Genomic DNA, 47,784 nt, shown 5'->3' with positions numbered 1-47,784 from the left:
CGTTACGAGCGGCGCGCCGACATCTTCACCGCCTTCCATCACATCGCCGCCAGCCTCATCTGCTGGCGCTTCGTCCAGAAATGGTTCTGTTAGGCGCTCTGAGTGTTCCGGACTGAGCGATCAGCGGGTTTCGCTCTGGAAGCGGTGAACTGGTCGATGTTCTCCAGGAAGACCCGCAGGATGGGTGAGGGGTTGTCCGCCCGATAGCCCGCGGCGATCTCGATCACCGGCGCGTTGCCAATGAGCGGCCGGCTGACCAGCGAGCGCGGCAGCAGGGGCTCCACATAGGCGGGCAGCAACGTGACCCCGCCGGTGGACGCCACCAGCGAGATCCCGGTGGCGATGCCGTCGAGGGCGTGGACCGGCGACACGACGACGCCGCGCTCCCGCAGATAGCGGTCCACGATGCCGCGCAGCACATGCGGGGTATCCGTGTAGCCGATGAAAGATGCCGGATCGATGTCGCGCACGTCGATGGCGGAGCAGGCGGCCAGAGGATGTTCGCCCGGCAGGATGACCAGGATCGGCTCATGCGCGATGACCTTGTACGAGACTTCCGGCTGCGGTTCGAGCCGGCAGAAACCGAGGTCGATCTCGCCCCTCTGTATGGCCTCGCCGATGTTGGGCGAGAAGTCGCTCGACACCCGGAAGTCGATGTCCTTCAACTGGCCGCGGAGCACATGGGTGACGTGCGACAGCCATTCGACTTCCTGTCCGGTCAGGAAACCCACGGAGAAGCTGGGCTTGGGCGGGCGGACGGCCCGTCGCGCCGCGGCAACCGCATCGGCCGCCGCCTGCAAGGCCAGCCGGGCATGCTCCAGGAAGGCGCGCCCGGCCGGCGTCAGTGCGACGCCGCGGGAGCTTCGCACCAGGAGCTGGGCGCCGACCTCCAGCTCCAGGTCGCGCAGTTGACGGCTCAGCGACGGTTGCGCCGTGTGCAGACGCCGTTCGGCGGCCACCGTGAGGCTGCCCTCCTCGGCCACGGCGACGAAGTAGCGGAGGTGACGGAGTTCCATCCGGGGTCATGCCTGAAAGGTATGGACGATACATAAACGAAGTCGTTCCCCGGCGGCAAGCGGTTGGCTATCAAGGTGATGCAGACACGCAATCGTTGCCGCCCGGGCATGACCGGCCGGTGGCGGGCCGCCTCCGCCGGCGGCGCTTCGTGTCCTTCGTCCGCACTCTTCTTCGACAGCGCCTGCGGCGGTGCGCTGCTTCGCCCCCACCGCGGATTCGGAGACGGCTCCGAGAGAGCGCTCGACGACGTCCCGCCGCCGGCCAACGGCGGCCCAACCCACCGCTCGGCAATAGGGCCGGCAACAGGAGACCTGCAATGACCACCATCTCGATCGTGACCGGCGGCAGCCGGGGCCTGGGTCGCAACACCGCCCTCAGCATCGCACGGCGCGGCGGCGACGTGATCCTCACCTACCGCAGCCAAGCGGCGGAGGCGGAGGCCGTCCTGTCCGAGATCCGGGGGCTTGGGCGGCGGGCGGCGGCGCTCCAGCTCGACACCGCCGATGCGTCAGGCTTTTCCACCTTCTCCGGGCGCGTCCGCTCCACCCTGGACGGCTGGGGTCGGGACCGCTTCGATCACCTGATCAACAACGCCGGCCACGGGGAGATGGCCGCTTTCGCGGAAACGACCGAGGCGCAGTTCGACCAGATCTTCAACGTCCATGTGAAGGGCGTCTTCTTCCTGACCCAGGCCCTGCTGCCGCTGCTGGCGGACGGCGGCCGGATCGTGAACTTCTCCTCCGGCCTGACCCGGGTGTCCTATCCCGGTTTTTCGGCCTATTCGGCGGCCAAGGGCGCCGTCGAGATCCTGACGCTCTATTTGGCCAAGGAACTCGGCGCCCGCGGCATCACAGCCAACACGATCGCGCCCGGAGCCATCGAGACCGACTTCCTCGGTGGTGCGGTGCGTGACACCCCGGCTTACAACGAGGCCTTCGCTGCGATGACCGCCCTCGGCCGGGTCGGTGTGCCCGACGACATCGGTCCGGCGGTGGCGAGCCTGTTGGGCTCCGAAAACCGTTGGATCACCGCCCAGCGCATCGAGGTTTCTGGCGGCCAGAACATTTGATTCCGCCCTTCCACGCCAAGCATGCAAGACGGAGAACAGCGATGACGTGCATCCTGATGGTCCTGTCCGCGGCGGATAGGTGAACCCGCAGCGACGGCTCGATCTATAGCGGCCGATCGCCACCGCGATTATCTCGCCCGCAATGCGGCGAGCCTCGAACGGCCGCAGGTCCTGGCGGAGGTCGACCCCGACCTCTGCGACGCGGTGGTCATCCCGGGCGGTCACGGGCCGGTCGAGAACCTCCACAAGGACCCGGGGACTGAACATCTAGAAGGTGGGTGGAGAGTTCAGCCAGAGAACCGCAGCCGGAACGCTGCCCGGATTGGAATAGCCATGAGGAATTTCCGATGCGAAGAAGGCCGAATCCCCCGCGCAAATCCGGGTGACCTCGTCGCCCAGGATCAGGTCGATTTCACCCGCCAGCACATAGACGAACTCCTCGCCCGGATGGGTGATGCAGCCATCGGAGCGTCCCCCGACGGCCACATGATGGATGTTCACCTGGAAGGAGCTGCCCGGGGCGAGCACGGACAGCGCTTCGAGCTGCACACCGTCCCGCCCACGCAGCAGACCGTCGGACAGGATGGGGCGATCCCCCTTCCGGACGATGATGGCGGGCTGGACCCGCTCCGTCGGCAGCAGGTTTCCGATGTTGGTGTCGAGCGCCGTGGCGATCCTATGCAGCGTGTTGAGCGACGGCCGGGCCTTGCCCTTCTCGATCTTCGACAGCAGCGCCACCGAGCAGTCGCAGCTTTTCGCCAGGCTCGACAAGGTCATCTTGCGTGCCACGCGCAGCTCATGGAGCCGTCTGCCAAAATTCTCGGACAGCAATTCGTCCTGCATCATCCCCGACTTTCACACTCCGCGCTCTTTTTCCCGAAAACCGTGCCGAATTGCCTCGGCGCAGTCTCCGAAGGCCGCCATCCTATCCTCCCGGACCAACCTCCGCCACAGCGATGCGGTGTCGGGAGGGGCCGTTCACAGGCTCTCGGCAAAGGCGAAAACGGCCTGTGCGAGCACATGGGCGCCCAGCACGATCTCCTCCGCCCGCGTGTCCTCCACCGGGGTGTGGCTGCGCCCGCCGATGCTCGGCACGAACAGCATGGCGGTGGGGACGTTCCGCGCCAGCACCATGGCGTCGTGGATCGCCCCGCTCGGCAGCGGCATCGACCGTGCTCCGAGGGCGGCGGCGCCGTCGGCGACCAGCCCTTGAAGTTCGGCGTCGAGCGACACCGGAGCCAGACGCCCGGCTTCCTGCAACGACACCCGCACCCCCTCCTGCCCGTCGAACTCGCCGACCAGCGCCGCCAGCGCGGCGCTCAACCGGTCCAGCGCCATGGGGTCGAGGTCGCGGATCTCCAAGAGAAGCTCCCCCCGCTCGACGACCACATTCACGGCGCCGGGCTGGAGCGACACCTTGCCCAGATTCCACACGCTGTCCGTCGAACCGGTCTGACGGAAGCGGTGGTGGCAGGCGTCGGCGAAACGGTAGAGCAGGCGGGCGGCGTCGCGGCGCAGCGCGATCGGGGTCGTGCCCGCATGATCGGCGCGGCCGTCGAACCGGACCGCGTAGCGTCGCATGCCGAAGATTCCGGTGACGACCCCGATGGGGAGCCCGGCGGCCTCCAGCCGCGGCCCCTGTTCGATGTGGGCCTCGAAGAAGGCGCGGTGCCGTTGCGGGTCCAAACGGCTGTGTTGGGCCGTGCCCAAGCCGGCGGCCGCCGCCTCCTCGGCGAAACCGTCCGGCAGGCCGGGCAGGTCGCCGCAGAAGGAGCGGCTGCCCAGGCAACTCAGGAACCGGCCTTCCTCGTCGGAAAAGTCGATCAGGTCGATGCCGACCGGCGCGCCGGGGCGGGCCTTCATCCAGGCACGGGCGATCTCCAGCCCATAGGCGAGGCCGAGCGTGCCGTCCAGCCAGCCGCCGGTCGGCACGCTGTCGGAATGGGACCCGATCAGCACCGACCGGCTGGTGCCGGGCGCGGCGCCATACACGTTGCCCACCGCGTCGATGGTCGCCGTAAGACCGGTCTTCTCCATTTCGCCGGCCAGCCAGCGGCGGGCGGCCATGTCCGCCGGTGAGAGCGCGGGCCGGCACACGCCGGACCCCGCTGCGCCGAATCCCGCCAGGGTCCGCAGGGTCGTCAGAACGGCGTCGCCATTGACGTTGAACATTGATCGGAAATCCCAGCGCGTCCGCCGCCGACGGACGGAGCGCTTCGCAAAGTTCGTAGAAAGGGGGTCGGTGGGAAGGGGAGGGGAGCGTGCCGGGCGCCGCCTCCCTCCGCCGGGCCCGTCAGGGTCCGGTCTGGCCGGCCTTGCGCATGGCGAGGCCCGCAAGGAAGTAGGTCACCGCGTAGACGATGACCCGGTACATGATCGCCGACCCGGGTGGGATGCACAGGAAGGACAGCCCGTCGCAGCCGCGCTTGCCGACCTCGTGCGCGATGCGGATCGCCTCGTAGTCGGTCATGCCGATCGGTTCGGCCAGTTCGCCCAGGATGTCGCCCTCGGTCGGACCGGCGCCGCCCAGCACGTCCATGTCGAAATGGGCATAAACGCCGGCCGTGCCGTCGTAAGCGTGGCGCAGGTTGTCGATCACGCCCTGGATGCCCAGTTCCGTCCGGATCTTCCACATCGGCATGAAGCACGCGCCGTTGCGGAGGTAGTGGCGGACGATCTCCGGATTCTCCAGCATGCCGCGCTCGCCGATCTCCACCAGATTGCGGATGGCGTAGCTGGGGCAGTCGCGGAACAGCTTGTCCTTCCAGTTGGTCGAGCCGGCGATGTGGTCGTTCATGGTGGCCCAGTCGTAGGGCCAGCAGTCCCAATGGGTGTCGAGGCTGATCATGCCGACCGGCCCCTTCACATGCTCGGCCACCGGCCGCCCGATCGCGTAGGAGGCGCAGGGCGAGTTCTGGCCGATGACGATCGGCACGGCACCGGCGGCCAGCGCCGCCTTCACCTTGCGCTCCACGCCTTCCTGCGCCTCCAGGATGCGCTCGACCGTGCCCTCGTAGCTGGCCTCGAGGGGGATGTCGACGTCGCCGTAATCGACGACTTTCAGATGCTCGAAGATGTCGAGGTCGAAGTCCTGCACGTAGCCGCCGCGGTAGCGGATCGACTGTTGGCGGACGCGGACGGTGGCGGCCAGCCATTCGGCCTTGTCGACGCCGCTGTACTTGGTTCCCCAGCCGGCGGCGAAGGGCGCGCCGATGATGACGGCGTCGGCGCCGGCCAGATCCTCGTCCCGGATGGCGTAGGGAACGCCGAGGAAGGTCGGCATGTCCGCCTTGATGCGGGGAAAGTGGGTCGTGCGCCAGGTTTTGCCGGCCAGGGTATCCTGCCAGCTCGGGTAATGCGGCATGGACGCAGATGTCCTCTTCGGGGGTTCTTCGGGCGGCCGCGGCGTTTGCGCGGGGGCGGAGGGCCGGACGGGCGGGGCCATCCGGCCGTGGGGATCAGGGGGCCTGCTTGGGGAATTCACGCAGGGCGGGCTCGTTCACGTAGCGGCCGCCGGTGATGTATTTGGCGGCGATCACGTCCCACTGGCCGGAGGTCAGCAGGTTGTCGAGCCCGACGTTGAGGACCGACTGCAGCTCGCTGTTGCCCTTGCGGACGGTCCAGGCGATCGGCAGGAAATTCACCGGCCGGTCGTTGAACAGCATCTTCACGCCCGGCTGCTGTTCGGTGAAGCGGGTGGCGGTGAACAGATCCTCGAAGCTGGCGTCGGCGCGGCCGGCCGCCACCTCCATGAAGCCCGCGGTCAGGTTGCCGCCGGCCAGCGAGGTCAGCTTGGCGTTGGGGATGGTGCGGCGCACGAAGTCCTCGGCGGCGGTGCCCTGGACCACGGCGATCCGCACGTCCGGCTTGTTCATGTCGGCCAGCGAGGCGAAGCGCGCCTCGTCGTTCTTCACCACGGCGACGCTGCCGAGATAGAAGATCGGCTTGGTGAAGTCGACGACGGTGGCGCGCTTCACGGTGGCGAAGGTCGCGCCGATGGACATGTCGAACTGGCCGGCCTGCAGCCCGGCGACGAAGTTCGCCCAGGTCGTCTCGATGAAGACCGGGCGGACGCCCATCTGCTCGGCGATGGCGCGCGCCGCGTCCACGTAGAAACCGGTCAGTTCGCCCGTCTTGGGGTCCTTGGCGGTTCCGGGCGGGGAGGGGATGTAGCCGATCTTCAGCTCGCCCTGCCGGACGATCTTCTCGACCTCACCGGCGGCCTGGGCCTTGACGGCGCCGAAGGTCACCAGGGCGCCAACCACCAGCGACGAGATCAGCGTGCGGAATGCGGACATGTTCAGCCTCTTCAATGCAGGACGCGGGCAAGGAACGCGCGGGTCCTCGCGTTGTCCGGGTTGGTGAAAATCTTGCCTGGTGGTCCCTCTTCGACGATTCGGCCGCCTTCCATGAAGACGACCCGGCTCGCGACGTCGCGCGCGAAGCTCATTTCATGGGTGACGATCACCATGGTCATGCCCTCGGCGGCGAGTTCGCGCATGGCGGTCAGCACCTCGCCGACCAGTTCGGGGTCGAGCGCCGAGGTGGGTTCGTCGAACAGCATCAGGCGAGGGCGCATCGCCAGGGCGCGCGCGATCGCGGCGCGCTGCTGCTGCCCGCCCGACAGCTTGGTCGGGCGGACGTCGCGCTTGTCGGCCAGCCCGACTTTGGCCAGGAGCTGTTCGGCGTGGCGGACCGCCTCGTCCCGAGTGATGCCCTTGACTTGGATCGGCCCCTCGATGACGTTCTGGAGCGTCGTCATGTGGGGGAACAGGTTGAAGTTCTGGAAGACCATGCCCATTTCGGCGCGCAGCCGGTTGGTCTGGCGCTCGGTGGCGAGCCGCCGCTGGCCGTTGGCCTCGACGTAGCCGACCAGCTCATCGCCGAAGCGGACCTCGCCTTCGTCGTAGCGTTCCAGAAAGTTGATGCATTTCAAGAGCGTGCTCTTTCCGGAGCCGCTGGGTCCGATGATCGCCACGACGTCGTGGGGCTGCACGTCGAGATTGATGCCGCTCAGGACGCGCGCGCTGCCGTAGCTCTTCCCGAGGTTGGTGATGCGCAGCATTGGGGAAACTCCACCGGGGGATCGTGCGAGGATCGGTCAGGCCCGCATCTTCAGGCGCCGTTCCAGGCGCTGCGACAACCAGATCCAGGGATAGGTGATGATGAAGAAGAAGATCGCCAGGAAGGTGTAGACCTCAAGCGGACGGTAGGTCGTGGCGATGAGGTTGTTGGATTCCTGAAGAAGCTCGTAAACCGCGATCATCGATCCGAGAGTCGTCAGCTTCATCAGGTTGGCGAATTCGTTGATCAGCGGCGGGATCATCTTCTGCCCGGCCTGCGGCAGGATGATGCGGCGGAGCGCCTTGAAGTGGTTCATGCCGATGGACTTGGCGGCAAGAAACTGGCCGGTGTCCACCGCGTTGATGCCGGCCCGCACGATCTCCGACACATAGGCCCCGGAATGGATGCCGAGAGCGATGATGATCGAGGTCATCGCGCTGAGTTGGTAGCCGAAGATGATCGGAAAACAGTAGTAGAGCCAAACAATCTGTACGAGCGCCGGAGTTGCGCGAATCATCTCGACGTAGACGGATGTTACGGATCTGACGAAGACACCAGACGACTCGCGGCTCACGCCGACCAGTAGGCCTATGAACAAACCGATGACAGATGACACTAACGTTATCTGGAGAGTCGTAATGGCACCGCGCGCGAAAATTGGCCAATACTCAAGTATTATGGCAAACTGCCATTGATAACCCATCGACGCTGCCCCTGTTCATGGTTTGGCTTTGTCGCCAGACCTAATTTTGAATGCCATTCAAAATGCTTGATTGGTTTGGCACTGTCAATGGGGTTTCGCAGTGCGTAGGGCCGCCGGTATCGCATTGCTGCGGAAATCAATGCCAGGTTGCAGAACGGGCCGCCTTCATCGCCGCTCACCGCCAGCGGCACCTTGGCGTCACGCATCATTGAAGCACCGCCGTTCTTCCAGACCGATCCGGAAACAGCGCGTGCCCACCTCGGACCTCACGGAAGCCAGGGAGCCCTTGTACCGACACCAACCGACACAAGAGTTGCCCTTCAGGGCAGAGCCGGCCCTGGGATTGTGACGCCCTGGGACTGGACGTCCGGCCGCAGGACGTCTGCGGTTTCCTTCACGGTCGTGATGCGGCCGTCCGCTTGACCGCCGTCAAGGATAGTCGCACCAAATCAGTCAACTTTCTCCGGCATGGCGCACGGCCAACGCCACTCAAGGCCCCTCCGTTCCACGAAGGTCTGACAAGGGGGCCTGACCCAGGAGAAACGAACGCATGACGGAACGCTTCACCAAAGCGGCCGCCCGAAACATCTTTTACGGCGGATCGCTCTTCTTCTTCGCCGCCTTCGTCTCGCTGACGGCGGCAAGCCACATCTACGTCGTCAACACCGGCACCGACAGCAAGGGGCTGACCGACAGCGTCGCCCGCGGCAAGCATGTGTGGGAGAAGAATTCCTGCATCAACTGCCACACGCTGCTGGGCGAGGGCGCCTATTTCGCGCCGGAACTGGGCAATGTCTGGATCCGCTACGGCGGTGACAAGGACCCGGAGGGAGCGCGCGCCGCCCTGGCCGGCTGGATGGCCGCCCAGCCCAGCGGCATCGAGGGCCGCCGGCAGATGCCGCAGTTCCACCTGACGGAGCAGGAGGTCAACGACCTCGCCGCCTTCCTGGAGTGGACCAGCCGCATCAACACCCAGAACTGGCCGCCCAAGATTTCCGGCTGACGAAGGACGAAAGGCCATGAAATACCAATCGCAAAAGGTCGCGCTGCCCTATTTCTACGGCGCGCTGGCCCTGTTCGGCGTTCAGCTCCTGGTCGGTCTGCTGGCCGGCACGGTCTATGTGCTGCCCAACGTCCTGTCGGAGCTGCTGCCCTTCAACATCCTGCGGATGATCCACACGAACGCGCTGATCGTGTGGCTGCTGATGGGTTTCTTCGGCGCCGCCTACTACCTGATCCCCGAGGAGGCGGAGCGCGAGCTGCACAGCCCGAAGCTGGCCTACATCCAGTTCGGCCTGTTCATGTTCGGCGCGCTGGCCGCCGTCGTCGGCTACGTCTTCCGCATCCACGAGGGGCGGGAGTTCCTGGAGCAGCCGACGTGGATCAAGGTCGCCATCGTCGTCGTGGCGCTGATGTTCCTCTACAACATCTCCATGACGGTGCTGAAGGGCCGGCGCACGGTCATCACCAACATCCTGGTGATGGGGCTGTGGGGCATCGCGATCTTCTTCCTGTTCTCCTTCTACAACCCGACCAACCTCGCGCTGGACAAGATGTACTGGTGGTACGTCGTCCATCTCTGGGTCGAGGGCGTGTGGGAGCTGGTGATGGCCTCCATCCTCGCCTTCCTGATGATCAAGATGACCGGCGTCGACCGCGAGATCGTCGAGAAGTGGCTCTACGCCATCGTCGGGCTGGCCCTCTTCTCCGGCCTGCTGGGCACCGGGCACCATTATTACTGGATCGGCACGCCGGGCTACTGGCAGTGGATCGGCTCGCTGTTCTCGACGCTGGAGGTCGCCCCCTTCTTCTTCATGGTCGTCTTCGCGGTGAAGATGGTGCTGAAGGGCGGGCGCGATCACCCGAACAAGGCCGCCCTGCTGTGGTCGGTCGGCTGCGCGGTGACCGCCTTCTTCGGTGCCGGCGTCTGGGGCTTCCTGCACACGCTGTCCTGGGTCAATTACTACACCCACGGCACTCAGGTGACGGCGGCGCACGGGCATCTGGCCTTCTTCGGCGCCTATGTGATGATCAACCTCGCCATCTTCAGCTACGCCATGCCGCATCTGCGCGGCGTCGCGCCCTACCACCAGACCCTCAACAAGGCCAGCTTCTGGCTGATGACCGGCGGCATGTCCGTGATGACCTTCGCCCTGACCTTCGCCGGGGTCGTGCAGGTCCACCTGCAGCGCGTGATGGGCATGGACTACATGACCGTCCAGGCGGAGATCGCCCCCTTCTACTGGGTGCGTCTGGCCGCCGGTGCGGCGGTGTTCATCGGCGCCGTTCTCTACCTCTACGCCCTGCTCGGGCCGGTGCCCGCGGCCCGGAAGACCACCGGGATCGGTGCGGCCGTGCAGCCCGCCGAGTGACCGGAGCCTTTCCCCTCCTCCGTGGACCGGGGGAGGGGACCGTTCCATTCCGCCTTCCATTCCCGAGGAGACCGCCATGACCCGCAGCGCCCTGAAAGCCGTCGCGGACGACCTCGACATCCCTTACTACAAGGCCGTCGGCGACGAGTGCGCGCTGTTCGAGCACGCCTTCCGCCACCGCCTGCCCCTGCTGTTGAAGGGGCCGACGGGCTGCGGCAAGACGCGCTTCGTGTCGCACATGGCGGCCCGGCTGGGTCGTCCTCTCTACACCGTGTCCTGCCACGACGACCTGACCGCCGCCGACCTGACGGGCCGCTATCTGCTCAAGGGCGGCGACACGGTGTGGGCGGACGGCCCGCTGACCCGCGCCGTGCGCGAGGGCGCCGTCTGCTACCTCGACGAGGTGGTGGAGGCGCGCAAGGACGTGACCGTCGTGCTCCACCCGCTGACCGACGACCGCCGCCTGCTGCCGCTGGACCGCACCGGCGAACTGCTGGAGGCGCCGGACGACTTCATGCTGGTGGTGTCCTACAACCCCGGTTACCAGAACGTCCTGAAGACCCTGAAGCCCAGCACGCGCCAGCGTTTCCTCGCCATCGAATTCGACTTCCCGGCGCCGGAGGACGAGGCCGCCGTCGTCGCCCGCGAGAGCGGCCTGCCGGAGGAGCGCGTCGCCCCGCTGGTCCGTCTGGCCGGTGCGCTGCGCGCCCTGAAGGGCCAGGATCTGGAGGAAGGCGTCTCCACCCGCCTGCTCGTCTACTGCGCCACGCTGATCCGTTCCGGCGTCAAGCCCGAGCGGGCCATCCGCACCGCGCTGATCGAACCGCTGACCGACGACGCCGACGTAAGGCAGGCGCTTCTGCGCGTCGCCGACATCGCCCTGGGATAAGGGAAGCAAGGGAAACGAACCATGCTGTCGCTGCTTGAGCCCGAGGAGTTCATCGGCCGCCACTGGCACCGCTTGGTCGGCGGCCGGTCGAGCCTGCCGCACCATCCGGACGCCGCGGTGACGCTGGAGGCGATCCGGCCCCGGCTGGCGGTGTTCTTCCGCGGGCTGGGCGGTGACCGGGGCGTGCGGCTGGCCGCCGCGGCGCGGGCGTCCTCCGGCCACCGGCTGTCGGTGCTGGAACGCATCGGCCTCGGCACCGAACGGCTGGAGCGGCCGGCGCTGGACGGTGACGTGCTGCAACTGCCCGCCGTGCTCGACGTGTTCCCCGACGCGGCGCTGAACGAGCGTCTCTACGAATGGTTGGCCGCCTATTTCGCGCACGCCGAGGCCGATGGCGAGGCTGCCGCCGATCCGCTGCGGGCCGACCCGCTGCGGGCCGATGTGCGGGCGCTGCGGCAGGCCCGGGCGACCACCGTACGGGTTCTTGCGCGCTGGCCGGGATTGGTTCGCCTGCATGGTGAGCTGTGCGCGGCGCTGCTCGCCGTCCGGCCCAAGCGCTCCCTGCCGAAGGACGAGGCGATGGTGGAGGCGGCGGTGCTGGCCCTGCTGGGCGCCGGCGACGGCGGCGCGGTTCTGGACGGGACGGTTCCGCTGAAGCATTTCACCGCTCCGGCCGGCTACAAGCCTTTCCTGCCGGTGCCGCTGTGGGGCGAGGTTTCGGGTCCCGCGCCGTCCGGTGCCTCGGCTGCGTCCGATGCGGCGGAGGATGGAACCGCAGCCCCTTCCGCCGAAAGCGACGGCCAGCGCCGGAAGGCGACGCGGCGCGACAGCGATCAGGTGCAGCGCGAGGACCCGCTGATCCTGAACCGTTTCGAGAAGATCTTCGGTTTGGCGGAGATGTTGAACATCCCCCGCCCGGTCGATGACGACGACGAGGACGCCGCCCGCCAGGCCGCCGACGACATGGAGGAGATCGCGCTCGCCCAGCATCAGCGCAAGCCTTCGACCCGGCTGAAGCTCGATCTCGATCTGGCGCCCGCCGCCGTGGACGCGGCGCCGTTGACGGCGGTTCTGACCTATCCTGAATGGGACCATCGCCGCCGCGCCTACCACCCCGCCCATTGCCGCGTCGTCGCCGAACCGGCGCCGGAAGACGGCGAGGACTGGGCGCCCGACGAGGCCGCGCTGCGCCGCATCCGGCAGGTGTGCCGCCAGTTCGAGGCCCTGCGCCCGAAGCGCATGGTCTTCACCGGCCAGCCGGACGGCGACGACCTCGACCTCACCGCCCTGGTGCGCCGCTGCGCCGACCAGCGCGCGGGCGGGGCGGGCAGTGACCGCGTCTATCAGGCGGCGCGCAACGCGGCGCGCGATCTGGCGGTGGCGGTGCTGGTCGACACCTCGCTGTCCACCGACGGCTGGGTGGACGGGCACCGCGTTCTGGATGTCGAGAAGGAGGCCCTGCTGGCCCTGTCCAACGGGCTGAACGCCTGCGGCGACCCGCACGCCATCTTCGCCTTCACCTCGAAGAAGCGCGACTGGGTGCGGGTGCAGACGGTCAAGGAGTTCGACGAGCCGCTGAGCGCCCGGGTGCAGCGCCGCGTCCAGGCGCTGAAGCCCGGCCATTACACCCGCATGGGGGCGGCGCTGCGCCACACCACCGCGCGTCTGGCGGAACAGCCCAACCGCCACCGTCTGCTGATCCTGCTGTCGGACGGCAAGCCCAACGACGTGGACCATTACGAGGGGCGCTACGGCATCGAGGACACCCGCGTGGCGATCCAGGAGGCCCGCCGCCAGGGCATCGCCCTGTTCGGCATCACCGTGGACGCCGAGGCACGCGATTACTTCCCCTATTTGTTCGGCCGGGGCGGCTACGCGATCTTCCCGCAGGTCACGCATCTGACCAAGGCGCTGCCGGCGCTGTACCGGCAGGTGGTGGGGTAGCGCGCCTCACCCCCTCGCATCGATCCGCTCCGCCAGCAGCGCGAGGTGACCGACAACGGCCTCCTGAAGGCGCAGGGATTCGGTCAGGACCAGCTCGTCGGTCGCCTGGGCCGCCACATCCCCGAAGGCCTCGGCGAGCCGTTCGGAGGCGGCGACCGCCGCGCGCAGGCAAGCGAGGGCGGTGTCGGGAACGGCGGCCTGCGACACCACCGCGCCGGAACCGGGTGGGATCAGCGCCCGCTGCTCTCCGGCGATGCGGGTCAGCAGTGCGGCTCCGTCGTCATCGCCCAGGGCGAGCAGGCGCGCCGCCAGCGCGCCGTACTCGGCGGCGGTGACGGACAGCAGGGCGACGGCCAGCCGTTCCAGTTCCGCCGGCGTGTCCGCGCGGGTCGGCTTGTGCGCCGCCCGGCCCCGTTCGCGGCGGAAGGCTTTGCGGCGCTCGCGGCGGAGCAGGGCGGCGTGGCGAAGTTCCTCGCGGGCCAGCGCCTCGGCGTGGGTGCGGATCGGCTCGTCCGGGGCGCTGGCGGCAATGTAGCTGTAGAAGGCGAAGGCGCGCTGCTCGTTGACCACCGCCAGCGACAGCGCCTGATAGGGCGTCAGCCGCGTGCGCTCGGTCAGCTCCTCCCAGGAGGCGGCGATTTCCGGCGGCAGGCGCCAGAGGAAGGCCGGCGCGTCGGGGGCGGGGCGGCCGAGGCTGTGTGCCCAGCTATCCACAGCCTGCACATGGTCCTGCTCCTCCGCGATCAGGGCGCGGAAGGTGGTGGCGGTGTCGGTCTCGCCGCGGCGGTCCATCAGGGCCGCCAGCTGGGTGTAGCGGCGCACCGCCTCCTGCTCCAGCGCCAGCGCGATGCCCAGAAGCTCGTCCAGCGAGCGGACCCCACCCTGTGGTTCGTGGCGCAGCAACGGCATGGAAACCCCCGGTCGCGAGTGAACTTCGCCTAAAATGCAATCGATATTTCCGCCCGATCAGCAATCGTACGGAGCCTGGGGAGGAGGATAGTCCAGCTTCATTTTTCCGCGACTTGACGACGGTCAAGAACAGCGGGCCGAACTTGCGGTCTCATGGGCGCGTCAACGGGGCATACGGCTCCTTGATCAAGATCAAGACTTCAAGGCAAGGGCGATGGTTGCGGACTTCTTGCGGGGAACACGCGCACTGGTGGTGGGGCTGCTGATCCTGCTGGCCGGTCTCGGCACGGCGGACGCGGCCGAAGCGCTGCTGGCGCGGTATCTCGGCACGGTGCAGCCGGGCGATCTCGCCGCCGGGGCGGACCGCTTCGGCGCCCCCCTGCCGAACGCGCCGCTGGTTCCCGTCTACAAGGGCGCCGCGCTGGTCGGCCACGCCTTCCTGACCTCCGACTTCGTGAACACGACCGGCTATTCGGGCCGTCCGATCCATGTGATGGTCGGGCTGGCGCCGGACGGCACGGTGACCGGGGCGAAGCTGGTCGACCATCACGAGCCCATCGTCCTGATCGGCATCCCGCCGGCCAAGGTCAACGCCTTCATCGACGGCTACGTTGGCAAGAACGTGCTGACCCTGGCCTCGCAGAGCGCGTCCAGCCCGCCGGTGGACATCGTGTCCGGCGCCACCGTGACGGTGATGGTGATCGGCGATTCGATCATCCGCTCCGGCAAGAAGATGTTGCAGGCGCTGGGCGCGCCGGGGGCGGCGGAGGCCGCGCCGACGGTGACCCGCAGCCTCGACCTGTCCAAGACCGGGGTTGAGGCCAAGGACCGGGAAGATTGGGCCACGCTGGTCGGCGACGGCTCCGTGCGCCGCCTGACGCTGACGGTGGGCGAGGTCAACGCCGCCTTCGAGCGCACCGGCAAGGCCGAGGCCGCCGCCCGTCCCGAGGCCGGCGATCCGAACGACGGCTTCATCGACCTCTACGCCGCGCTCGCCACCATTCCCGCCGTCGGCCGCTCCCTGCTGGGCGACGCGGAGTACGAGGCGCTGGTGCAACGGCTGAAGCCGGGCCAGCACGCCATCGTCGTGGCGGGGCAGGGGCGCTATTCCTTCAAGGGCTCGGGCTATGTGCGCGGCGGCATCTTCGACCGCTTCGAGCTGGTCCAGCACGAGGGCGCCATCCGCTTTCGCGACCGTCTGCACAAGCGCCTGGGCTCCCTGGCCGCGGCGGGCGCGCCGAATTTCCCCGAGATCGGCCTGTTCGTCATCCCCGAAGAGGCCGGCTTCAACCCCGCCGATCCGTGGCGCCTGCAGCTGCTGGTCCAGCGCGCGACCGCGGCGCTCGACAAGGCCTTCGTCACCTTCGACCTCGGCTACCAGCCGCCGGAGAAGTTCCTGAAGGTCGAGCCGGTGGCCGCTCCTGCCGCTGCCGCGACGGTGGCGCCTGTGTCCGCCGCCCTGGCGGAACAGGACGCGGCCGACGAGATCCCGCTGTGGCGGCGCATCTGGGAGAACCGGCTGTTCGACGTTGCTATTCTGGCGAGCGCGATCCTGCTGCTGACCGGAATCTTCTTCTTCCAGGACCAGCTCGTGAAGCGTCCGGCCCTCTACGAGCGGGTGCGCACCGGGTTCCTCGTCTTCACGCTGGTCTGGCTCGGCTGGTACGCGACGGCGCAGCTGTCGGTGGTCAACGTGCTGACTTTCGCCAACGCGCTGCGCACCGACTTCCGCTGGGACTATTTCCTGATGGACCCGCTGGTGTTCATCCTGTGGTTCTCGGTCGCCGCGTCGCTGCTGTTCTGGGGCCGGGGCGCCTTCTGCGGCTGGCTGTGCCCGTTCGGCGCGCTGCAGGAACTGGCCTCCAAGGCGGCCAAGAAGCTCGGCGTGCGTCAGATCGCCGTGCCCTTCGGGCTGCATCAGCGGCTGTGGCCGATCAAGTACATGATCTTCCTGCTGCTGTTCGGCCTGTCGCTGACCTCGCTGGCGACGGCGGAGAAGGCGGCGGAGGTCGAGCCCTTCAAGACCGCGATCATCCTGCATTTCGTCCGCGACTGGTGGTTCGTCCTGTTCGCCGTGGCCCTGATCGCCGCCGGCCTGTTCATCGAGCGCTTCTTCTGCCGCTACCTGTGCCCGTTGGGTGCTGCGCTCGCCATCCCCGGCCGGATGCGGATGTTCGACTGGCTGCGCCGCTACAAGGAATGCGGCAACCCGTGCCGACGCTGCGCCAACGAGTGCCCGGTCCAGGCGATCCACCCCGACGGCTCGATCAACCCCAACGAATGCATCCAGTGCCTCCACTGCCAGGTGCTCTACCACCACGACCGCAAATGCCCGGTCATGATCCAGAAGCGCCTGAAGCGGGAGCGCCGCGACGCCACCCAACCCACCGGCACGGTTGCCGAGGCCAAGCCCCGCGCCGCCGTGCTGACCACCGATCCCGCCACCGGGCACCTGTCCGCCCGGCCGGAAGGACTTTGACCCACCAGGTCGAAACAAGAGCCCCGTAAGGGGACATCGAAGGAGTTCACCCATGTCGGACACAAAAGCGTCGAACATCAAGGTTGAGCGGACGGGCGTGAACCGCCGCGATCTTCTCGGGGGCACCGCCAAGGCGGCGGCGCTGGCCGGAATCGCCGGTGCGGTGGCCGGCGGCACGGCGGGCGGTGCGCTGTTCGGCGCCGGGCCGGCCGCGGCCGCGGGGGCGAGCAACCAGAAGTACGAGGTCAAGCCGGGCGATCTCGACGAATATTACGTCTTCCATTCCGGCGGCCAGTCGGGTGAGCTGCGCATCCTCGGCCTGCCCAGCATGCGCGAGCTGCACCGCATCCCAGTGTTCAACCGCTGCAGCGCCTCCGGCTGGGGCCTGACCAACGAGAGCCGCAAGATCCTGACCGAGGGTCTGACCGAGGAGAACCGGAAGTATCTGGCCAACCACGGCGGCACCTGGCTGAACGGCGACCTGCACCACCCGCACATGTCCTTCACCGATGGCACCTACGACGGGCGCTACATCTTCGTGAACGACAAGGCGAACACCCGCGTCGCCCGCATCCGCTGCGACATCATGAAGGTCGATAAGATCATCGACATTCCGAACGTCTCGGCGATCCACGGACTGCGCCTGCAGAAGTACCCGCGCACCGGCTACGTCTTCGCAAACGCCGAGCAGCTCGTGCCGATGCCGAACGACGGCAAGAACCTCGACCCGAAGAACTACCGGACGCACTTCTCCGCCATCGACGGCGACAGCATGAAAGTGTCGTGGCAGGTCCGGGTGGACGGCAACCTCGACAACACCGAGGCGGACTACCAGGGCAAATACGCCTTCTCGACCTGCTACAACTCCGAAGGCGGCGTGACCACCGCGGAGATGACGGCGAACGAGCAGGACTGGATCGTCGTCTTCAACATCAAGCGCATCGAAGAGGCGGTGAAGGCCGGCAAGGTCGAGGTGATGCACGGCGTCCCGGTGGTGGACGGCCGCCACGGCTCGCCCTTCACCCGTTACATCCCGATCCCCAACAGCCCGCACGGCGTCAACGCGGCGCCGGACGGCATCCACGTCACCATCAACGGCAAGCTGTCGCCGACGGTGTCGGTGATGGACGTCCGCCTGCTCGACGACCTGTTCGAGGACAAGATCAAGCCGCGGGACGTCATCGTGGCAGAGCCGCAGCTGGGCCTCGGGCCTCTGCACACAGCCTATGACGGGCGCGGCAACGGCTACACCACGCTGTTCCTCGACAGCCAGATCGTGAAGTGGAACATCGACAAGGCCAAGCGCGCCTACAAGGGCGAGAAGGTCGATCCGATCATCCAGAAGCTGGACGTGCACTACCAGCCGGGCCACACCCACTCCTCCATGGGCCAGACCAAGGACGCCGACGGCAAGTGGCTGATGGTGCTGAACAAGTTCTCCAAGGACCGCTTCCTCAACGTCGGTCCGAGCAAGCCGGAGAACGACCAGCTCATCGACATCTCGGGCGACGAGATGAAGCTGGTGCACGACGGCCCGACCTACGCCGAGCCGCACGACACGCTGATCGTCCACCGTTCCAAGCTGAACCCGAAGAGCGTCTTCACCCGCGACGACCCGATGTGGGAGGAGGCCCGCCAGCAGGCCAAGAAGGACGGCGTCAACCTGGACGACGACGCCAAGGTGATCCGCGAGGGCAACAAGGTCCGCGTCTACATGTGGCAGCGCGCTCCGGCCTACGGGCTTGAGGAGTTCACGGTCAAGCAGGGTGACGAGGTGACGCTCTACATCTCCAACATGGACGATGTGGACGATCTGACCCACGGCTTCACCCTGTCGAACCACGGCATCGCCATGGAGATCGGGCCGCAGCAGACCAGCTCGGTCACCTTCATCGCCGAGCGTCCGGGTGTGCACTGGTACTATTGCCAGTGGTTCTGCCACGCCCTGCACATGGAGATGGGCGGCCGCATGATCGTCGAGCCGCGCGCGACCTGAGGCACCCGCCGCTTGCCCCCACCCTAACCCTCCCCCGCTGAGCGGGGGAGGGGATTTCGGCCCTCCCCTGCGAAGCGGGGGAGGGAGGGACCCGCGAAGCGGGAGGGTGGGGGCAACAGCCCTGGACCAGGACTTACAAGATGCCCCACCACTCTCCACTCCCCCTCCTCGCCGTGGCGCTCGTCTTCGCCGCCGGGACGGCCTGCGCCGCCACGGTGACGGTGGCGCCGGGCGGGCTGGACGGCGCGCTCGCCGCGGCGATGCCTGGCGACACGCTCGTCCTCGCCCCCGGCACGCACCCCGGCCCCGTCGTGGTCCGCAAGCCGGTCACGCTGCTCGGCGAGCCGGGGGCCGTCATCGACGGGGGAGGGGCGGGGAACGCCGTGACGGTCTTCGCCCCCGACGTGACCGTGCGGAACGTCGAGGTCCGCAATTCCGGCATCAGCCTGTCCGAGCAGAACACCGGAATCTTCCTGGGCAAGGAGGCGCACCGCGGTGTGATCGAGGGCAACCGGCTGCGCGACAACCTGATCGGTATCTATGTCTGGGGCGCCCATGACGTGATGGTCCAGCGCAACGACGTCGTCGGGCGCACCGACCTGCGCCTGTCCGAACGCGGCAACGGCATCCAGCTGTGGAACGCGCCGGGCACGCAGGTGGTGGACAACCGCGTCCAGGACGGGCGCGACGGCATCTTCACCACGACGTCGAAGAAGAACCTGTTCGCCCGCAACCGGTTCGAGCGGGTGCGCTTCGCCGTCCATTACATGTACACGAACGAGTCCGAGGTGTCGGACAACCTGTCGGTCGGCAACCATGTCGGCTACGCGATCATGTATTCCAACAACCTGGTGATCCGGAACAACCGCTCGCAGGGCGACCGGGAACATGGGCTGCTGCTGAACTACGCCAACAGCGCGCTCATCGAGGGCAACGTGATCGACGGCCATCTGTCGCCCGAGCAGGCGGCGCCGGTGGAGGTGGTGGCCGACAAGGACATGCCGGTGGCGACCGACGGCCCGGTGGAGGGCCAGCGCACCGGCACCTGGAAATGCGTCTTCATCTACAACGCCAACAAGAACCGTTTCACCGGCAACCGGTTCGAGGGCTGCGAGATCGGCGTGCACTTCACCGCCGGGTCGGAACGCAACACGCTGACCGGCAACGCCTTCATCGGCAACCGCACCCAGGTCAAGTATGTCGGGACGCGTCACCTCGACTGGTCGGAGAAGGGGCGCGGCAACTATTGGTCCGACAACGCCGCCTTCGACCTGAACGGCGACGGCGTCGCCGACGAGGCCTACCGTCCCAACGACGTCGTCGACCGCGTGATGTGGGCCTATCCGGCGGCAAAGCTGCTGATGAACAGCCCCGGCGTGCAGGTGATCCGCTGGGCGCAGAAGCAGTTCCCGGCGCTGCACCCCGGCGGCGTGATCGACAGCGCCCCTCTGATGAACCCGCCGCCGTCTTCGGCACGGCCTCAAACGGCGGAAAGGAACGCCCAATGACCGACACACCGACCATCCGTGTGGAGGGAGTCTCCAAGCGCTACGGCGACGCATTCGCCGTGCGCGAGGTGGATCTGGACCTCGCCGCCGGAGAATGCGTGGCCATGGTCGGCCACAACGGCGCCGGCAAGAGCTCGCTGATCAAGCTGATGCTCGGGCTGACCACGCCGACCGCCGGCGGCATCCGCGTGCTGGGCGGCGACCCGGCGAGCGCGGCCGCCTCGCACATCCGCCGGCAGGTCGGCTTCCTGCCCGAAAGCGTCGCCTTCCACCCCAGCATGACCGGGCGCGAGACGCTGGACTTCTACGCCCGGCTGAAGCGGGTTTCGCGCGATGGCAACGACGCGCTGTTCGAGCGGGTGGGGCTGGAGCCCGCCGCGGTGAAGCGCCGTGTCGGCACCTATTCGAAGGGCATGCGGCAGCGGCTGGCGCTGGCCCAGGCGCTGCTCGGCGGGCCGAAGGTGCTGTTCCTGGACGAACCGACGACCGGCCTCGACCCGGCGCTGCGCCAGAGCTTCTACGAGATCGTGCGGGACCTGCGCGACGCCGGCACCACCGTCCTGCTGTGCAGCCACGCCCTGACCGAACTAGAGGGGCAGGCCGACCGCGTCGTGGTGATGAACCGCGGGCGCAAGGTCGCCGACGGCTCGCTCGCCACGCTGCGCGGGCTGGCCCAGCTGCCGGTGCGCATCCGCCTGACCCTGCCGTCCGGCGAGGTGGTGGAGACGACCTGCGCCAACGACGACAAGGTGGCGACGCTCCGCCAGATCGCCTGTGAAGGGCCGGAGCTTGCCGACATCGAGGTCGTCCAGCCGAGCCTGGACGAGATGTACGCCCACTTCCAGCGCCGGGAGGCTGCGGAATGAACACGCTTCTGACGATCGCCGCCAAGGAGGTGCGCGACGGCCTGCGCAACCGCTGGGTCGTCGCCACCACGTTGCTGATGGCGGCGCTGGCGCTGACGCTGAGCTTCCTGGGCGCCGCCCCGACCGGCACGGTCGGCGTCGGCCGGGTGGAGGTGACCATCGTCAGCCTGTCCAGCCTGACCATCTTCCTGCTGCCGCTGATCGCGCTGCTGCTGTCCTTCGACGCGGTGGTGGGCGAGATCGACCGCGGCACCATGACGCTGCTGCTGTCCTACCCGGTGGCGCGCTGGCAGGTGCTGATCGGCAAGTTCCTCGGCCACGCCGCGATCATCGCCTTCGCCACCGTGCTGGGCTACGGCGCCGCCGGAGTGGCGCTGGCGATGGGCGGAACCGAGATCGGTCCGGAGAGCTGGCGCGCCTTCGCCGCGATGATCGGATCGAGCGTCCTGCTGGGTGCGGCCTTCACAGCCATGGGCTACCTCGCCTCCACGCTGGTCCGCGACCGCGGCACGGCGGCGGGCATCGCGGTGGCGATCTGGCTGGTGCTGGTCCTGCTCTACGACATGGCGCTTTTGGGGCTGCTGGTGGCCGACGGCGGGAAGACGGTGAACGCCGGCCTGCTGAACGGGTTGCTGCTCGCCAACCCGGCGGACGCCTTCCGCCTCTTCAATCTGACCGGTTTCAAGAGCGTCAGCCAGTTCGCCGGCACCGCCGGGCTGGCCGCGCAGGTGCAGGTGTCGGCCTCCGTCCTGCTGGCCGTGCTGGCCGGCTGGGTCGCCGCACCGCTGGCGCTGGCCGCCGTCCTCTTTTCCAGAAGGCAGATCTGATGAACACCTCCCTGAGAGCCACGCTGCTGGCCGTCGGCCTGCTGCTGCCGCTGTCCGCCTGCCAGCAGCAGAAGGCGGAGACCGCCCCGCCGCCGCCCGTCGCCATCACCGCCGACGCGATCGGCCATTACTGCGGCATGAATCTCGCCGACCATCCCGGCCCGAAGGGGCAGATCCTGGTCGGCGGGCGCGACCGCCCGGTCTGGCTGTCCTCGGTCCGCGACACCTTCGCCTTCACCATGCTGCCGGAGGAGGAGAAGGACGTCCGCGCCATCTACGTGACCGACGTCGCGCAAGCGGCCGATCCGCGCAAGCCCGACCTGACCGTCTGGATCGAGGCGCGCAAGGCCTGGTACGTGGTGGGCAGCCGCCAGCGCGGCGGCATGGGCGAGGCCGAGCCCTTCCCCTTCGGCGACGAGGCCGCCGCCCGTCGCTTCGCCGCCGACAACGGCGGTCGGATCAAGCGCTTCGCCGAGGTGACCGAGGACGAGATCCTGCATCCCACGCTTCCCTCCGAACAGACCGCAGCGGACGAGCCGGCGGAGCAGGGCGGCAATCATGGTGGCGGCCACGGCGCCGGGCATGGAGGCACGCCATGACCACCCGCCGCCGCTTTCTCGGCATCGCCGCGACGGCCGCCGGGCTGGCGCTGCTGCCCGGCGGCCTCCGCGCGGCGGGCGTGCCGGTGCGGACGTGGCGCGGGGTCGCGCTGGGGGCGGATTCCGTCCTCCAGCTGGCGCACCCGGACCCCGCCGAGGCCGACCGGCTGATCGCCCTGTGTCTGGAGGAGGTCGCGAGGCTGGAGCGGGTCTTCAGCCTCTACCAAACGGATTCGGCGCTGGCCCGCCTGAACCGCGACGGCGTTCTCGACGCGCCGCCCGCCGATCTGGTCCGGCTGCTGTCCGAGGCCGCGGCCTTCAGTCGCCGCACCGACGGCGCTTTCGACCCGACCGTGCAGCCGCTGTGGCAGCTCTACGCCGGCCATTTCGCCCGCCCCGGCGCCGATCCCGCCGGCCCGCCGGAGGCCGTCCTCCGCGCGGCCAGGGATTTGGTCGATCACCGCAAGCTTCGCGTCGAACCGGGCCGCGTCGCTTTCGCCGGGCGCGGCATGGCGGTGACGCTGAACGGCATCGCCCAGGGCTACGTCACCGACCGCGTGTCCGAACGGCTGCGGGCGGAGGGCATGACCGACGTGCTGGTCGACCTGGGCGAAATCCGCGCGCTCGGCCACCATCCCTCGGGCCGCCCCTGGTCGGTCGGCCTCGCCGATCCGCTCGTGGACGGCCGCAACGCCGGCACGCTGGAGATCGCGGACCGGGCGGTGGCGACCTCCGGTGGTTACGGCACGCCCTTCGACCCCGCCGGGCGCTTCACCCATCTGTTCGACCCGGCGACGGGCGGCTGCGCACAGGAATGGCTGGCGGTCACGGTGCTCGCCCCCGACGCCACCACCGCCGACGCCCTGTCCACCGCCCTGTCGGTCGCGCCGGAAGCGCGGGCCGCCGTCCTCCTCGACCGTTTTCCGGGCACCGCCGCCCGCCTCACCCGCCACGACGGCAGCGTCCTCGCGCTGCGCGCCTGACCGTCCTTCATCCAGGAGACCATCGTCATGGGAAGTTTCAGCCTGATGCATTGGGCCATCGTCCTGCTGCTCGTCCTGCTGCTGTTCGGGGCGGGCAAGCTGCCCAAGGTCATGGGCGACCTCGCCAAGGGCGTGAAGTCCTTCAAGGCCGGCCTGAAGGACGATGAGTCCGACGCCGCCCCGATTTTCGTTGAGGCGTCGCGCAAGCCCGCCTCCGAAGCCTGACCGCGACACCAGAGCCGGGACGATGAGACAGGGCGCCCTGACGCTGATGCGCGACCTCCCGCTGTTCGAGGGAGTCGCCGACGAGACCTTGGAGGCGCTGACCTACGGGGCGCTTCTCCAGTGGTTCCCGCGCGAGACACGGCTGTTCGCGGAAGGCGAGATCCCCGACTTCCTGCACATTCTCGTCGAGGGCACGGCGATGCTGGCCGGCTGCGACGAGGTGGGGCAGGAGACGGTGATCGACATCGTGCGCCCCGGCGACTGCTTCGTGCCGGCGGCGGTCCTGGCCGACGCGCCGTACCTGATGTCGGCACGGACGCTGGAATCGTCGCGGATTCTGATGCTGGCCGCTCCCGTTCTGCGCGCGCAGGTCGCCCGCGACCACGCGCTGGCGCTGCGGGTGATGAGCACGCTGGTCGGGCAGTGCCGCGGTCTGGTGCGCGAGGTCAAGAATCTGAAGCTGCGCACGACGACCCAGCGGCTCGCCGCCTTCATCCTGTCGCAGGTCGATCCGTCGCCTCAGGACGAGGCGGAGGACGGCGCGACGGTCGAATTGCCGGTCAGCAAGCGCGTGCTGGCCAGCCGCCTCGGCATGACGCCGGAACAGCTGTCGCGCACCTTCACCAAGCTCTCCCCGCACCAGTTGCACGTCATCGGCAACACCGTCCGGGTCCGGTCGGTCGAGCAGCTTCGGCGGCACTGCAACGTCGGCCATCCCAACGGTCATCACACCTCATGATCCGGCCAAGGCGGAGCGGGGCCTGACGGTGCCGTTCCGTCCCTTCTTCTTGCTGACCGCCCTGGACGCGCTGCTGGCGGTGGGGCTGTGGGTGCCGGCGCTCCTGGGCTGGAACGTCTCCAACGTGATCGCCGACCTGCCGGGGTGGCACGGGCGGGCGCTGCTGTTCGGCACTCTGCCGGCGATGATGGCGGGATTCCTGCGCACCGCCCTGCCGCGCTGGACCGCGCGGCCGCTGGTCGGCGGGCGCCTCTGGCCGCTCCTCGTGCCGCTCTGGCTGGCGGGACGGGCGCTGTCGCCCTGGGTGGTCCCCGCGCACGCGCCGTTCCTCGCCGCGCTGGCCCTTCTCGTGACCGCACCGGTCGCCGCCGCACGGGACCGGCGCAACGCCGTCGTCGCGGCCCTGGTCGGCGCGCTGGCCGGGGCGGCGCTGTGCGACGCCGTCCCGTCCGCCCTGGCGCTGTCGCTCGGGCTGGTCATGGTGCTGGGCGGGCGCATCGCGCCGAGCCTGACCGCCACCCACCTGGGGCTGTCCAGCAAGGCGGCGCTGTTCACCGAGTGTCCCTGGTTCGAGCGCGCCGCCGCCTTGGCCGCCGCCTGCGCGCTGGCCGGCTGGCTGGGCGAACCGGATTCGGGAACGACGGCCGCCGCAAGCCTTCTCGCCGCGCTGATGCAGACGGCCCGGCTGCTGCAATGGCGGGGCTGGCGGACGCTCGACCGGCCATCGGTCCTCGCCGTGCACGCAGCCTACGCCTGCGTCCCGCTGGGTTTCGCCGCCGTGGCGGCGTCGCCCAGCATGGCGGTCCATCTCTGGACGGTCGGGGCGCTCGGGCTGATGGGCTTCGCGGTGATGTCGAGCATGATCCGCAAGCACGCCGGCAACGCCTTCGGGCGGTCGGCGGTGGTGACGGGCTGCTACGCGCTCACCGCGCTCGCCGTTGCCTTGCGGGCGGGTGCCGCGGCGGCGGGAGAGGAGCGCTCCCTGTGGCTGCTGGCCGCGGCCGGCGCCTGGAGCGCGGCGGCGATCCTGTTCCTGGCCGCCTTCGGCCACCTTCTCGTCCGCGGCCGCCCTTGAAAGGAAAAAAGCCCACCGGCGGAGAGCCGATGGGCTTGAAAGGGGCAGAAAAACGGGAGGGTACTCGTCCAGCGGGGACGCAATCGATCAACGATTGTGCGGTTATCCTAGCGGCGGCTTGCCCTCCCATCCTTGACGGCGGTCAAGCCGCCAAGGAAAACGCGACGATGTCGTCAGCTGTTCTTTTTCAGAAAGGCGATCAAGTCCTTGCGGGCCTGCTCGTTCTTCACGCCGGCGAAGGCCATCTTGTTGCCGGGGACGGCGCTCTTCGGGTCCGCCAGATAGGCGTCGAGCGTCGCCTCGTCCCAGGCCCCGGCGTTCTTCATGGCGTCAGAATACTTGTAGGCTTCGACGGAGCCGGCCTTGCGGCCGACGACACCGTGCAGGTTGGGGCCGACGCGGTTCGGGCCGCCGGCCTCGATGGTGTGGCAGGCCTTGCACTGGTTGAACACCTTCGCGCCGGCATCGGCGTCCTGCGCGGCGGCAAGGCCGGGGGACGACGCGACCAGCCCGAAGGCGAGCAGGGCAAACATGCGCTTCATAGGGGTTTCCTCTTTAAGCGGACTCAAAAGTCAGCCGGGCCGCGCGGGAGCGACGGTCCGACGGACATCGGATGGCGGGCGCGTCAGGCGGCCGGGGCGTCGGCGTAGGCCGCACCCGCCATGTTGTGGAAGAAGCCGTTCTCCAGCGGGACGGCGGTCATGCCGCGCAGCTCCGCCATCACGTCCTGTCCGCTGCGCTCGCCGTCCAGAACGGCGCGGAAGGCCGTGGCAACGGCGACCATGTCGAGGTCCTGCGGCGACAGGCGGAAGCGCCGGATGCCCATCGCCCGCAGCCGGTCGATCTCCGCCGCCAGCGCCAGATAGCCGTGCGACAGCGTCTGCGTGCCGTTGACCGACAGGAAGGGCTGGCCGTCGACGGTGCTGACCGGCATGCCGTCCGGGTCGTTGGCGCAGACGAACTGGCAGCCGTCCTTGTGCAGCGCGTGCGCCCGCGCGTGGTAGCAGCGGGCGGAGATGGCGAGCGGCGCCCGCCCGAACACCTGCACCTCCATGGACAGGCCGAGCGCCGCCCCCGTCTTCGCCATCACAGCGATCGAGGCGGCGGGAAGCTCCGCCGGCAGCGACACCGCGACGGCGCCACGCCCGGCCAGCCAAGCCAGGGTCGCCTCGTTGTAGCTGTTGATGAAGGGGCCGACGGCGTGGCGGCGTCCCTCCAGCAGGGCCAGCGCGCCCATGTCGTTGGCCTCCACCGGCAGCAGGTCGCTCTCCAGGAGGTCGCGCATCGCCGCGCGCTCGCGGTCGCTGCCGACCAGGATCGGGCTGGCGAGCCAGACCTCCTTCCCGGCGGCGGCCAGACGGGCGATCACCTCGTCCATGACCGGGGCGAGGAAGGGGGCGCGCTTGGAGCAGACGATCTCGCCGACGACGACGGCGTCGACCGGCGCCTCGTCGGCGATGCGGGCGTAGAAATCGCGCCAGCGCTCCGCCGGCCAGTTGAACAGGACGGGGCCAAGGGTCAGGGTGGGTTTCATGAACGCAACTCCTCAGCGCCACGCGCGGGTGTAGGCGCCGGTGGTCTGGGCCCCGCCCTCGACCATGGCCTCCAGGTCGAGCGCCGGCACGGGCAGCCCGCGCTCGAACGCGTCCAGCGCCCGGCGGTAGGCGCCGACCACGGCGGCGATGTAGGCCTTGCCGCGCTGGCGGCCTTCGATCTTCAGGGCGCACACCTTGGCGGCCTTCAGCTCCGGCAGCAGGGCCAGCGCGTTGAGGCTGGTCGGCTCCTCGAACAGGTAGGCCGGATCGCTGGAGGTGCCGCCGCCGGGCACGAAGCGGCCCTTGCACAGCGTCGGGTAGCCCGCCGGCTCCCCGGCGCCGAAGACGTTGATGGTGAAGCCGCCGAGACGGGAGGCCAGCGCCTCGCCGCGCGGCTCGTAGCGCACATGGCTGGCCGGGGAGCAGACCCCCTGCTTGTTGGGCGACAACCCGGTCGCATAGGAGGACAGCGAGCAGCGCCCCTCTGCCATCGGGCAGAGGCCGCCGAAGACGAAGACCTCCGTCTCCACGTCGACCTCGGCGTTCAGCCGGGCGATCTCCGGCACCGTCAGCACGCGGGGCAGCACGACCCGCCGCACGCCGAAGGCCTCGCGGTAGAGCCGGATCGCCTCGGCGTTGGCGGCGGAGGCCTGAACGGACAGGTGGAGCCGCAGCTCCGGGTGGTGCTTCGCCGCGTGGTCGAGCAGGCCGAGGTCGGCGAGGATGACCGCGTCCGCCTTCAGCCGCGCGGCGTCGTCCACCGCGCGCTGCCAGGGGGCGAGGTTGCCGGCCTGGGGGTAGGTGTTGATGGCGACGAAGACCTGGACGGAGCGCGCGTGGGCGTAGGCGATGGCCTCGGCCAGCTCCGGCCGCGAGAAGTTCAGGCCGGGGAAGTTGCGCGCGTTGGTCTCGTCGCGGAAGCCCAGATAGACGGCGTCGGCGCCCGCGTCCACGGCGGCGCGCAACGCGGCGGGGTTGCCCGCCGGGCAGATCAGTTCGAAGGACCCCATGCCGTCACGCTCCCTGCCGCGGGCCGGTGAGCCGCCGCTCCAGAACGGCCATGCCCCAGCGCACCGGCGGCGGGGCGAAGCGGCGCGCCGTGGCGAGCAGGTCGAGCGCCCGCCCGGCGTTGCGCCGCGCCACGGGCAGGGCGTGCCGCAGCGGACCAGCCGCGGCGGCGACGTCGCCGAACAGGTCCATCTCCTCGCCGTCGAGCGTGTTGCGGAGCGCCAGGATCAGCGCGGTGTCGCCCTCGATGGAGAGCTCGCGGCGGAAGAACAGCGCGTCGCCGTCGATGCGCCCTTCCAGCAGGTCGAGAAGCCGCGCGCAGGGGCCGCGCACCGTGGCCTCCGCCTCGGCGTTGCGGTCGCAGACCCGCAGGGCGAGGGTGGGGCCGACGCGGAGCAGCAGGGCGGCGGGCGCGTCCACCGGGTCGATGAGCAGGCGGGCGTCGGGCAACTCGCCGAGGGCGGTGAAGGCGCGCGGGTGGCGCGCTTCCAAAATCCGCAGCAGCCGGTCGAACAGCAGGCCGCCGGCCCGGTCGCCGAGCCGCCGCGCGACCCCCAGTCCGGCCCGCGTCAGTTGGACCTCGACGTCGCGGGCACGGGTGTCCGGGGCCATCTCCTGGGCCTGAGCCATAAATCCGGGATCGCGCATACGCCTGTCTCCTTCCCTTCGGAATGGTCGTTTGGCGGGCGGAGCCCGCCGGGCTTCGGCAATACAGCCCGGTGGTCATACCATCCTTGATGACGGTCAAGCCCAAGGTCCCGAAACGCCGCCTGGGGCGATCAGCCGCACATTCCGCCGCAGCAGGAGCCGGAACGCCGGGCGACCAGACGCTCGTAGGGCAGGTGAAGCTGCCCGGCCGGCGGGATGACCCCCTGCATCAGGTCGAGCACCTGCTCCGCGGTCGTGCCGGGCGGGCAGTCGGTGATCTCGCAGACCAGCCCGCCGCCCGCCACGCCGAGCGGCGTTTCGGCGGCCACCGCGCTGGCCTGCCCGCCGCGCCCGATGCGCACCCGCAGGGAGGTCGCCGGCGCGGTCCCGGACTCGGGCCGCCCGATGCGCACCCGCCAGCGCTCCGGCCCGCGCTCCTGATAGGTCCAGCTCACCGCGTCGCCGAACAGCGCCTGGATCTGGAGGGAGAGCGGGCGCGGGTCATGGTCGTTGACCAGCACGAAGCCGCGGCCCGGCGCCAGATCCTGCGTGGCCTGGAGGATCAGCGGGTGGCGTTGGTGGGGCGGAATGGACTGGACGTCGATGACCGGCTCGGCCGCGGTGGACTGTTCGGCGATTTGCATGGGGGAGGTCCGGAGGGTTGCGATGTGATGGCAAGCCTAAAGTGCCGGTCGGGACGGCTCTTTGTTCCAGCACAAACAGCCAAACTGGGACCTTGATCGCAGGCGGGTTGCGGCGCGGCGCGCGGGCGGTCATGGTGTAAGGCAACGTTTCCGTGACGGCTTCCCGCTGGGGTGGTCGGGCGCGGCCTTTGCCGTAAGGATGGTCCGATGACGCCGCTTGCCCCCGATCCCGCCGTTCTGCGTGGCCTGCGGCTGTTCTCCGGTCTGGACGCGGCGGCCTTGGCGGAGATCGTCCGGTCCGCCCACACCCGGCGGATCGAGAAGGGAACCACCATCTTCTCCCAGGGCGACCGCGCGGCGCTGTGCCACGCGCTGATCGACGGGCGGGTCAAGATCGTCCAGACCGGGGCCGACGGGCAGCAGCTGGTGGTCCGCTACATCGGCGCGGGGGAGATGTTCGGCACGGCGGCGGTGTTCTCGGGCGGCATCTACCCGGCCGACGCGCTCGCCATGGTCGATTGCGTCGGCGTCCACTGGACGGCCGCCACGATGGGCGAGCTGATGGAGCGCTACCCCCGCATCGCGCTGAACGCCCTGGACGTCGTCGGCCGCCGCCTGCAGGAGGTGCAGACCCGCCTGCGCGAGCTGTCCACCGAGCGGGTCGAGCGGCGCGTCGCCCACGCGCTCCTGCGGCTGGTCCGTCAGGCCGGCCGCCGGGTTGGGAATGGCGTCGAGATCGACTTTCCGCTGTCCCGCCAGGACATCGCGGAGATGACCGGCACCACGCTGCACACGGTGAGCCGCATCCTCAGCGGCTGGGAGGGGCAGGGGATCGTCGGGAGCGGGCGCCAGCAGGTGACGATCCGCCAGCCCCACGCCCTGGTCGCCATCGCCGAGGACCTGCCCAGGCCGGAGAGGCCGGAGGAGAAATAACCGGGGCGGAGCCTTCGTTCCGTTTGCGCGGGCGCAAAGAGACGCGCGTTCCGGTGTGCCAGAGTGACGGGATGATCGCCCCGCCATCACACTCCACCACCACGGCCTTGCCCTCGTCCTCTGATCTTGTCGAGGATGTGCTGGAGCGCTGGCCACCGACCCTTTCCGTCTTCCTCAAGCACCGGATGGCCTGTCCCGGCTGCCCGATGGCGCGTTTCCAGACCATCGCCGAGGTGGCGGACGACTATGGCCTGGACACCGAAGCCCTTCTCGACGAATTCGTCCAAGCCATCGCCGCCGAGGGCTGAGGCCGCCGCGCGAGGAGCTTGCGGCGCGATCAGCCGCGCGCCGCCAGCTCCTCGTGGGTGATCCTCTGAAGCCCGCCCTCGGTGCCGACGACATAGACCTCGTCGGCGTTGCGGATGGTCGCCAGACGGTGGGCGATGACCAGGGTGGTCCGCCCCTCCGCCAGCTCCATCAGCGACTTCTGGATCTCCCGCTCGGTCTGGGTGTCGAGCGCGGAGGTCGCCTCGTCGAGGATCAGGATCGGCGGGTTCTTCAGGAACATGCGGGCGATGGTCAGGCGCTGCTTCTGCCCGCCGGACAGCTTCACGCCGCGCTCTCCGATGATCGTGTCGAGCCCCTCCGGCAGGGAGGCGATCAGCCCGTCGAGATGCGCCCGCCGCGCCGCCTCCATGATCTCCGCGTCGCCGGCGCCGAGACGGCCGTAGGCGATGTTCTCGCGGATCGTGCCGCCGAACAGGAATACGTCCTGCTGGACGATGCCGATCTGCCGGCGCAGCGAGGCCAGCGTCATGGCGCGGATGTCCAGCCCGTCGATGGTGATGCGTCCCGCCATGACCTCGTAGAAGCGTGGCAGCAGCGAGCAGATCGTCGTCTTGCCGGCACCCGACGGCCCGACGAAGGCGACGGTCGAGCCGGCCCTGATCGACAGGTCGACGCCCTTCAGCACCGGGCGCGCCGGGTCGTAGCCGAAGGACACGCCCTCGTAGCGGATGTCGCCCTTCAGCGCCGGGGCCGCGACGGCGCCGGGCGCGTCGGCGATGTCCGGCTGGGTGTCGAGGAGCTGGGTATAGCGGCGGAAGCCGGCGATGCCGCGGGGGTAGGTCTCGATGACCGCGTTGATCTTCTCGATCGGGCGGAAGAAGGTGTTGACCAGCAGCAGGAAGGCGAAGAACCCGCCCTGGGTCAGCTCGCCCACCAGCACGAAATGGGCGCCGGTCAGCATGACGACGATCAGGATCAGCCGCATGCTCATGTAGCTGAGCGTCGTCGAGGCCGCCATGATCTTGTAGGCGGCGAGCTTGGTGGTGCGGTAGCGGTCGTTGTCCTCGGCGAACAGCTTGCGCTCGTGGTCTTCGTTGGTGAAGGCCTGGACGACGCGCATGCCGCCGACATTCTCCTCGATGCGGACGTTGAAGTCGCCGACGCGGGAATAGAGCGCCTGCCAGTTCTTCGTCATCCGCCCGCCGTAGCGGCTGGTCACGAAGGCGATCACCGGCACGATGGCCGCGGTGATCAGCGCCAGCGGCAGATGCACCACGGCCATGAGTGTGAAGGCGCCGACGAAGGTCATCACCGCGATCAGCAGATCCTCGGGACCGTGGTGCGCCACCTCGCCGATCTCGTCCAGGTCGCGGGTGACCCGCCCGACGAGATGGCCCGTCTTGTTGTTGTCGTAGAAGCTGAAGGAGAGCTTCTGCAGATGGTCGAAGCTCTTGCGGCGCATCTCCGTCTCGATGTTCACGCCGAGCATGTGGCCCCAATAGGTCACGATGGCCATCAGGCCGCCGTTCGCCATGTAGATCGCCAGCAGCGCCACCGTGGCGGCGACGATCAGCGGCCAGTCCTGGGTCGGCAGGAGCTGGTCGACGAAGGCGCGCACGGCCATCGGGAATCCCAGCTCCAGCAGGCCCGACAGGACGGCGCACACGATGTCGAGCACCAGCAGGCCGGTGAAGGGACGGTAGTAGGAGAGGAAACGGCGGAGCATGGCTCTTCTCATTGCGGAACGGCGGAAAGGGGCAGGCGGCGTCAATGGCTGCGGGCGTCGGAGCGGCCGAGCAGCCAGACCAGATAGGGGCCGGCGAGCAGCGCGGCGAACAGGCCGAGCGGCAATTGATAAGGGAAGGCGACGGTGCGGGCCAGCCAATCCGACACCACCATCAGCCCGGCGCCGATCAGGACGGCCCCGATACCCTGGTTAAGTGGGCGGCCCAGCCCGGCCAGCCGGGCGAGATGCGGCGCGATCAGGCCGATGAAGCTCAGCGGCCCGACGAACAGCGCCGCCGCCGCGGTCAGCAGCCCGGCCAGCAGCACCAGCAGGACGCGGCAGCGCCGCACCGGCAACCCGACGGACCGCGCCGTCACGTCGCCCAGCGGCAGGATCTCCAACCACTTGGCGGTCAGTGGTAGGGTTGCCAGCAGAAGCACCGCCACACCGGCGCAGAACCAGGCGTCGCCCGGGCCGGCCTCGTTGGTCGATCCGCTCAGCCAGCGCAGCAGGGCGAAGGCCTGCGGCGTGCCGGTGGCGATGACCGCGGTCAGCACGGCGCTGCACAGGGCGCTCATGGCGATGCCGGCCAGCAGGAGCCGCTCCGGCCCGAAGCCGGCGCGCAGCGACAGGGCCAACATGGCGGCCAGCGTCAGCACCGCCCCCGCCGCCGATGCGGCGAGCTGCACGCCGAAGCCGGGTGCTGCGACGAGGAACAGCGCGGCGGTCAGCCCGACCCCCGCCCCGGTGCCGACGCCGAGGATTTCCGGGCTGGCCAGCGGGTTGGCGGTCACCCGCTGCAACAGCATCCCGGCGGCAGCCAGCATCGCCCCGGACGCCGCCGCGACCGCCACGCGGGGGCCGCGCCAGCCCAGCAGCGTGTCGAGCAGCGGGCCGGTGGACAGCGTCCAGCCGCCCGGCCCATAACCGACCGTGAGGGCGAGGCCCACGGCAACGGCGCCGAGGACGGCGAACAGGGCGATCAGCCGGTAAGGGTGCGGGCTGCGGCGCGACGGCGCGGGACGGCTGTTCAGCGACGGCCATTCGAACATGCGCAGGCGCGGCAGCAGCCACAGCAGCAGCGGGCCGCCGAGCAGCGCCGTCGCCGCCCCGGTCGGCACCCGCTCCCCGTCCACCCCGGCCAGAAGCTGCACCAGCCCGTCGGTCAGCCAGAGCAGGAGCGCGCCGATCAGCGGGGCGGCGACCAGCCTCTGGCCCTGGGTGCGCGCGCCGCTCAGATGCGCCAGCGCCGGGGCGGCCAGACCGACGAAGCCGATCACCCCGACCTCCGCCGTCACGCTCGCCGCCAGCCAGACCGCGACCCCGATGACTCCGAAGCGCGTGGTGTTGAGGGCAATGCCGAGGCTGCGGGCGCTGGCGTCGTCCAGCCCGAGGATGGCCAGCGGGCGCATCAGCAGGAACGCGGCGCCGACGCCGATCAGCAGCCGGACGGCGATGGTCAGCGTCGGCCCCCAGCTCTGCTGCGCCAGCGCCCCGCCGCCCCAGAGGAAGATGGAAAAGAGGTATTCGCCGTTGGCGAGGATCAACGCGGCGCTGCCCATCGTTGCGGTCAGGGCGACCATCATCCCGGCCAGCACGACGGCCACCGGCTCCAGCCCGCGCCGCCACGTCATGGCGAGGATCAGCCCGACCGACGCCAGACCGCCGGCCAACGCCACCCCCTCCCGCGCGTGATCCATCACGGTCGGAGCGTAGAGCATCCCCAGCGTCAGGGCGAGCTGGGCGCCCGCCGACACGCCGAGCGTCGAGGGCTCGGCCAGCGGGTTGCGCAGAATGCGCTGGAGCAGCAGCCCGGACAGGCCGAGCGCCGCCCCGGCGACCAGTGCCACCGCGATCCGCGGCAACACGCTGTGATAGAGGATGACGCCGTCCAGCCATGCGGCGTCCGGCGGCAAAGGCATGGACGGTGCCGCGGCGTGCCCGGCGACCTGCCAAGCGGACAGCGCGGCGGCGGCCAGCGCCAGCCCGCTCCACAGCAGGATTCGGTTGACGGCCACGCGCTCAGCCATGGCGGACGGTCTCCGGCCGCAGCAGGGCGGCGGTGACGAGGCGGGCGAAGCGCAGGGCGGCCGGAAGCCCGCCGAAATGGTTCACCGGCTCGATCACGCTCACCCGCTTCTGCCGCACCATCGGCAGGGCCTGCCATAGGGCACTGTCGTCCAGCCCGCGCACCACGTCGGACGGCAGCGGCGGAACGACGACGGTGATGGCGTCCGGCATCCGGGCCAGCGCCTCGATCCCCAGCGGCGCCGCGGCGCTGTAGCTCGATTGCGAGGCCCAGGCGTTGCGCAGCCCCAGCCGCTGGAGCACCGCGCCGAACATGCTGTCGTCGCCGAAGGCGCGGACATGGCGGGCGTCGCCGAAGTTGATCGCCAGAACCGGGCGGCGGACGGTGCCGCGCAGGGAGTCGCCCAGCCGGGCGATCTCCGCGTCGGCTCCGGCGACGAAGGCGCGGGCCTCCGCCTCCCGGCCCAGCACCCGGCCGAGGGTCAGCGCCGCTTCGGTGGCGAGCGTGTAAGGCGGCACGCCCGGCTGGTAGATCGGCAGCGACAGGGTTTCCGCCACCCGCTCCAGGCTGGCCCGCTGCCCCTCATAGTAGTTGGAGGTGAGGATGAGGTCCGGCTCGGCCAGGGTCAGCGCCTCGTAGTTCGGTGTGCCGCGTAGGCCGAGGTCGATCACCGACCCCGGGACCTCCGGTTCGACGACGGTCTTGCGGAACTGGATCAATTCGGTCGCGGCGACCGGCACGATGCCCAGCGCCAGTGCCGTCTCCAGCCCTGCCCAGTCGATGGCGGCGACCCGCCGCCCCGACGCGGCGTGCCCGAGGCGGGGCAGCAGCACCGCTCCGGCGGCCAGCCCCAGCGCGTGGCGGCGCGTGATCGTCGTCCGCCCCGTCACAGCACGCAACCGATCGGCTTGCCGGTCACCGGGTGCGGGACGGTCGTCATGGCGAGACGGTAGATGGCCCCCAGCGTCTCGCCGGTCATGATGGCGTCGGGCGTGCCCTGGGCGATCAGCGCGCCGTTGCGCATCGCCAGGATCTCGTCGCAGACGCTGGCCGCCATGTTGATGTCGTGCAGCACGATGACCGCGCCGATGCCGCGCGCCCGGCTCAGCCGGCGCACCAGCCCCAGCAGCTCCACCTGGCTGGCGATGTCCAGCGCCGAGGTCGGTTCGTCGAGCAGCAGGCAGCGCGTGTCCTGGGCCAGCATCATGGCCAGCCAGACGCGCTGCCGCTCGCCGCCCGACAGGCTGTCGACCAGCCGGTCGGCGAAGGCGTCCAGGTGGGTTTCGGCGATGGCCTCCGCCACCTTGGCGGCGTCTTCTGCCCCGAAGCGGCCGAGCGCGCCGTGCCAGGGAAAGCGGCCGAGCGCCACCAGCTCCCGCACCGTCATGCCCTCGGCGGGCGGGGTGAATTGCGGCATGTAGGCGACGGTGCGCGCGAAGTCGCGGTCGCCGATCCGCGAAAGGTCCGTCCCCAGGCAGCGGATGGCGCCACCACCCGGCGGCTGCTGGCGGGCCAGCAGGCGGATCAGCGTGCTCTTGCCCGACCCGTTGGGGCCGACCAGCCCATAGATCCGTCCCTGCTCCAGCCGGAGCGACAGCCCCGAGAGGATCGCCCGTCCGGCAACGGAGAAGCTCACGCCTGCGAGGTCGTAGAGGGGTTGGGTCTGGTCCGGGCTGGTCATCGGTCTTTCTGAATGTTCCTATGAATTTCCCTCTCCCGCCCCGGGAGAGGGAAGGGGCCCGCGCAATGCGCGGGAAGGGTGAGGGTACCGCCAAGGATAGTTGATTGATCCTCGGCTTTACCCTCACCCGCCCGCTGCGCGGGCACCCTCTCCCGGGACGGGAGAGGGGATTCACGTCACCACGTCATGTTGACGGTCAGCAGAGCCGTCCGACCCTCGGCGTAGCCGCAGGAGAACTGGGTCTGGCAGCTCGCCACATACTCCTTGTCGAACAGGTTGGTGACGGCGAGATTCACGCCCCAGGCGGCGGGCTTGTAGCCGATCCGCGCGTCGAACACGGTGGCGGCGGGGACCTTCAGCGTGTTCTCGTTGTCGGCCCAGGACGAGCCGACGTAGCGCACGCCGCCGCCCACCGACACGCCGTCCAGCGCATTTTCCCGGAAGGTGTAGTCGAGGAAGGCCGAGCCCTGGACCTGCGGCACGATGTAGGGGGTCTTGCCGATAAGCGCCGGGTTGGCGTCCTTCTTGATGTCGAGGTCGAGCGCGGTGAAGGAGGCGACCGCCTTCAGGTTCGGCGTGATGTTGGCCTTGGCCTCCAGCTCGATGCCGCGCGAATTGACCTCGCCCAGCTGCGTCTCGGCGTTGAAGGGTCCGGTCACCACGTTGGTGCGCGTCAGGTCGAACAGGGCCGCGGTGAAGATGGCGTCCATCCAGGCCGGGCGGTACTTGACGCCGACCTCGTACTGCTGGCCGGTTTCCGGCTTGAACACGCCGGCCACCGCCGACGATCCCAGCACCGGGTTGAAGAAGGTCGAGGCGCTGACGTAGGGGGTGATGCCGTTGGCGAACTCGTAGGCCAGCCCGGCGCGTCCGCTGAACTTTCCGTCCTTGCCGTCATAGGCGGGCGTGCCGTCGGCGTCGGTCGAGGCGATGTCGTAGCGCCCATTCAGCGTCACCAGGAAGCCCTGGCCGAAGCGCATCTGGTCCTGGAGGTAGACGCCGAGCTGACCCATCGTCAGCTCCTGGTCGATGTAGGAGAAGCGCTGGCCCTGAGCGGCGCCGTAGACCGGGTTGGTGGCGCTGATCGGCGTGGCCGAGCCGGACGCCTGCACCTGATCCATCTTGAAATACTTGTAGTCGACACCGACCAGCGCCGTGTGGGCGACCGGTCCGGTCTGCCACTTGGATTCGAGCTGGTTGTCGATCAGGAAGGTGTTGACCTTGGTCGTGTGCTCGAAATTGATGCGCGACAACAGGTTGTCCGGATCGGTCGGCACCGCCGAGAAGCCGTTGTAGCCGAAGGGATAGACCGAGACCTCGTGGACCCGGCTGTAGCCGTAGCGGGCGTTCTGGCGGAAGGTCAGATCGTTGTCGAAGCGGTGCTCGAACTCGTAGCCGATGGAGGCCTGACGGCGCCGGAAGGTGTCGATGTCCGGCTCGGTGAAGTTGGCCTTGCGGTCGATGCGCCCGAAGGGGGCCGGCTTCACCGTGCCGACATAGGGCAGGAAGGCGCCGCCGTTGTGCGTCTCGTCGATGTCGGTGTAGTTGCTCAGCACCGTCAGCGTGCTGCGCTCGTTCGGCGACCACTTGAAACTCGGCGAGATGGTGCCGCGGAAGCCGTCCGCGAAGTCGGTGTAGCTGTCGCCGCCGGCGATGCGCCCGGTCAGCCGGTAGCTCAGCGTCGGGTCGATGGCGCCGCCGACATCAACGCCGAGATGGGCGGTGCCATGCTGGTTGATCCCTGCCTCGACCGAGCGCACCGGCGTGTCGCCGGGCCGCTTGGTGACGTAATTCACCAGACCGCCGGGGTTGCTGCCGCCGTAGAGCACGGAGGAGGCGCCGCGCAGCACCTCGATCCGCTCCAGCGTGTAGCTGTCCACGAACTGACCGCCGAAGCCGTAGCTGTAGAGCTGGAGTCCGTCCTGGTAGACGCCGGTCTGCGTCGCCTGGAAGCCGCGGATGAAGATCCAGTTGGTGTCGCTGTCCGGGCCGAAGGGCTGGCTGAAGACGCCGGGGGTGTAGCGCAGCGCCTCGTCCACCTTCTGCGCGCCGCGGTCGTCCATCTCCTCGCGCCCGATCACCGAGACGGATTGCGGGATCGCCTCCAGCGGAATGTCGGTCTTGGACCCCGTGGTCGAGCGGCCGGGCACATAGCCGCGGACCGGGCTGGTCGCGGTGTCGGCGCTCCGGCTGCCCTCGACGGTCACCGGTGCCAGGACCGCCGGGGCGGTGGCGTCCTGCGCCTGGGCGAGCGCCGGCACCAGCAGGGCAGCGAGCGCCGTACTGCTCAAAAGGAAGCGGGTCAGTGGCTTGTTGGAAATATCACTCATCGCAATCGGCCTCGGACTGTATGCGGCATCCGCGGAACGCCTTCGGACCGGCGAGTCCCGAAGCGCCCTCGTTGTTGCGAATGATTAGCATGTGCATGAAGCGGCGCGATTGAACGCTCTTTGGACGGGTTGGACGATCTTCCGGCATTCGTCGATGCCGGGGTGCGTCGGGCAGCGCCCGGCTCAGCCGGTGTGGTTGCGCAGCCACGCGGCAGGCGTGGTGCCGACGATCTGGCGGAAGACGCGCGTCAGGTGCGCCTGATCGGAGAAGCCCGCCATCACCGCGGCGGTGGCCAGCGTCATGTCCGAGCCGGTCAGCAGACTCTTGGCCCGTTCCACGCGGACCCGCATCTGCCATTTGTGGGGCGGCAGTCCGGTCGAGGCCTTGAAGGCGGTGCAGAAGTGGGTGGTGGACAGGCCGGTCAGCTCGGCCAGTTCCTGCAGGCGGATGGGACGGGCGCAATGCGCCTCGATGTAGTCGGTGACGCGCCTCAACTGACGCGGCGGCAGTTGCCCCCGCTTGCGTTCGGCAACGGGTTCCGCCTGCGCGAGGCCGACGAACAGCGCGGCCATCAGGCTCTCGCCGTAGAGGTCGTGCAGGTTCGCCGACGTCCGGCATTCCGCCGCGATCAGGCGGGCCAGCGCGAACAGTCGGTCGTCGGCGAAATTCAGCCGTGGCCGCTCCATGCCCCGGACGTCCAGCCCGTCCACGAAGCGGCTTCCCAGAACGGACATGTCGAAATGGAGGTCGAGATGGGTGAGCCGACGGACGTTGACCGTGCGCGACCATACCCGCAGGCCGGCGGGCACATAGCTCAGCGGTTCGCGCCGGCTGAGCCGGCCGGCCTCGCCGCGGCCGGGCGAGGCCGTGACGTGCAAGCCGCCTTCCCCCACCTGATCGAGGACGATCACCAGCCGCGGGGCCTCCGACACATACTCCCCCTGGCCGTTCCGGTCGCAGGCGACGTTCCAGAGGTCGGCGATCATCCCGTTCCAGGCGCGCCACTGAAGGTCACCCAGGATGGTGATCCCTTCCGTGCTGCTTTGCATTCTGGGATGGAACGGCATGGATCGGCCTCCCAGCCACCGGATTGAACAGACCCCCGGAATCCTCCCCCGAGCCGCCAGACCTATAGGGCAAAAGTCAATTGCGAACAAGTCGCATTCTTACTTGTACCCCCTGGCCAGCCCACGGCGAGGGTGCGCAAGCACGCGACGGGTCATGACAGGACTGTTTCGGCTGCCCCTGATTACCCGGTCACATCAACCCTTCTTGCAGGGCTTGGTGGACGGTCCTCACGGTCGGGCGAAAGCCGAGACGGCGCGCGAAGGACGTGTCGACGTGCAGATGCCAGGGATGCGGGAGGGGCTCGGAACGCGACGCCAGTCTCGTTTCCAGCACGCCCGCAAGCTCGTGGATGGACATCGCCGCGTCGTCCGCAACATTGACGACGCGCCGATCGAACACCCCGTCCAAAGCCAAATTCATCGCCGTGGCGATGTCGCGGTGATGGATTGTGCTCATCCGCTGCGCGGGATGCCAGTCGCCGACGTATCTCGGCAGCGATTCGAGATGCCCGTCGCCGTCGCCGTACACGAACGGGAAGCGGACGATGGACCAGGTCAGGCCGCTTTCGCGCAGGGCGTTTTCCGCCGCCACCTTGCTCGCGGGATAGGCCTGTTTCGGATCGACCGGGTCGTCCTCCCGCCCGGGATGCGGGTTGCCGATGTTGTAGACATGGCTGGTGCTCGACAGGATGAAGCGCGCCTCCGGGGCTTCCGCTTTCGCTGCGGCGATCAGGTTGCGGGTTCCGTCGAGGTTGCTCCGCCAGATCAGGTCCGAATCCTGGGTGCGGAAGACGGCCGCCAGATGCACGATCGCCGAGACGCCCCGGACGGCGTCCGGCAGCGTCGACGGGTCGAGAATGTCGCCGGTCACGGCGGTTGCTCCGGCGGCGCAGGGTTTTCCGGCCCGCAGCAGCAGCCGGCAGGACCGTCCCGCTTCGATCAACCGCGGAACGAGCCGCTCACCCACGAGCCCCGTCGCTCCGGTGATCAGGATCGTCATCGGTTCATTCCTTTCGCAAAAGATATTGCAGGCGTTCGGTCGCCGTTTGCAGGACACGGATCGTCGTGGCCAAGTCGGCCTCGTCGATGCCGCCGAACGCGGCGTCGTGAATGAACGAAAGATCGGGGAGTTCACGCCACAGGGCTTCACCCGCGGCGGTCAGCGTCAGAAGACGCTGGCGCTGATCGTCGCCGCTCGATGTCTGGCACACCAGCCCCTTGCGGACGAGCGTGGCGACGATTCCGCTCAAGGTCGCCCGTTCGAGTTCGAGCGCCCGCCCGAGATCGCGCTGAACGGTCGGGCCGACCTGCGCCAGATGCCAGAGCACATACCATTGCGTCGATCCCAGATCGTACGGCCGCAGGGTCGCGTCCATGAGCGCGCGGCCCGCGAAGTAGCAGCGTTTCGTCCACGCTCCCACGGTCGGATGCCCGGCGTCGTTCCGCTGATCCATGACGCAGAAGCTCCCCTCAATTCGTTCGCTACCTAGCGATATTTGCAAGGTAGCGAACGAATTGTCAAGAGGGAGGCGCGGGCACCGCCTTCAGCGGTCGGCCGTCTTGTCGGCGAGGGCGGCGCGGTCGATGACGTCGTACAGTTCCAGGTCCTCGCGGGCGATGCGGTGCTTGAGGGCGGTCACCACCTCGCGCGTCTCGCGGACGAAGGTCTCCGGGTCCTTGGACACCGCCAACGGGCCGGGCCAGCTCGCCCGGTAGCGGTCGAAGCGCGCCCGCAGACTGCCCATTTCGGCCTGGAAGCGCGCCGCCGTGGCGCGGAGCGCCGGGGTCGGGTGGGCCAGCAGACGCGGGTAGAGCGCGCTGTCCTCCAGCGACAGGTGGACGGTGAACACGCCGAACAGGTCGCGGACCGCCGCGGCGAGAGCGGCGGCGTTCGCCACCGGGGACGGTGCCGCCAGCAGGGAGTCGATCCGGTCGACGAGCTGCCCGACGGTGGCGTGGTGATGGCGGTACAGGGTGGTGCTGATGGCTGCACTGGACATGACGGGGTCTCCAACCGGGGCCGCCAGCGAATGGGCGGTGCGTGACGGTGAGAGTGCCGGCGGAAGCGTCGCCGTTCGTTGTGCCAGAGCAAGCAGGGGGAGGGTCGGCGGAGAAACGACGCGGCGGGGAGCGGGGCGCTCGGCCCCGGCTCCCCGCCACGGTTAAGGCGAAGGCTCCTTCAGGAACGCTCAGTCGTCCCCATGCCCATGGGCGAGCGCCGGACCGGTCGGCACCGCCGCCGGCTTGCCGGCCCCGACCATCGTGCGCAGCAGGACGTAGAAGACCGGCGTCAGCATCAGGCCGAACAGGGTGACGCCGATCATCCCGGCGAACACCGCCACGCCCATCGCGTGGCGCATCTCGGCGCCGGCGCCGGTCGAGGTGACCAGCGGCACCACGCCCATGATGAAGGCGATGGAGGTCATCAGGATGGGCCGCAGCCGCAGCCGGCTGGCTTCGATGGCGGCCTGCACCACGCTGCGCCCCTGATGCTCCAGCTCGCGGGCGAACTCGACGATCAGGATGGCGTTCTTCGCCGACAGGCCGACCAGAACCATGAAGCCGATCTGCGTGAAGATGTTGTTGTCGCCCCCCGTCAGCCACACCCCGGCCAGCGCCGACATCAGGCTCATTGGGACGATCAGCAGGATGGCCAGCGGCAGGGTCAGGCTCTCGTACTGGGCGGCCAGCACCAGGAAGACGAGCAGGATGCTGATGGGAAAGATCCACAGCGCCGCGTTGCCGGCCAGGATCTCCTGATAGGTCAGGTCGGTCCATTCGAACCGCACGCCGCGCGGCAGGGTTTCCTGGGCGATGCGCTCCGCCGCCGCCTGCGCCTGGCCCGACGAATAGCCGGGGGCCGGGCCGCCGTTGATGTCGGCGGCGGTGTAGCCGTTGTAGCGCACGACCATCTCCGGCCCGTAGCTCTGCTTGACCGTGACCAGCGAGGAGAGCGGCACCATGTCGCCCTGGGCGTTGCGCGTCTTCAGCAGGCCGATGTCGGCGGATTCGGCGCGGAAGGGCGCGTCGGCCTGGACCCGGACCTGGTAGACGCGGCCGAAGCTGTTGAAGTCGTTCACGTAGAGCGAGCCCAGATAGATCTGCATGGTGTCGAACACCTCGCCGATCGGCACCCCCTGCTGCTTGGCCTTCACCCGGTCGAGATCGACGTCGAGCTGCGGCACGTTGATCTGGTAGCTGGAGAAGGCCGGTCCCAGCTCCGGCGTTTCCATGGCCTTCTTCAGGAAGGAGCCGACCGCCGCGTTCAGCGCCTCGTAGCCCAGCGCGCCGCGGTCCTCGATCTGCATCTTGAAGCCGCCCAGCGTGCCAAGGCCCATCACCGGCGGCGGCGGGAAGATGGCGACGAAGGCTTCCTTCAGGCCGGCGTAGCGCTTCTGCAAATCACCGGCGATGGCGGCGGCCGACAGCGACGGGTCCTTGCGCTCGGCGAAGGGCTTCAGCGTGACGAAGACGATGCCGGCGCTGGAGCTGTTGGTGAAGCCGTTGACCGACAGGCCGGGGAAGGCGACGGCGCTCTGCACGCCGGGGCGGGCCAGCGCGATGTCGGTCATCTCGCGGATCACCGCCTCCGTCCGGTCGAGCGAGGCGCCGTTGGGAAGCTGGGCGAAGCTGATGAGGTATTCCTTGTCCTGCGCCGGGACGAAGCCCATCGGCACGGTGCGGCCGAGCAGCACGGTGACGCCGAGCAGCCCGACATAGACCAGCATCATCAGCCCCTTGTGCCGCACCACCCCGCCGACGCCGCGGCCATAGCCGGTCGAGGCGCGGTGGAAGACGCGGTTGAACAGCCGGAAGAAGCCGCCGAAGACCTTGTTCATCGCGCGGGTCAGCCAATCCTGCGGCTGGTCGTGGCCGCGCAGCAGGACCGCCGCCAGGGCCGGCGACAGGGTCAGCGAGTTGAAGGCGGAGATGACGGTGGAGATCGCGATGGTCATCGCGAACTGCTTGTAGAACTCGCCGGTCAGGCCGCTCATGGCCGCCAGCGGGACGAAGACGGCGACCAGCGTCAGCGCGATGGCGATGATCGGGCCGCTGACCTCCTGCATGGCGCGGTAGGTGGCTTCCTTGGCCGACAACCCGTTCTCGATGTTGCGCTCGACGTTCTCCACGACGACGATGGCGTCGTCCACGACAATGCCGATGGCCAGCACCATGCCGAACAGCGACAGCGCGTTGATCGAGTAGCCGAGCGCCAGCATCAGCGAGAAGGTGCCGACGATGGACACCGGGACTGCGAGCAGCGGGATGATCGAGGCGCGCCACGTCTGGAGGAAGACGATGACCACCAGCACGACCAGGGCGATGGCTTCCAGCAGCGTGTGGATCACCGCGTCGATGCTGGAGCGGACGAACTGCGTCGGGTCGTAGACGATGCTGTAATCGACGCCGTCGGGCATGTCGGCCTTGAGGTCGGCCATGGTCGCCCGGATGGCGTCGGAAATGGCCAGCGCGTTGGCGCCCGGCGACTGGTTGATGCCCAGCGCCACCGCCGGCTTGTTGTCCAGCAGCGAGCGCAGGCCGTACTGCGCCGCCGCCAGCTCCACACGGGCGACGTCGCGCAGCAGGGTGACGCCGCCCTGCTCGCCGGTCTTCAGGATGATCGCGCCGAACTCCTCCGGCGTCGTCAGGCGCCCTTGCGCGTTGATCGAGAGCTGCAGGGGCGTGTCGGGCAGGGAGGGGGAGGCGCCGATGACGCCCGCCGCGACCTGGACGTTCTGCTCGCGGATCGCCGCCACCACGTCGGACGCGGTCAGGCCGCGCTGGGCGACCTTGTTGGGGTCGAGCCAGACGCGCATGGAATAGTCGCCGGCGCCCCACACCTGCACCTCGCCGACGCCGGAGATCCGGCTCAGCCGGTCCTTGACGTTCAGGATGGCGTAGTTGCGCAGGTAGGTCATGTCGTAGCGGTCGTTGGGCGACAGCAGATGCACGACCATGGTCAGGGTGGGCGAGCTTTTGACCGTCGTCACGCCCAGCCGCTGCACGTCGGACGGCAGGCGCGGCAGCGCCTGCGCCACCCGGTTCTGCACGAGCTGCTGCGCCTTGTCCGGATCGGTGCCCAGCCGGAAGGTCACGGTCAGCGCCATGTTGCCGTCGCTGTTGGCCTGCGACTGCATGTACAGCATGTTCTCGACGCCGTTGATCTGCTCCTCCAACGGGGAGGCGACCGTTTCGGCGATGACCTTGGGGTTGGCGCCCGGGAACTGGGCGCGCACGACGACCGACGGCGGAACGACCTCCGGGTATTCGGAGATGGGCAACTGGAACAGCGAGATCGCTCCCGCCAGGAACAGCGCCACCGACAGCACGCCCGCGAAGATCGGGCGGTCGATGAAGAATTTCGAGATGTTCATGATGGCCTTCCCAGCGGGCGGCATGGAGTTTGGATGCAAGGCCCCCTCCCTCTCCCGCAAAGCGGGGGAGGGTTGGGGAGGGGGGCGAGACTGTTACTGGTTCGCGGCGGTCTCGATGGCGTCCGCCGGCTTGCCCATCGCCACGGTCTTCGGGCTGATGCGGGCGCCGGGGCGGGCATGCTGGAGGCCGTTGACGACGATGCGCTCCCCGGCGGCGAGGCCGCTCTTGACCACCCGCAGCCCGTTCTGCGCAGCACCCAGGATGATCTCGCGGTACTGGACGGTGTCGTCGCCGCCGACCACCAGGACGAATTTCTTGTCCTGGTCGGTGTTGATGGCGCGATCCTCGACCATCAGCGCGTCGTGCGGGGTGCTGCCGCCGACCTTGACGCGGGCGTAGAGGCCGGGGACCAGCATGCCGTCCGGATTGTCGAACTTGGCGCGCACGCGGATGGTGCCCGACACGGAATCGAGCCGGTTGTCCACATGCTCCACCGTGCCACCGCGCGAATAGCCGTTCTCGTTGGCGAGGCCGAGCTGGACCGGCACGTCGGCGGCGTCCTTCACGCTGGCGATGTGGCGCAGGTAGGTCTGCTCGTCGACGTCGAAGGAGGCGTAGATCGGCGAGACCGAGACCAGCGTCGTCAGCGGGGCGGCGGAGGCGCCGGACGCCACGACGTTGCCCACCGTCGCCTCGGCGCGCGAGACGCGGCCGGAGATCGGGGCGGTCACCTGGGTGTGCTCCAGGTCGATGCGGGCGAGGTCGAGCGCGGCCTGCGCCGCCTTCAGGTTGGCGACCGCCTCGCGGGCGGCGTTCTCCTTCTCGTCCAGCGTCTGGCGCGAGACGGTGTTGTTCTGGACCAGCCGCTGGGCGCGGTCGAGGTCGGCGGTGGTGAAGCGCACCGCGGCCTGGGCGGCGGCGACCTGGGCCTCGGCCCGGGCGACCTCGGCGACGTGGGGGCGCGGGTCGATGGTGAAGAGGGGATCGCCCTTCTTCACCAGCGCGCCGTTGCGGAAATGCACGGCGGTGATGGCGCCGGACACCTGCGGGCGGACCTCCACCCGGTCGACCGCCTCCAGGCGGCCCGAGTAGGACTGCCAGTCGGTGATCTTGCGGGCGACGACCGGCGCCACGTCCACCTCGGGCGGCGGCGGGGCGGCGGCGGACGCCGCGGGGGCGTCGGCGTGGCCCTGGGTGGCGACGACACCGGCGACACCGGCGGTCGCGGCGCCGACGGCGAGAAGGAGGGCGAGCTTCGAAGGAGACAACGACATGGGATCACTCTCCTGGAGGAGTCAGACAGGGACGCCCCGGCCGTCCGCGGGGGACAGGCGGCGGCGGAAAAAGTCGGCGACCGCCAGCAGCGCCGGGCGGTGGCCGGGCAGGGCGGCGTGCGAAATGGCGGGGAAGCGGGTGACCTCGGTGGGCACGCCGGCTCCGATCAGGTTGGCGGCGTACTGCTCCGCCTCGATGCGCAGGACGTCCTTCTGCGCGGTGACGATCAGCGTCGGCGGCAGCCCGGCCAGCCGGCGGGAATCCAGCGGTGCGGCGTAGGGGTGCACACGCTGCGCCGCGTCCGGCAGATAGGCGCGGTAGCAGCGGGCGTAGGCGGTGGCCGGAACGTCGCACTGCATGGCCTGAGCGTCGCCGGCGCGGGTCAGGCTGGGGTCCAGCATCGGGCCGAGCAGGGCCTGCGCGCGGATGTCCACGTCGCCCTGGTCGCGGGCCAGGAAGGTCAGCGAGGCGGCGACATGGCCGCCGGCGTCGTGCCCGGCGACGCCCAGCCCGCCCTTGGCGATGTTGAGGTCGCGGGCTTCGGCCAAGGTCCACAGGGCGGCTTGGTGGGCGTCGTGGGCGGCGGTGGGGAAGCAGTGGGCCGGGGCCAGCGAGTAGCCGACCGAGACGACCAGCGCCGGCACGCTCTCCGCGATGGCGGCGGCGGCGGTCTCCGCTTCCTCCAGCGAACCGGAGGTGAAGCCGCCGCCATGCAGGTACAGCAGGGCCGGAACGGTCAGCCCGATCAGCGGGCGGTAGAGCCGCAGCCGGATGTCCTGGGCGTGCCCGGCGATGGTCCGGTCATCGACCGAAAGCCGGTACGGCTCTGTCCCGGTACTGCGTGTGTTCGACGGTTCCGAAGAGCGGCCCATGATCCGACGGTGCCCCAGCACCCCTCCCGCATTGCAACAGGAGGGAGTGTGGACGTCAGGCGGGTCGGAATAAATACGCGGTCAACGGCAACACAATTCGGATCGGATGAACAATCCGATCCACAGGAGGCCCGGCTCACACGACACAGAGACGGGTACCCTCCGGCTCCGCGGTGGCGGGAGCCGGCTTGGGCTTCTCCCGGTCCGGACACTCGTAACCGTCGATCTCCTCGCCCTGCATCAGCGGGCAGCCCTCGAACAGCTCGGCGACCCAGTCGACGAAGGCGCGGACCTTGGGCGACAGGTGGCGGTTGTGCGGGTAGAGCGCGGAGATCGGCATCAGGGCCGGACGCCACTCCTTGAGGATCTCCACCAGGGCGCCGCTGCGCAGGTGGGGCAGCGCCATGAAGCGGGCGGTCTGTCCGATGCCCAGCCCCTCCAGCGCGCAGGTGACGTAGGCGTCGGCGTCGTTGACCGAGACGGGGCCGTTCAGCTTCACCTCGTGGATGACGCCGTCGCGCTCGAAGCTCATCTCGTGCATCTTGCCAGTGCGCGTGAAGTAGTTGACGGCGCTATGGCCTTCCAACTCCTCGATGGTCTTGGGCGTGCCGTGGCGGGCAAGGTAAGCCGGGCTGGCGACGGTCACCGGGCGGAAGGCGCCGACCCGGCGGGCGATCAGGCTGGAATCCACCAGATCGCCGACGCGCAGCACGCAGTCCACCCCCTCCTGGATCAGGTCGATGGGGCGGTCGCTCATCCCGATCATGATCTCGATGTCGGGGTAGCGGGCGTGGAACTCGTGGATGGTCGGGATGATGATGAGCCGCCCGACCGAGCCCGGCATGTCCACCCGCAGCCGCCCGCGCGGCGTCTTGCGGGCGCTGGTGAAGGAGGTCTCGATCTCCTCCAGGTCGGAGAGGATGCGGGTGGCGCCCTCCAGATAGGCGGCGCCGTCGAGCGTCAGGCTCAGCTTGCGGGTCGTCCGCTGGAGCAGGCGCACGCCGAGCGCCGCCTCCAGATTCTGGATGGTCGTCGTCACCGAGGCGCGCGGCAACCCCAGCGTGTCGGCCGCCTTGGTGAAGCTGTTGACCTCGACGACGCGGACGA

The 47,784-nt window shown here is 69.1% G+C and carries 44 protein-coding genes and 1 pseudogene (1 of these 45 running past the window's edge); 18 read left to right on the top strand and 27 right to left on the bottom strand.

All coding sequences use genetic code 11. The features are described from left to right. A pseudogene (locus tag ACFPMG_RS01975) lies at window positions 1-93 on the top strand (IS5/IS1182 family transposase); the annotation flags it as partial. Here the strand turns inward: ACFPMG_RS01975 and ACFPMG_RS01970 are convergent. Beyond that, the gene (locus ACFPMG_RS01970) at window positions 90-1,016 is read right to left on the bottom strand and encodes a LysR substrate-binding domain-containing protein (RefSeq protein ID WP_376993569.1); all 927 of its coding nucleotides are present in this window, start codon (window positions 1,014-1,016) and stop codon (window positions 90-92) included. The pseudogene ACFPMG_RS01975 and the gene ACFPMG_RS01970 overlap by 4 nt on opposite strands. 317 nt (window positions 1,017-1,333) lie before the next feature. On the opposite strand from ACFPMG_RS01970, the gene ACFPMG_RS01965 reads away from it, so the two are divergent. Further along, window positions 1,334-2,086 (top strand): SDR family NAD(P)-dependent oxidoreductase, encoded by a 753-nt coding sequence (locus tag ACFPMG_RS01965; RefSeq protein ID WP_376993568.1) that lies wholly within the window; start codon window positions 1,334-1,336, stop codon window positions 2,084-2,086. 267 nt (window positions 2,087-2,353) lie between these two features. Here ACFPMG_RS01965 and ACFPMG_RS01960 read toward each other — a convergent pair whose 3' ends face one another. From ACFPMG_RS01960 to ACFPMG_RS01930, 7 genes are all read right to left on the bottom strand, one after another. Continuing rightward, the gene (locus tag ACFPMG_RS01960; protein ID WP_376993571.1) at window positions 2,354-2,929 is read right to left on the bottom strand and encodes a helix-turn-helix domain-containing protein; all 576 of its coding nucleotides are present in this window, start codon (window positions 2,927-2,929) and stop codon (window positions 2,354-2,356) included. Between the two features lie 135 nt (window positions 2,930-3,064). Next, window positions 3,065-4,258, bottom strand: coding sequence for a hydantoinase/carbamoylase family amidase (locus ACFPMG_RS01955; protein ID WP_376993567.1), 1,194 nt, complete (start codon window positions 4,256-4,258; stop codon window positions 3,065-3,067). Window positions 4,259-4,379: 121 nt separating this feature from the next. Next, complete coding sequence (locus tag ACFPMG_RS01950; RefSeq protein WP_376993566.1) at window positions 4,380-5,450, bottom strand: arginase family protein; 1,071 nt, start codon at window positions 5,448-5,450, stop codon at window positions 4,380-4,382. Window positions 5,451-5,544: 94 nt separating this feature from the next. Continuing rightward, a complete protein-coding gene (locus ACFPMG_RS01945; protein WP_376993565.1) occupies window positions 5,545-6,384 on the bottom strand; it encodes a substrate-binding periplasmic protein in 840 nt (279 codons plus the stop codon). An 11-nt stretch (window positions 6,385-6,395) separates the two neighbouring features. After that, a complete protein-coding gene (locus ACFPMG_RS01940) occupies window positions 6,396-7,151 on the bottom strand; it encodes an amino acid ABC transporter ATP-binding protein (protein ID WP_376993564.1) in 756 nt (251 codons plus the stop codon). Between the two features lie 36 nt (window positions 7,152-7,187). Beyond that, complete coding sequence (locus tag ACFPMG_RS01935; RefSeq protein WP_376993563.1) at window positions 7,188-7,853, bottom strand: amino acid ABC transporter permease; 666 nt, start codon at window positions 7,851-7,853, stop codon at window positions 7,188-7,190. Beyond that, window positions 7,826-8,062 (bottom strand): hypothetical protein, encoded by a 237-nt coding sequence (locus ACFPMG_RS01930; protein WP_376993562.1) that lies wholly within the window; start codon window positions 8,060-8,062, stop codon window positions 7,826-7,828. The genes ACFPMG_RS01935 and ACFPMG_RS01930 overlap by 28 nt, the downstream gene beginning before the upstream one ends. Window positions 8,063-8,403: 341 nt before the next feature. Between ACFPMG_RS01930 and ACFPMG_RS01925 the strand changes: the two genes are divergently transcribed. From ACFPMG_RS01925 to ACFPMG_RS01910, 4 genes are all read left to right on the top strand, one after another. Continuing rightward, window positions 8,404-8,856 (top strand): c-type cytochrome, encoded by a 453-nt coding sequence (locus tag ACFPMG_RS01925; RefSeq protein ID WP_014199532.1) that lies wholly within the window; start codon window positions 8,404-8,406, stop codon window positions 8,854-8,856. 16 nt (window positions 8,857-8,872) lie between these two features. After that, window positions 8,873-10,225 carry a cbb3-type cytochrome c oxidase subunit I gene (locus ACFPMG_RS01920; protein WP_376993561.1) on the top strand — a complete coding sequence of 451 codons (1,353 nt, stop codon included), beginning with the start codon at window positions 8,873-8,875 and terminating at the stop codon, window positions 10,223-10,225. 76 nt (window positions 10,226-10,301) lie between these two features. Continuing rightward, window positions 10,302-11,114: a CbbQ/NirQ/NorQ/GpvN family protein gene (locus tag ACFPMG_RS01915; RefSeq protein ID WP_376993560.1), complete on the top strand. Its 813-nt coding sequence runs from the start codon at window positions 10,302-10,304 to the stop codon at window positions 11,112-11,114. Between the two features lie 21 nt (window positions 11,115-11,135). After that, on the top strand, window positions 11,136-13,058 hold the full coding sequence (locus ACFPMG_RS01910) for a nitric oxide reductase activation protein NorD (RefSeq protein ID WP_376993559.1): 1,923 nt from the start codon (window positions 11,136-11,138) through the stop codon (window positions 13,056-13,058). Between the two features lie 6 nt (window positions 13,059-13,064). Here ACFPMG_RS01910 and ACFPMG_RS01905 read toward each other — a convergent pair whose 3' ends face one another. Then, window positions 13,065-13,967, bottom strand: coding sequence for a ferritin-like domain-containing protein (locus tag ACFPMG_RS01905; RefSeq protein WP_376993558.1), 903 nt, complete (start codon window positions 13,965-13,967; stop codon window positions 13,065-13,067). A gap of 229 nt (window positions 13,968-14,196) precedes the next feature. Here ACFPMG_RS01905 and ACFPMG_RS01900 point away from each other — a divergent pair, with 229 nt between their 5' ends. The 10 genes from ACFPMG_RS01900 to ACFPMG_RS01855 all read left to right on the top strand — a co-directional run bounded on the left by ACFPMG_RS01900 (window position 14,197) and on the right by ACFPMG_RS01855 (window position 25,264). Then, window positions 14,197-16,446: a 4Fe-4S binding protein gene (locus ACFPMG_RS01900; RefSeq protein WP_376993557.1), complete on the top strand. Its 2,250-nt coding sequence runs from the start codon at window positions 14,197-14,199 to the stop codon at window positions 16,444-16,446. 52 nt (window positions 16,447-16,498) lie between these two features. Next, window positions 16,499-18,442 carry a TAT-dependent nitrous-oxide reductase gene (nosZ, locus tag ACFPMG_RS01895; protein WP_376993556.1) on the top strand — a complete coding sequence of 648 codons (1,944 nt, stop codon included), beginning with the start codon at window positions 16,499-16,501 and terminating at the stop codon, window positions 18,440-18,442. 140 nt (window positions 18,443-18,582) lie between these two features. After that, a complete protein-coding gene (locus ACFPMG_RS01890) occupies window positions 18,583-19,950 on the top strand; it encodes a nitrous oxide reductase family maturation protein NosD (protein ID WP_376993555.1) in 1,368 nt (455 codons plus the stop codon). Beyond that, window positions 19,947-20,816: an ABC transporter ATP-binding protein gene (locus tag ACFPMG_RS01885; protein WP_376993554.1), complete on the top strand. Its 870-nt coding sequence runs from the start codon at window positions 19,947-19,949 to the stop codon at window positions 20,814-20,816. Before ACFPMG_RS01890 ends, ACFPMG_RS01885 begins: the two co-directional genes overlap by 4 nt. Further along, window positions 20,813-21,643 carry an ABC transporter permease gene (locus tag ACFPMG_RS01880; protein WP_376993553.1) on the top strand — a complete coding sequence of 277 codons (831 nt, stop codon included), beginning with the start codon at window positions 20,813-20,815 and terminating at the stop codon, window positions 21,641-21,643. The genes ACFPMG_RS01885 and ACFPMG_RS01880 overlap by 4 nt, the downstream gene beginning before the upstream one ends. Continuing rightward, the gene (locus tag ACFPMG_RS01875; RefSeq protein WP_376993552.1) at window positions 21,643-22,242 is read left to right on the top strand and encodes a nitrous oxide reductase accessory protein NosL; all 600 of its coding nucleotides are present in this window, start codon (window positions 21,643-21,645) and stop codon (window positions 22,240-22,242) included. Before ACFPMG_RS01880 ends, ACFPMG_RS01875 begins: the two co-directional genes overlap by 1 nt. Beyond that, window positions 22,239-23,225, top strand: coding sequence for an FAD:protein FMN transferase (locus ACFPMG_RS01870; RefSeq protein WP_376993551.1), 987 nt, complete (start codon window positions 22,239-22,241; stop codon window positions 23,223-23,225). Before ACFPMG_RS01875 ends, ACFPMG_RS01870 begins: the two co-directional genes overlap by 4 nt. A gap of 27 nt (window positions 23,226-23,252) precedes the next feature. Continuing rightward, window positions 23,253-23,450 (top strand): twin-arginine translocase TatA/TatE family subunit, encoded by a 198-nt coding sequence (locus ACFPMG_RS01865; protein WP_376993550.1) that lies wholly within the window; start codon window positions 23,253-23,255, stop codon window positions 23,448-23,450. Window positions 23,451-23,472: 22 nt separating this feature from the next. Next, window positions 23,473-24,189 carry a cyclic nucleotide-binding domain-containing protein gene (locus ACFPMG_RS01860; protein ID WP_376993549.1) on the top strand — a complete coding sequence of 239 codons (717 nt, stop codon included), beginning with the start codon at window positions 23,473-23,475 and terminating at the stop codon, window positions 24,187-24,189. A gap of 28 nt (window positions 24,190-24,217) precedes the next feature. Then, the gene (locus tag ACFPMG_RS01855; protein ID WP_376993548.1) at window positions 24,218-25,264 is read left to right on the top strand and encodes an NnrS family protein; all 1,047 of its coding nucleotides are present in this window, start codon (window positions 24,218-24,220) and stop codon (window positions 25,262-25,264) included. A 173-nt stretch (window positions 25,265-25,437) separates the two neighbouring features. Here ACFPMG_RS01855 and ACFPMG_RS01850 read toward each other — a convergent pair whose 3' ends face one another. From ACFPMG_RS01850 to ACFPMG_RS01830, 5 genes are all read right to left on the bottom strand, one after another. Next, entirely contained in the window at window positions 25,438-25,806 is a 369-nt protein-coding gene (locus tag ACFPMG_RS01850) for a c-type cytochrome (RefSeq protein WP_376993547.1), read from the bottom strand. An 83-nt stretch (window positions 25,807-25,889) separates the two neighbouring features. Continuing rightward, window positions 25,890-26,798 (bottom strand): ubiquinone anaerobic biosynthesis protein UbiV, encoded by a 909-nt coding sequence (gene ubiV / locus ACFPMG_RS01845; protein WP_376993546.1) that lies wholly within the window; start codon window positions 26,796-26,798, stop codon window positions 25,890-25,892. Between the two features lie 12 nt (window positions 26,799-26,810). Next, window positions 26,811-27,809, bottom strand: coding sequence for a ubiquinone anaerobic biosynthesis protein UbiU (gene ubiU, locus ACFPMG_RS01840; protein ID WP_376993545.1), 999 nt, complete (start codon window positions 27,807-27,809; stop codon window positions 26,811-26,813). A 4-nt stretch (window positions 27,810-27,813) separates the two neighbouring features. Further along, window positions 27,814-28,455 carry a ubiquinone anaerobic biosynthesis accessory factor UbiT gene (gene ubiT, locus ACFPMG_RS01835; protein WP_376993544.1) on the bottom strand — a complete coding sequence of 214 codons (642 nt, stop codon included), beginning with the start codon at window positions 28,453-28,455 and terminating at the stop codon, window positions 27,814-27,816. A gap of 131 nt (window positions 28,456-28,586) precedes the next feature. Further along, complete coding sequence (locus ACFPMG_RS01830) at window positions 28,587-29,099, bottom strand: DUF2249 domain-containing protein (protein WP_376993543.1); 513 nt, start codon at window positions 29,097-29,099, stop codon at window positions 28,587-28,589. 207 nt (window positions 29,100-29,306) lie between these two features. Here ACFPMG_RS01830 and ACFPMG_RS01825 point away from each other — a divergent pair, with 207 nt between their 5' ends. Beyond that, window positions 29,307-30,032 carry a Crp/Fnr family transcriptional regulator gene (locus ACFPMG_RS01825; protein WP_376993542.1) on the top strand — a complete coding sequence of 242 codons (726 nt, stop codon included), beginning with the start codon at window positions 29,307-29,309 and terminating at the stop codon, window positions 30,030-30,032. A gap of 71 nt (window positions 30,033-30,103) precedes the next feature. Further along, window positions 30,104-30,340, top strand: coding sequence for a DUF1858 domain-containing protein (locus ACFPMG_RS01820; RefSeq protein WP_376993541.1), 237 nt, complete (start codon window positions 30,104-30,106; stop codon window positions 30,338-30,340). 29 nt (window positions 30,341-30,369) lie between these two features. Here ACFPMG_RS01820 and ACFPMG_RS01815 read toward each other — a convergent pair whose 3' ends face one another. The 13 genes from ACFPMG_RS01815 to ACFPMG_RS01755 all read right to left on the bottom strand — a co-directional run. Further along, window positions 30,370-32,046: an ABC transporter ATP-binding protein gene (locus tag ACFPMG_RS01815; protein ID WP_376993540.1), complete on the bottom strand. Its 1,677-nt coding sequence runs from the start codon at window positions 32,044-32,046 to the stop codon at window positions 30,370-30,372. A gap of 41 nt (window positions 32,047-32,087) precedes the next feature. Further along, window positions 32,088-34,076: a Fe(3+)-hydroxamate ABC transporter permease FhuB gene (fhuB, locus tag ACFPMG_RS01810; RefSeq protein WP_376993539.1), complete on the bottom strand. Its 1,989-nt coding sequence runs from the start codon at window positions 34,074-34,076 to the stop codon at window positions 32,088-32,090. Further along, complete coding sequence (locus ACFPMG_RS01805; protein WP_376993570.1) at window positions 34,069-34,965, bottom strand: iron-siderophore ABC transporter substrate-binding protein; 897 nt, start codon at window positions 34,963-34,965, stop codon at window positions 34,069-34,071. The genes fhuB and ACFPMG_RS01805 overlap by 8 nt, the downstream gene beginning before the upstream one ends. Next, a complete protein-coding gene (locus tag ACFPMG_RS01800; RefSeq protein WP_376993538.1) occupies window positions 34,962-35,756 on the bottom strand; it encodes an ABC transporter ATP-binding protein in 795 nt (264 codons plus the stop codon). The genes ACFPMG_RS01805 and ACFPMG_RS01800 overlap by 4 nt, the downstream gene beginning before the upstream one ends. A 176-nt stretch (window positions 35,757-35,932) precedes the next feature. Next, window positions 35,933-38,086: a TonB-dependent siderophore receptor gene (locus ACFPMG_RS01795; protein WP_376993537.1), complete on the bottom strand. Its 2,154-nt coding sequence runs from the start codon at window positions 38,084-38,086 to the stop codon at window positions 35,933-35,935. A 183-nt stretch (window positions 38,087-38,269) separates the two neighbouring features. Continuing rightward, window positions 38,270-39,154, bottom strand: a complete 885-nt coding sequence (locus tag ACFPMG_RS01790) for a helix-turn-helix domain-containing protein (RefSeq protein WP_376993536.1) — start codon at window positions 39,152-39,154, stop codon at window positions 38,270-38,272. A 190-nt stretch (window positions 39,155-39,344) separates the two neighbouring features. Beyond that, a complete protein-coding gene (locus ACFPMG_RS01785; protein WP_376993535.1) occupies window positions 39,345-40,154 on the bottom strand; it encodes an NAD-dependent epimerase/dehydratase family protein in 810 nt (269 codons plus the stop codon). Between the two features lie 4 nt (window positions 40,155-40,158). Continuing rightward, window positions 40,159-40,608 (bottom strand): MarR family winged helix-turn-helix transcriptional regulator, encoded by a 450-nt coding sequence (locus ACFPMG_RS01780; protein WP_376993534.1) that lies wholly within the window; start codon window positions 40,606-40,608, stop codon window positions 40,159-40,161. Between the two features lie 90 nt (window positions 40,609-40,698). After that, complete coding sequence (locus tag ACFPMG_RS01775; protein ID WP_376993533.1) at window positions 40,699-41,154, bottom strand: hemerythrin domain-containing protein; 456 nt, start codon at window positions 41,152-41,154, stop codon at window positions 40,699-40,701. A gap of 189 nt (window positions 41,155-41,343) precedes the next feature. Next, window positions 41,344-44,529 (bottom strand): efflux RND transporter permease subunit, encoded by a 3,186-nt coding sequence (locus ACFPMG_RS01770; RefSeq protein WP_137118617.1) that lies wholly within the window; start codon window positions 44,527-44,529, stop codon window positions 41,344-41,346. Between the two features lie 93 nt (window positions 44,530-44,622). Then, window positions 44,623-45,804, bottom strand: a complete 1,182-nt coding sequence (locus ACFPMG_RS01765) for an efflux RND transporter periplasmic adaptor subunit (protein WP_376993532.1) — start codon at window positions 45,802-45,804, stop codon at window positions 44,623-44,625. A 21-nt stretch (window positions 45,805-45,825) separates the two neighbouring features. Further along, entirely contained in the window at window positions 45,826-46,677 is an 852-nt protein-coding gene (locus ACFPMG_RS01760; RefSeq protein ID WP_376993531.1) for an alpha/beta hydrolase, read from the bottom strand. Between the two features lie 136 nt (window positions 46,678-46,813). Further along, window positions 46,814-47,784, bottom strand: the 3' portion of a protein-coding gene (locus tag ACFPMG_RS01755; protein WP_376993530.1) for a LysR family transcriptional regulator. Its footprint extends 28 nt past the window's final position; only the last 971 of its 999 coding nucleotides appear in the window; its start codon lies off the right edge, out of view; its stop codon occupies window positions 46,814-46,816.

It is taken from the genome of Azospirillum himalayense (assembly GCF_042657465.1).
GTDB classification, from domain to species: domain Bacteria; phylum Pseudomonadota; class Alphaproteobacteria; order Azospirillales; family Azospirillaceae; genus Azospirillum; species Azospirillum himalayense.
Note: the sequence above shows the minus strand (reverse complement) of the source record. Positions and strands in the feature narration are given on the sequence as shown.

Excerpts from the sequence above, each read along its gene's own strand:
- ACFPMG_RS01970 (WP_376993569.1), bottom strand. The coding sequence starts at position 1,016 with ATGGAACTCCGTCACCTCCGCTACTTCGTCGCCGTGGCCGAGGAGGGC.
- ACFPMG_RS01965 (WP_376993568.1), top strand. The coding sequence starts at position 1,334 with ATGACCACCATCTCGATCGTGACCGGCGGCAGCCGGGGCCTGGGTCGC.
- ACFPMG_RS01960 (WP_376993571.1), bottom strand. The coding sequence starts at position 2,929 with ATGCAGGACGAATTGCTGTCCGAGAATTTTGGCAGACGGCTCCATGAG.
- ACFPMG_RS01955 (WP_376993567.1), bottom strand. The coding sequence starts at position 4,258 with ATGTTCAACGTCAATGGCGACGCCGTTCTGACGACCCTGCGGACCCTG.
- ACFPMG_RS01950 (WP_376993566.1), bottom strand. The coding sequence starts at position 5,450 with ATGCCGCATTACCCGAGCTGGCAGGATACCCTGGCCGGCAAAACCTGG.
- ACFPMG_RS01945 (WP_376993565.1), bottom strand. The coding sequence starts at position 6,384 with ATGTCCGCATTCCGCACGCTGATCTCGTCGCTGGTGGTTGGCGCCCTG.
- ACFPMG_RS01940 (WP_376993564.1), bottom strand. The coding sequence starts at position 7,151 with ATGCTGCGCATCACCAACCTCGGGAAGAGCTACGGCAGCGCGCGCGTC.
- ACFPMG_RS01935 (WP_376993563.1), bottom strand. The coding sequence starts at position 7,853 with ATGGGTTATCAATGGCAGTTTGCCATAATACTTGAGTATTGGCCAATT.
- ACFPMG_RS01930 (WP_376993562.1), bottom strand. The coding sequence starts at position 8,062 with ATGATGCGTGACGCCAAGGTGCCGCTGGCGGTGAGCGGCGATGAAGGC.
- ACFPMG_RS01925 (WP_014199532.1), top strand. The coding sequence starts at position 8,404 with ATGACGGAACGCTTCACCAAAGCGGCCGCCCGAAACATCTTTTACGGC.
- ACFPMG_RS01920 (WP_376993561.1), top strand. The coding sequence starts at position 8,873 with ATGAAATACCAATCGCAAAAGGTCGCGCTGCCCTATTTCTACGGCGCG.
- ACFPMG_RS01915 (WP_376993560.1), top strand. The coding sequence starts at position 10,302 with ATGACCCGCAGCGCCCTGAAAGCCGTCGCGGACGACCTCGACATCCCT.
- ACFPMG_RS01910 (WP_376993559.1), top strand. The coding sequence starts at position 11,136 with ATGCTGTCGCTGCTTGAGCCCGAGGAGTTCATCGGCCGCCACTGGCAC.
- ACFPMG_RS01905 (WP_376993558.1), bottom strand. The coding sequence starts at position 13,967 with ATGCCGTTGCTGCGCCACGAACCACAGGGTGGGGTCCGCTCGCTGGAC.
- nosZ (WP_376993556.1), top strand. The coding sequence starts at position 16,499 with ATGTCGGACACAAAAGCGTCGAACATCAAGGTTGAGCGGACGGGCGTG.
- ACFPMG_RS01890 (WP_376993555.1), top strand. The coding sequence starts at position 18,583 with ATGCCCCACCACTCTCCACTCCCCCTCCTCGCCGTGGCGCTCGTCTTC.
- ACFPMG_RS01885 (WP_376993554.1), top strand. The coding sequence starts at position 19,947 with ATGACCGACACACCGACCATCCGTGTGGAGGGAGTCTCCAAGCGCTAC.
- ACFPMG_RS01880 (WP_376993553.1), top strand. The coding sequence starts at position 20,813 with ATGAACACGCTTCTGACGATCGCCGCCAAGGAGGTGCGCGACGGCCTG.
- ACFPMG_RS01875 (WP_376993552.1), top strand. The coding sequence starts at position 21,643 with ATGAACACCTCCCTGAGAGCCACGCTGCTGGCCGTCGGCCTGCTGCTG.
- ACFPMG_RS01870 (WP_376993551.1), top strand. The coding sequence starts at position 22,239 with ATGACCACCCGCCGCCGCTTTCTCGGCATCGCCGCGACGGCCGCCGGG.
- ACFPMG_RS01865 (WP_376993550.1), top strand. The coding sequence starts at position 23,253 with ATGGGAAGTTTCAGCCTGATGCATTGGGCCATCGTCCTGCTGCTCGTC.
- ACFPMG_RS01860 (WP_376993549.1), top strand. The coding sequence starts at position 23,473 with ATGAGACAGGGCGCCCTGACGCTGATGCGCGACCTCCCGCTGTTCGAG.
- ACFPMG_RS01850 (WP_376993547.1), bottom strand. The coding sequence starts at position 25,806 with ATGAAGCGCATGTTTGCCCTGCTCGCCTTCGGGCTGGTCGCGTCGTCC.
- ubiV (WP_376993546.1), bottom strand. The coding sequence starts at position 26,798 with ATGAAACCCACCCTGACCCTTGGCCCCGTCCTGTTCAACTGGCCGGCG.
- ubiU (WP_376993545.1), bottom strand. The coding sequence starts at position 27,809 with ATGGGGTCCTTCGAACTGATCTGCCCGGCGGGCAACCCCGCCGCGTTG.
- ubiT (WP_376993544.1), bottom strand. The coding sequence starts at position 28,455 with ATGCGCGATCCCGGATTTATGGCTCAGGCCCAGGAGATGGCCCCGGAC.
- ACFPMG_RS01830 (WP_376993543.1), bottom strand. The coding sequence starts at position 29,099 with ATGCAAATCGCCGAACAGTCCACCGCGGCCGAGCCGGTCATCGACGTC.
- ACFPMG_RS01825 (WP_376993542.1), top strand. The coding sequence starts at position 29,307 with ATGACGCCGCTTGCCCCCGATCCCGCCGTTCTGCGTGGCCTGCGGCTG.
- ACFPMG_RS01820 (WP_376993541.1), top strand. The coding sequence starts at position 30,104 with ATGATCGCCCCGCCATCACACTCCACCACCACGGCCTTGCCCTCGTCC.
- ACFPMG_RS01815 (WP_376993540.1), bottom strand. The coding sequence starts at position 32,046 with ATGCTCCGCCGTTTCCTCTCCTACTACCGTCCCTTCACCGGCCTGCTG.
- fhuB (WP_376993539.1), bottom strand. The coding sequence starts at position 34,076 with ATGGCTGAGCGCGTGGCCGTCAACCGAATCCTGCTGTGGAGCGGGCTG.
- ACFPMG_RS01800 (WP_376993538.1), bottom strand. The coding sequence starts at position 35,756 with ATGACCAGCCCGGACCAGACCCAACCCCTCTACGACCTCGCAGGCGTG.
- ACFPMG_RS01795 (WP_376993537.1), bottom strand. The coding sequence starts at position 38,086 with ATGAGTGATATTTCCAACAAGCCACTGACCCGCTTCCTTTTGAGCAGT.
- ACFPMG_RS01790 (WP_376993536.1), bottom strand. The coding sequence starts at position 39,154 with ATGCCGTTCCATCCCAGAATGCAAAGCAGCACGGAAGGGATCACCATC.
- ACFPMG_RS01785 (WP_376993535.1), bottom strand. The coding sequence starts at position 40,154 with ATGACGATCCTGATCACCGGAGCGACGGGGCTCGTGGGTGAGCGGCTC.
- ACFPMG_RS01780 (WP_376993534.1), bottom strand. The coding sequence starts at position 40,608 with ATGGATCAGCGGAACGACGCCGGGCATCCGACCGTGGGAGCGTGGACG.
- ACFPMG_RS01775 (WP_376993533.1), bottom strand. The coding sequence starts at position 41,154 with ATGTCCAGTGCAGCCATCAGCACCACCCTGTACCGCCATCACCACGCC.
- ACFPMG_RS01770 (WP_137118617.1), bottom strand. The coding sequence starts at position 44,529 with ATGAACATCTCGAAATTCTTCATCGACCGCCCGATCTTCGCGGGCGTG.
- ACFPMG_RS01765 (WP_376993532.1), bottom strand. The coding sequence starts at position 45,804 with ATGTCGTTGTCTCCTTCGAAGCTCGCCCTCCTTCTCGCCGTCGGCGCC.
- ACFPMG_RS01760 (WP_376993531.1), bottom strand. The coding sequence starts at position 46,677 with ATGGGCCGCTCTTCGGAACCGTCGAACACACGCAGTACCGGGACAGAG.